At 73.2% G+C, this 57,286-nt stretch carries 49 protein-coding genes (1 of these 49 cut by a window edge); 14 read left to right on the top strand and 35 right to left on the bottom strand.

The genetic code is table 11. The features are described 5' to 3' along the window. From ABT112_RS19715 to ABT112_RS19750, 8 genes are all read right to left on the bottom strand, one after another. Positions 1–93: biotin carboxylase N-terminal domain-containing protein (locus ABT112_RS19715; protein WP_351219746.1), on the bottom strand; the 93-nt coding region annotated here is incomplete at its 3' end. Positions 94–110: 17 nt separating this feature from the next. Beyond that, a complete protein-coding gene (locus ABT112_RS19720) occupies positions 111–317 on the bottom strand; it encodes an acyl-CoA carboxylase subunit epsilon (protein ID WP_351511257.1) in 207 nt (68 codons plus the stop codon). After that, on the bottom strand, positions 314–1,975 hold the full coding sequence (locus ABT112_RS19725) for an acyl-CoA carboxylase subunit beta (RefSeq protein ID WP_351511258.1): 1,662 nt from the start codon (positions 1,973–1,975) through the stop codon (positions 314–316). The genes ABT112_RS19720 and ABT112_RS19725 overlap by 4 nt, the downstream gene beginning before the upstream one ends. Before the next feature lie 35 nt (positions 1,976–2,010). Then, the gene (locus ABT112_RS19730; RefSeq protein WP_351511260.1) at positions 2,011–2,982 is read right to left on the bottom strand and encodes an aromatase/cyclase; all 972 of its coding nucleotides are present in this window, start codon (positions 2,980–2,982) and stop codon (positions 2,011–2,013) included. A 192-nt stretch (positions 2,983–3,174) separates the two neighbouring features. After that, on the bottom strand, positions 3,175–3,963 hold the full coding sequence (locus tag ABT112_RS19735; protein WP_351511262.1) for an SDR family NAD(P)-dependent oxidoreductase: 789 nt from the start codon (positions 3,961–3,963) through the stop codon (positions 3,175–3,177). A gap of 80 nt (positions 3,964–4,043) precedes the next feature. Continuing rightward, complete coding sequence (locus ABT112_RS19740; RefSeq protein WP_351511264.1) at positions 4,044–4,307, bottom strand: acyl carrier protein; 264 nt, start codon at positions 4,305–4,307, stop codon at positions 4,044–4,046. A 271-nt stretch (positions 4,308–4,578) separates the two neighbouring features. Then, the gene (locus ABT112_RS19745; RefSeq protein WP_351511266.1) at positions 4,579–5,817 is read right to left on the bottom strand and encodes a ketosynthase chain-length factor; all 1,239 of its coding nucleotides are present in this window, start codon (positions 5,815–5,817) and stop codon (positions 4,579–4,581) included. Next, positions 5,814–7,127 carry a beta-ketoacyl-[acyl-carrier-protein] synthase family protein gene (locus ABT112_RS19750; RefSeq protein ID WP_351511268.1) on the bottom strand — a complete coding sequence of 438 codons (1,314 nt, stop codon included), beginning with the start codon at positions 7,125–7,127 and terminating at the stop codon, positions 5,814–5,816. Before ABT112_RS19750 ends, ABT112_RS19745 begins: the two co-directional genes overlap by 4 nt. 455 nt (positions 7,128–7,582) lie before the next feature. On the opposite strand from ABT112_RS19750, the gene ABT112_RS19755 reads away from it, so the two are divergent. The 5 genes from ABT112_RS19755 to ABT112_RS19775 all read left to right on the top strand — a co-directional run bounded on the left by ABT112_RS19755 (position 7,583) and on the right by ABT112_RS19775 (position 13,355). Beyond that, positions 7,583–9,199: an alpha/beta fold hydrolase gene (locus ABT112_RS19755; protein ID WP_351511270.1), complete on the top strand. Its 1,617-nt coding sequence runs from the start codon at positions 7,583–7,585 to the stop codon at positions 9,197–9,199. A gap of 275 nt (positions 9,200–9,474) precedes the next feature. Further along, positions 9,475–9,990, top strand: a complete 516-nt coding sequence (locus ABT112_RS19760) for a MarR family winged helix-turn-helix transcriptional regulator (RefSeq protein WP_351511272.1) — start codon at positions 9,475–9,477, stop codon at positions 9,988–9,990. 133 nt (positions 9,991–10,123) lie between these two features. After that, the gene (locus ABT112_RS19765) at positions 10,124–10,597 is read left to right on the top strand and encodes a hypothetical protein (RefSeq protein ID WP_351511274.1); all 474 of its coding nucleotides are present in this window, start codon (positions 10,124–10,126) and stop codon (positions 10,595–10,597) included. 404 nt (positions 10,598–11,001) lie between these two features. Further along, on the top strand, positions 11,002–11,796 hold the full coding sequence (locus ABT112_RS19770) for an SDR family NAD(P)-dependent oxidoreductase (protein WP_351511276.1): 795 nt from the start codon (positions 11,002–11,004) through the stop codon (positions 11,794–11,796). Further along, entirely contained in the window at positions 11,793–13,355 is a 1,563-nt protein-coding gene (locus tag ABT112_RS19775) for a phytoene desaturase family protein (protein WP_351511277.1), read from the top strand. Before ABT112_RS19770 ends, ABT112_RS19775 begins: the two co-directional genes overlap by 4 nt. Before the next feature lie 286 nt (positions 13,356–13,641). Here the strand turns inward: ABT112_RS19775 and ABT112_RS19780 are convergent, their stop codons facing one another. Further along, positions 13,642–14,448, bottom strand: a complete 807-nt coding sequence (locus ABT112_RS19780) for an AfsR/SARP family transcriptional regulator (RefSeq protein WP_351511279.1) — start codon at positions 14,446–14,448, stop codon at positions 13,642–13,644. A gap of 794 nt (positions 14,449–15,242) precedes the next feature. On the opposite strand from ABT112_RS19780, the gene ABT112_RS19785 reads away from it, so the two are divergent. Continuing rightward, positions 15,243–16,109 (top strand): MBL fold metallo-hydrolase, encoded by an 867-nt coding sequence (locus ABT112_RS19785; RefSeq protein WP_351511280.1) that lies wholly within the window; start codon positions 15,243–15,245, stop codon positions 16,107–16,109. 391 nt (positions 16,110–16,500) lie between these two features. On the opposite strand, the gene ABT112_RS19790 is transcribed toward ABT112_RS19785, so the two are convergent. From ABT112_RS19790 to ABT112_RS19825, 8 genes are all read right to left on the bottom strand, one after another. Further along, on the bottom strand, positions 16,501–16,983 hold the full coding sequence (locus ABT112_RS19790) for a hypothetical protein (protein WP_351511282.1): 483 nt from the start codon (positions 16,981–16,983) through the stop codon (positions 16,501–16,503). 201 nt (positions 16,984–17,184) lie between these two features. Beyond that, positions 17,185–18,570 carry a hypothetical protein gene (locus ABT112_RS19795; RefSeq protein ID WP_351511284.1) on the bottom strand — a complete coding sequence of 462 codons (1,386 nt, stop codon included), beginning with the start codon at positions 18,568–18,570 and terminating at the stop codon, positions 17,185–17,187. After that, positions 18,567–23,888, bottom strand: coding sequence for a hypothetical protein (locus ABT112_RS19800; protein WP_351511286.1), 5,322 nt, complete (start codon positions 23,886–23,888; stop codon positions 18,567–18,569). The genes ABT112_RS19795 and ABT112_RS19800 overlap by 4 nt, the downstream gene beginning before the upstream one ends. After that, on the bottom strand, positions 23,885–26,101 hold the full coding sequence (locus ABT112_RS19805) for a CHAT domain-containing protein (protein WP_351511288.1): 2,217 nt from the start codon (positions 26,099–26,101) through the stop codon (positions 23,885–23,887). Before ABT112_RS19805 ends, ABT112_RS19800 begins: the two co-directional genes overlap by 4 nt. Next, complete coding sequence (locus ABT112_RS19810; protein WP_351511289.1) at positions 26,098–26,976, bottom strand: hypothetical protein; 879 nt, start codon at positions 26,974–26,976, stop codon at positions 26,098–26,100. The genes ABT112_RS19805 and ABT112_RS19810 overlap by 4 nt, the downstream gene beginning before the upstream one ends. 248 nt (positions 26,977–27,224) lie before the next feature. Next, entirely contained in the window at positions 27,225–27,572 is a 348-nt protein-coding gene (locus ABT112_RS19815) for a DUF3140 domain-containing protein (RefSeq protein WP_502975393.1), read from the bottom strand. A gap of 413 nt (positions 27,573–27,985) precedes the next feature. Continuing rightward, a complete protein-coding gene (locus tag ABT112_RS19820; RefSeq protein WP_351511290.1) occupies positions 27,986–28,987 on the bottom strand; it encodes an SDR family NAD(P)-dependent oxidoreductase in 1,002 nt (333 codons plus the stop codon). 202 nt (positions 28,988–29,189) lie between these two features. Then, complete coding sequence (locus tag ABT112_RS19825) at positions 29,190–29,663, bottom strand: Asp23/Gls24 family envelope stress response protein (RefSeq protein WP_351511292.1); 474 nt, start codon at positions 29,661–29,663, stop codon at positions 29,190–29,192. 383 nt (positions 29,664–30,046) lie between these two features. Here ABT112_RS19825 and ABT112_RS19830 point away from each other — a divergent pair, with 383 nt between their 5' ends. Next, positions 30,047–30,577, top strand: coding sequence for a CHRD domain-containing protein (locus ABT112_RS19830; RefSeq protein ID WP_351511294.1), 531 nt, complete (start codon positions 30,047–30,049; stop codon positions 30,575–30,577). Between the two features lie 276 nt (positions 30,578–30,853). Here the strand turns inward: ABT112_RS19830 and ABT112_RS19835 are convergent, their stop codons facing one another. Beyond that, on the bottom strand, positions 30,854–31,192 hold the full coding sequence (locus tag ABT112_RS19835) for a chaplin (protein ID WP_351511296.1): 339 nt from the start codon (positions 31,190–31,192) through the stop codon (positions 30,854–30,856). Positions 31,193–31,785: 593 nt separating this feature from the next. Next, positions 31,786–32,091: a hypothetical protein gene (locus tag ABT112_RS19840; protein ID WP_351511298.1), complete on the bottom strand. Its 306-nt coding sequence runs from the start codon at positions 32,089–32,091 to the stop codon at positions 31,786–31,788. Between the two features lie 561 nt (positions 32,092–32,652). Here ABT112_RS19840 and ABT112_RS19845 point away from each other — a divergent pair. Together ABT112_RS19845 and ABT112_RS19850 are read left to right on the top strand one after the other, a co-directional pair. Next, the gene (locus tag ABT112_RS19845; RefSeq protein ID WP_351511300.1) at positions 32,653–32,850 is read left to right on the top strand and encodes a cold shock domain-containing protein; all 198 of its coding nucleotides are present in this window, start codon (positions 32,653–32,655) and stop codon (positions 32,848–32,850) included. A gap of 660 nt (positions 32,851–33,510) precedes the next feature. Further along, a complete protein-coding gene (locus ABT112_RS19850; RefSeq protein ID WP_351511302.1) occupies positions 33,511–34,161 on the top strand; it encodes a DUF4360 domain-containing protein in 651 nt (216 codons plus the stop codon). 270 nt (positions 34,162–34,431) lie between these two features. Here ABT112_RS19850 and ABT112_RS19855 read toward each other — a convergent pair whose 3' ends face one another. The 3 genes from ABT112_RS19855 to ABT112_RS19865 form a co-directional block, all read right to left on the bottom strand. Next, positions 34,432–35,094, bottom strand: a complete 663-nt coding sequence (locus ABT112_RS19855) for a hypothetical protein (protein WP_351511303.1) — start codon at positions 35,092–35,094, stop codon at positions 34,432–34,434. A 276-nt stretch (positions 35,095–35,370) separates the two neighbouring features. Beyond that, positions 35,371–35,805 (bottom strand): histone-like nucleoid-structuring protein Lsr2, encoded by a 435-nt coding sequence (locus ABT112_RS19860; RefSeq protein ID WP_351511305.1) that lies wholly within the window; start codon positions 35,803–35,805, stop codon positions 35,371–35,373. A 270-nt stretch (positions 35,806–36,075) separates the two neighbouring features. Further along, on the bottom strand, positions 36,076–36,534 hold the full coding sequence (locus ABT112_RS19865) for a cyclic nucleotide-binding domain-containing protein (RefSeq protein WP_351511307.1): 459 nt from the start codon (positions 36,532–36,534) through the stop codon (positions 36,076–36,078). A gap of 318 nt (positions 36,535–36,852) precedes the next feature. Between ABT112_RS19865 and ABT112_RS19870 the strand changes: the two genes are divergently transcribed. From ABT112_RS19870 to ABT112_RS19880, 3 genes are all read left to right on the top strand, one after another. Further along, entirely contained in the window at positions 36,853–38,763 is a 1,911-nt protein-coding gene (locus ABT112_RS19870) for a glycoside hydrolase family 15 protein (protein ID WP_351511309.1), read from the top strand. Positions 38,764–38,768: 5 nt separating this feature from the next. After that, positions 38,769–39,719: a cyclase family protein gene (locus tag ABT112_RS19875; RefSeq protein ID WP_351511311.1), complete on the top strand. Its 951-nt coding sequence runs from the start codon at positions 38,769–38,771 to the stop codon at positions 39,717–39,719. Positions 39,720–39,977: 258 nt separating this feature from the next. Next, on the top strand, positions 39,978–42,743 hold the full coding sequence (locus ABT112_RS19880) for a winged helix-turn-helix domain-containing protein (RefSeq protein WP_351511313.1): 2,766 nt from the start codon (positions 39,978–39,980) through the stop codon (positions 42,741–42,743). Positions 42,744–42,882: 139 nt separating this feature from the next. Here the strand turns inward: ABT112_RS19880 and ABT112_RS19885 are convergent, their stop codons facing one another. From ABT112_RS19885 to ABT112_RS19900, 4 genes are all read right to left on the bottom strand, one after another. Continuing rightward, entirely contained in the window at positions 42,883–44,307 is a 1,425-nt protein-coding gene (locus ABT112_RS19885; protein WP_351511315.1) for a DUF2252 domain-containing protein, read from the bottom strand. 285 nt (positions 44,308–44,592) lie between these two features. Next, the gene (locus tag ABT112_RS19890; RefSeq protein WP_351511317.1) at positions 44,593–46,071 is read right to left on the bottom strand and encodes a glutamate-cysteine ligase family protein; all 1,479 of its coding nucleotides are present in this window, start codon (positions 46,069–46,071) and stop codon (positions 44,593–44,595) included. A gap of 158 nt (positions 46,072–46,229) precedes the next feature. Then, entirely contained in the window at positions 46,230–46,751 is a 522-nt protein-coding gene (locus ABT112_RS19895; protein WP_351511319.1) for a metallophosphoesterase family protein, read from the bottom strand. A gap of 298 nt (positions 46,752–47,049) precedes the next feature. After that, positions 47,050–47,250 carry a cold-shock protein gene (locus ABT112_RS19900; protein WP_351511321.1) on the bottom strand — a complete coding sequence of 67 codons (201 nt, stop codon included), beginning with the start codon at positions 47,248–47,250 and terminating at the stop codon, positions 47,050–47,052. A 286-nt stretch (positions 47,251–47,536) separates the two neighbouring features. Here ABT112_RS19900 and ABT112_RS19905 point away from each other — a divergent pair, with 286 nt between their 5' ends. Further along, positions 47,537–47,788 (top strand): hypothetical protein, encoded by a 252-nt coding sequence (locus ABT112_RS19905; protein WP_351511323.1) that lies wholly within the window; start codon positions 47,537–47,539, stop codon positions 47,786–47,788. A gap of 163 nt (positions 47,789–47,951) precedes the next feature. Here the strand turns inward: ABT112_RS19905 and hypE are convergent, their stop codons facing one another. The 6 genes from hypE to ABT112_RS19935 all read right to left on the bottom strand — a co-directional run bounded on the left by hypE (position 47,952) and on the right by ABT112_RS19935 (position 54,288). Then, positions 47,952–48,941 (bottom strand): hydrogenase expression/formation protein HypE, encoded by a 990-nt coding sequence (gene hypE, locus ABT112_RS19910; RefSeq protein WP_351511403.1) that lies wholly within the window; start codon positions 48,939–48,941, stop codon positions 47,952–47,954. A 133-nt stretch (positions 48,942–49,074) separates the two neighbouring features. Beyond that, positions 49,075–50,208: a hydrogenase formation protein HypD gene (hypD, locus tag ABT112_RS19915; protein WP_351511324.1), complete on the bottom strand. Its 1,134-nt coding sequence runs from the start codon at positions 50,206–50,208 to the stop codon at positions 49,075–49,077. Then, complete coding sequence (locus tag ABT112_RS19920; protein ID WP_351511326.1) at positions 50,205–50,543, bottom strand: HypC/HybG/HupF family hydrogenase formation chaperone; 339 nt, start codon at positions 50,541–50,543, stop codon at positions 50,205–50,207. Before ABT112_RS19920 ends, hypD begins: the two co-directional genes overlap by 4 nt. A gap of 9 nt (positions 50,544–50,552) precedes the next feature. After that, positions 50,553–53,036, bottom strand: coding sequence for a carbamoyltransferase HypF (gene hypF, locus ABT112_RS19925; protein ID WP_351511328.1), 2,484 nt, complete (start codon positions 53,034–53,036; stop codon positions 50,553–50,555). Between the two features lie 18 nt (positions 53,037–53,054). Continuing rightward, positions 53,055–53,825 (bottom strand): hydrogenase nickel incorporation protein HypB, encoded by a 771-nt coding sequence (hypB, locus tag ABT112_RS19930; protein ID WP_351511330.1) that lies wholly within the window; start codon positions 53,823–53,825, stop codon positions 53,055–53,057. Beyond that, complete coding sequence (locus ABT112_RS19935; protein WP_351511332.1) at positions 53,809–54,288, bottom strand: hydrogenase maturation nickel metallochaperone HypA/HybF; 480 nt, start codon at positions 54,286–54,288, stop codon at positions 53,809–53,811. Before ABT112_RS19935 ends, hypB begins: the two co-directional genes overlap by 17 nt. Before the next feature lie 102 nt (positions 54,289–54,390). Here ABT112_RS19935 and ABT112_RS19940 point away from each other — a divergent pair, with 102 nt between their 5' ends. Beyond that, positions 54,391–54,786, top strand: a complete 396-nt coding sequence (locus ABT112_RS19940) for a helix-turn-helix transcriptional regulator (protein ID WP_351511334.1) — start codon at positions 54,391–54,393, stop codon at positions 54,784–54,786. Between the two features lie 104 nt (positions 54,787–54,890). Here the strand turns inward: ABT112_RS19940 and ABT112_RS19945 are convergent, their stop codons facing one another. The 3 genes in view from ABT112_RS19945 to ABT112_RS19955 are tightly spaced (each overlapping or abutting the next) and all read right to left on the bottom strand, a layout consistent with a single transcriptional unit that may run on beyond the window. Then, a complete protein-coding gene (locus ABT112_RS19945; protein WP_351511336.1) occupies positions 54,891–55,595 on the bottom strand; it encodes a hydrogenase maturation protease in 705 nt (234 codons plus the stop codon). Further along, complete coding sequence (locus ABT112_RS19950; protein ID WP_351511337.1) at positions 55,592–57,145, bottom strand: hypothetical protein; 1,554 nt, start codon at positions 57,143–57,145, stop codon at positions 55,592–55,594. Before ABT112_RS19950 ends, ABT112_RS19945 begins: the two co-directional genes overlap by 4 nt. Further along, positions 57,142–57,286: the 3' portion of a DUF6084 family protein gene (locus ABT112_RS19955; RefSeq protein ID WP_351511339.1), read on the bottom strand. Its footprint extends 563 nt past the window's final position; 145 of the gene's 708 nt are visible here — the last part of the coding sequence; the start codon falls outside the window, past its right edge; it ends in the stop codon at positions 57,142–57,144. Before ABT112_RS19955 ends, ABT112_RS19950 begins: the two co-directional genes overlap by 4 nt.

Below are 57,286 nucleotides of genomic sequence, written 5' to 3' on the forward strand. Positions count from 1 at the left end.
GTAGACGGCTACGGATCCGATCCCGGCATCCCGGCAGGCACGGGCAACGCGGACAGCGATTTCGCCTCGGTTGGCGATGAGCACCTTGCGCACGAGGTTTCCGTTCTCTCTCATGTTCCCCCCATCCAGGAGCGGGCGGGGCGGGCCGCCCGGCGGGCTCCCCGCTCCCATTCCGCCCGCTCCGTCGCGTTCCCGGCCGGCCCGGGCGGGGCCGTCCGCCGGGCCCGGGTCAGCAGCACCGCGACGAGTGCCGCGACCTCCGTCGCGTCCGGGTTCCCGTGGAGGACCCGCAGCCCGTCCCCGGGCACCGCGCTCACTGGGGCTGGTTTCCGTGCTTGCGGGACGGCAGTTCGGCGTGTTTGGCGCGGAGCATCGCCAGGGAGCGGATCAGCGCGGCCCGGGTGTCGCCGGGGTCGATGACATCGTCCACCAGCCCCCGTTCCGCGGCGTGGAACGGGTGCATCAGCTCGGTCCGGTACTCCTTGATCCGCTGTTCCCGTACGGCGTCCGGGTCATCGGCGGCGGCGATCTCCCGGCGGAAGATGACGTTCGCCGCGCCGTCCGCGCCCATCACCGCGATCTCGTTGGTGGGCCAGGCCAGGGCGAGGTCCGCGCCGATGGAGCGCGAGTCCATGACGATGTACGCGCCGCCGTAGGCCTTGCGGACGACGACCGAGATCCGTGGCACGGTCGCGTTGCAGTAGGCGTAGAGCAGTTTCGCGCCGTGCCGGATGATGCCGCCGTGCTCCTGGCCCAGCCCCGGCAGGAAGCCCGGCACGTCCACCAGGGTCACCAGCGGAATGTTGAACGCGTCGCAGAACTGCACGAAGCGGGCCGCCTTCTCGCTGGCGGGAATGTCCAGCACCCCGGCGAGGTGCTGCGGCTGGTTGGCGACGATGCCGACCACCCGGCCGTCCAGCCGCGCGAGGGCGCAGACGACATTGGCCGCCCAGGCGGGCTGGACCTCGAAGTACGCCCCGTCGTCGACGATCTCCTCGATCACGGCGGTCATGTCGTAGGCGCGGTTGGGATCGGCGGGGACCAGGTCCAGAACGGCGTCGACCCGGCGGTCGGCGGGGTCCTCGCAGTCCTCGACGGGCGGCAGTTCCCGGTTGTTGGACGGCAGCAGCGACAGCAGGAACCGCACGTCCTCCAGGCAGGACTGCTCGTCGTCGTAGGCGAAGTGGGCCACTCCGGAGGTGGCGGCGTGGACGTCGGCGCCGCCCAGGCCGTCGTGCGTCACCCGTTCGCCGGTGACCGCCTGCACCACGTCCGGCCCGGTGATGAACATCTGCGCGGTGTCCCGGACCATGAAGACGAAGTCGGTCAGGGCCGGGGAGTAGGCCGCGCCGCCTGCGCACGGCCCGAGCATCACGCTGATCTGCGGAATGACCCCGGAGGCACGGGTGTTGCGCTCGAAGATGCCGCCGTAGCCGGCCAGCGCGGTGACGCCTTCCTGAATCCGCGCACCGGCTCCGTCGTTCAGGCTGACCAGCGGCGCGCCGGCCGCCGCGGCCAGGTCCATGACCTTGTGGATCTTCGCCGCGTGGGCCTCGCCCAGCGCCCCGCCGAAGATCCGGAAGTCATGGGCGTAGACGAAGACGGTCCTGCCGTGCACGGTGCCCCAGCCGGTGACCACTCCGTCCGTGTGCGGGCGCCGCCGCTCCAGGCCGAACGAGGTCGACCGGTGCCGCCGGAGGGGTTCGATCTCGGTGAACGAGTCCTCGTCCAGCAGCAGTCCGATCCGCTCGTGCGCGGTCAGTTTGCCCTTCTCGTGCTGACGCCGGGTGGCTGCCGGATCCGGCCCCTGCCGTGCCGACTCCTTGACTGCGCTCAGCTCGGCCAGGCGGTCGCGCGCCGAGCGCTCCGGCGGCCGGCCCGTCTCGGGCGGCCCCGAGGGCGGCCCCGACGGCTGCCCGGCCGGGGCCGGCGCTTCCGCGGGGTTCTCGGAGACGGTCTGTCGGGCGGTACGCATGCTGTTCCCCACTCCCTGGTCGCGGTGCGTCCCCGTCAGGCCCGGCTGCGCGGGGTGCCGGTGCGGCGGCCCTCGGCGAACGCCTTGGCGTGCTCCAGCGTGATCCGGCTGTTCCCGCTGAGGGCGGTGTGCGCGAACTCGCGCGCGTCGGCGATCGTCGCGCCGTCGCCGAGCACCTTCGTGACGGCCTCGGGCCTGATCACCACGGTGTGTCCGGAGGTCACCGCGACCCCGTCGGCCGCGGCCGCGACGGTCCACACGCCGGTGTGCGCCGTCAGGAGCGGCGGCAGCACGGTCTGCTTGTAGACGATGCGGCGCGGTGTGCCGTCCAGGCAGACCCGGACCGAGGAGGTGGTGTGCCGGGAGCCGTCGGCGGTGACGGTGTCCATCTCCATGATCTGCACGCCGGGGTCGTCCTCGCGCAGCACCATGCGGGAGACGTGCGGCAGCCTTTCGGGCCAGTCCTGTGCGTGGCGGATGAACGCGTGGACGTCGTCGGCGTCGCCGTCGACGAGGACGGTGTCCTCGAAGGACAGGGTGAGTTCCTCCCGCTCCGCTGCCGCTTCGGCGAGTGCCGCGATGTTCGCCAGCTCGGTGCGGCTGTTGCGGTCGGTCACCTCGTCGATCCAGGCGAGGTCGCCGGGGTCGTCCCCGACGGCCCGGTAGCTGTGCTGGAGGGCGAGCGCGGTTCCGCCGTCCGGCTGGGGGCGCAGGATCCACGCGCCGGCCATGGCGGCGACCGGCGGCTGCGAGACCTCCTGCCGGAAGGTGATGCGCAGCCCCTCGAGGTCCAGTTCACGGCGGGAGGTCCAGCTCTTCACCTCCTTCCCCGCGACCGCCCAGATTCGGAAGCGCTCGGTGCCGCTCCCCTGCTCCAGGCGCTGCTCCAGCTGCTCGACGTGGACGGTGGGCTCGAAGTGGACGGGCCACCGGCCGGTGTCGGCGATGATGCCGTACACGGTCCGGGGCGGGGCCGCGACGGTGGTGGTGTGCTCGACGGTCTTCATGTGCCAGGTCCTCTTCCGTGGGTGACGAGGCTGTCGTGGGTGACGAGGCTGTCGTGGGTGACGGCGCTGTCGTGGGTGCCGACGCTGTCGTGGGTGCCGACGCTGCCGTGGGCCGGCCGTTCCGTGGGGTCCGTCCGTTCCGTGGGTTCCGGCCGTTCCGTGCTGGCCGGCCGTGCCGTGGGGTCCGTCCGTTCAGTAGTTGCCGAGGCCACCGCAGACGTTGAGCGCCTGTGCGGTGATCGAGGAGGCGAGGTCGGTGAGCAGGTAGCCGACGAGGCCGGCCACCTCCTGCGGCGTGGAGTAGCGGCCCAGCGGAATCTTGGTCTCGAACTTCCGCAGCACCGCCTCCTCGTCGGTCTCCCAGATCCGGGCGTAGTTGGTGCGGACCTGCTGGGCCATCGGGGTCTCGACATAGCCGGGGCAGACGGCGTTCACCGTGATCCCGGTCGGGGCGAGCTCCTGGCCGAGGGCCTTGGTGAAGCCGACGACGCCGTGCTTGGACGCCGAGTACGGCGCTCCGAGGACCACTCCCTGCTTGCCACCGGTGGAGGCGATGTTGATGATCCGGCCGCGCTCCTTGTCCCGCATGCCGCCGGTGGTCAGCACTTCGCGGGTCATGAGGAAGACGCTGTTGAGGTTGGTGTCGATGACGTCGTACCAGGTGTCGTCGGCGAGGTCGGCGGTGACTCCGCCGCCGCTGCGGCCGGCGTTGTTCACCAGGACGTCGACGGGGCCGTACCGCTCCACGGCCGCCCGCACGAACCGGGCGACGTCGTCCCGGGAGCGGACGTCGCAGCGCCTGCCGTCCACCTGGAGTCCGCGCCCGGTCAGCTCCTTGACGGTGACGGCGAGGTCCTCCTCGTTCCGGGCGCAGATGAAGACCTTCGCGCCCTGTTCGGCCAGCCGCTCGGTGACGGCCAGGCCGATGCCGCTGGTGCCGCCGGTGACGATCACGGTGTCGGTGCGGGTGTCGTTCGCCATGGGGGTTCTCCTCCGTGCTGTCTGCTGGGGTCGGGGACCGCCGGCCCGGCCGTGGGGGCCGGGCCGGCGAGGTGGGCCGGTCAGGCGGGCGAGGACACCGTTCCGTTGACCAGGGCCAGGAAGAGGCGCGGGGTGCCGGCCTCGCCGACCGCGTCGTCGGAGAGCTTGACGCCGAGCCTGCGCTCGACGGCGCCGGCCGCTTCGAGCAGGGCCAGCGAGTCGTAGCCCAGGTCGGCGAAGGGGACGTCGAGGATGTCGCCCTCGAGGTCGATGCTCTCGTCCTCGCCCGCGCAGGCGCGCATGATGCCCTTGAGGTCGTCGAGGGTCAGTTCGGTGGTCGTCATGGTGGTTTCCGTTCTCGTGTCGGGGTCGGGACCGGCTCCGGGCCGGCGGAGCCGGCGGCCGGGTGCGGGCCACGGCGGATCGGGAAGGTCCGGAGGGCATCCCTCCGAAGTGCCGACGGCGGTGCGCCAGCCGACGCAGGGCCGCCGACGGAGTGATGGCCGACGGCGTACCGGACGCCGGGCGGCGCCGCGCGGAGGGCGGCCGGTGATCGGCCAGGGCAGGTCAGGTGCGGGTGCCGGTGTCCGGCGGGTGGTGCGGAACCGGTACCGGTCAGGCGTCGGCGTCGGGAGCGCGCAGCACCAGCGCCGCGTTGAAGCCGCCGTGCCCGCGGGCCAGGACCAGCGCGGTGCGGACGGACAGGGCGCGGGCGGTGTCCCGGACCAGGTCGAGCGGGCAGTCGTCGGCGGGCTCCGGTACGTGCAGGGTCGGCGGCACCATCGCGTCCCGCATGCTCAGCAGGGCCGCCGCCACGTCGAGGGAGCCCGCGCCGGAGTAGAGCCGCCCGGTCATCGTCTTGGGTGCGGTCACCGGGACGCCGTACGGCCCGAACACCGCGGTCAGCGCCTCGGCTTCGGCGCGGTCGAGGTCCCGGGTCCCGGCGGCGTCCGCGAACACCGCGTCGATCTCGGCGGCACCCACCCCGGCGTCGGCCAGGGCCAGTTCGACGGCGCGGCGCAGCCCCGGCTCCCGTCCGGTCTCCGGCGCGGGGTCGAACGTCGCCCCGTACCCGGCGATCGTGCCGTAGCTGCGTGCCCCGCGCTCCCGGGCCGCCGCCGCGTCCTCCAGGACGAGGATCGCGCCGCCCTCCCCGGGCACATGGCCGTCGGCCCCGGCGTCGAACGGCGCGTACGCGCGCTCCGGGTCCGCGCAGCGGGTGAGCCGGCCGCTGGTGTTCAGCGAGACCAGGCCCCAGGGCGAGAGGGAGGCGTCCATCCCGCCGGACACCACCAGGGGGGTGCCGCCCCGCACGTGCCGGCGGGCGTGGGCCAGCGCGTCCAGGCCGCCCGCCTGGTCGGTCACCAGCACGCCGCTGGGTCCGCGCATGCCGTGCCGGATGGAGATCTGGCCGGTGTTCACCGCGTAGAACCAGGCGAACGACTGGTAGGCGCTGACGTATTCGGGGCCCTTGCTCCACAGCTTCTGCAGCTCGTTCTGGGCGAATTCGAAGCCACCCGAGGAGCTGGCCGTCACCACCCCCATGCCGAACTCCGGCAGCTGTCCGGGGTCGGCGTCCGCGTCGGCCAGCGCCCAGTCGGAGGCCGCCAGCGCCATCCGGGTCATCCGGTCGGTCTGCGGGAGCATCCGGCTGGACAGGTGCTCCTCGGCGGCGAAGTCGAGGACCTCGCCCGCCAGGGGCGACGGGTATCCGCTGGGGTCGTAGCGGCTGATCCGGCCGATGCCGCTGGCGCCCTTCAGGGTCGCCGTCCAGTACTCCTCGGCGCCCAGCCCGTTCGGCGCGACGACGCCGAGCCCCGTGACGGCGGTCTCCGGCAGCTGTGCGGTGCTCATGCGGCGCTCCTCTCCGCGGGACGGGTGAGCACCATGGCGCTCTGGAAGCCGCCGAAGCCGCTGCCCACGGTGAGGGCGGTGTCCACCGGCTGCTCACGGGCCACCAGCGGTACGTAGTCCAGGTCGCATTCCGGGTCGGGGGTGTGCAGGTTCGCGGTGGGCGGCACCACCCCGTACTCGATGGCCAGGGCGCAGGCGGCGATCTCGATGGAGCCGATCGCGCCGAGGGAGTGCCCGATCATCGACTTGATGGAGCTGACGGGGACCTGGCGGGCGTGTTCACCGAGGCTGCGTTTGAAGGCGGCGGTCTCGTGGCGGTCGTTCTGTTTGGTGCCCGAGCCGTGGGCGTTGATGTACGCGATGTCGTCCGGGTTCATCCGGGCCTCGTCCAGGGCGGCCGTGATGGCGACGGCCATCTCCCGGCCGTCCGGGCGCAGCCCCGTCATGTGGAAGGCGTTGCAGCGGGAGGCGTAGCCGCCGATCTCGGCGTAGATGTGCGCTCCGCGCCGACGGGCGTGCTCGTACTCCTCGAGGACGAACACCGCGGCGCCCTCGCCGAGGACGAAGCCGTTGCGGCTCCGGTCGAAGGGCCGGGAGGCGTGCGCGGCATCGTCGTTGCGCGGGGTGGTGGCCTTGATGGCGTCGAAGCAGGCCACGGCGATCGGGGAGATCGGGGCGTCGGTCGCCCCGGCCACCATGAGGTCCGCGCTGCCCTCGGCGATCAGTTCGCGGGCGTAGCCGACGGAGTCGAGCCCGGAGGTGCAGCCGGCCGAGACGACGGCGGCCGGCCCTTCCGCGCCGACGTCCCGGGCGACCTCGGCGGCGATGCTGCTCGGCACGAAGTGCCCGTACAGATGGGGCACTCCGTAGGAGTCGTCGACCAGCCAGGTGCGCCCGCTGTCGCTGAGGACGACGTACTCCTCCTCGAGTCCCATGGTGGCGCCGACCGCGCTGCCGATGGTCACCCCGGTCCGGGCCGGATCGAGACCGGCCGTGTCCAGCCCGCTGTCCTGCACCGCCTCGCGGGCGGTGACCACGGCGAACTGCGTCGCCCGGTCCATCCGACGGATCTCCCGGGGCGTCAGCCCTTCCAGCAGGGGGTCGAACGAGCACTCCGCGGCCACCTGGGAGCGGTACGACGCGGGGTCGAAGAAGGAGATGCGTCCGGTCGCGGTGCGGCCGGAGGTGATGAGCTCCCAGAAGGCCTTGGTGCCGGTGCCGCCGGGGGCCATGACACCGATTCCGGTGATGACCACCCGGCGCGGGGCCCGGGGCGTTCGTCCCGGCTCCGCCGCGCGGCGGGAATCCATGGCTGGGTCCGTCGCTGACATGTTCGCTGCCTTTCATCGGTCGTCTCTCCGGCGTGCCGCGGTGCGGTGCTGCGGAGAAGGAGTGGAGGCGGCCGCCGGGCATCGTGGGGGCCTGCCGTATCGCAGGGGCCCGGCGGCCGGTCGGGCGACAGCGGACGTCGCGTGGTCACCCACCGGATCGGCTGGGAGCAGACGCTGTCGACTCCGCCTCAAGGAACGGTCAAGGTTCGGGCAACGCGGCGTCCGGCCCCTTGCCACAGCGCACCGGACCTGCACCGCACCGGCTTTGACCGTGTTTCAAGTCCTCTTTGACCCGGCCGTACCAGCGTCCCCGGTGTCGCACGCCGTGCTCCGCCGTCAGCCGTTCGGTCCGGGCACGCGGCGGCCTCGTCGGCCGGCACGGAGGAGGAGTGCTGCCGGGCCGGGCTCCACCGAGACCACGTGAGGACCGTGAGATGAGTACCCGAACCACACCCGAGAAGATGAACTCCGTCGTGAACGACGTCGTCATCGCCGTACCGGCCGACCGCGTGTGGCACGCCTGCACCGACATCGAACGCTGGCCGAGCATCTTCCCCACGACCCTCGACGTCCACCGCACCGAGGTCGGTGCGCACGAGGTCATCATGGACATGAGGGTCGCCAACGAGCTGGGCGAGAACGTCGTCCGCTCCCACCGCCGGTACCGGCCCGAGGAGTTCCGGATCGACTTCCGGATGGTGACGCTGCCGCCGAGCATCGCCGCCATGCAGGGCACCTGGACGGTCGAGCCGGCCGCGGACGGAGCGCGGCTCGTCGTGGTCCACGACTTCGTCCCCCGGGCGGACGACCCGGCCGCTCCGGACCTGCCGCAGACACTCTTCCGGACGACGGAGAACGTGCTGTCCGCCCTCAAGGCCTGGCTGGAGGAGGGCCGGGACCTCGCCGCCGGCGGGGACGCCGACGGACTGCGCGACGCCTGGGGGCCGCGGACCGCGGCGAACGGGATCTCGGCGGAGACGTTCGAGAACTGCGAGCTCTTCTTCAGCCGGCTCGGCCTGGCCGGTCTGGACTGGGGCGACATCACCATGGTCCTCAAGGACCTGCGGAAGAAGAGCACCCACGAGGACTGGGCGGACTGGCACCGCCGCTGGTCGGCGCTCGGGGTGCACTACGAGGAGCGGGCGGCCGAGTCGTTCGCGGCGGGCCACCTGGAGACCGGGCGGATCGCCAACCGGAAGGCCGCCGCCTGCCACCACTACGCCGAGTTCTTCTTCTTCGACGACCCGGAGGCCAAGCTGGCCAGCCGGGACCGGGTGACCGAGGTCTTCCGGCGCGGCATCCCGCATCTGCAGGAGGTGGTGGTGCCGCTGACGTTCAGCCATGACGGCGAGGACCTCCCCGGGTACGTCATGACGCCGCCCGGTGAGGGCCCGTGGCCGTTCGTGGTGCTCGTCAACGGCCTGGACTCCGCCAAGGAGGTCGAACTGTACGCGTTCGCACGGGAGTTCATCGCGCGCGGCATGGGTGTGGTGGTCTTCGACGGCCCCGGGCAGGGCGTGCACATCGGCCGGAATCCGATGGTGACCGACTTCGAGCGGGTGGTCGCTTCGGTGATGGAGCAGGTCGTGGGCCGCCCGGAGCTGGACGAGCGGCGGGCGGGCATCTTCGGGGTGAGCTACGGCGGATACCTCGCGGCGCGCGCCGCGGCGGCCGTCCCCGGCTTCCGGGCCTGCGTCAACCTCTCCGGCGGCTTCGACCTGGACAACTACGCCGACATCAACGTGATGGTGCGGAAGGACTTCCGGTTCGTCTTCCACATGGAGGACGACGCGGCCATGGAGAAGCTGGCCCGGACCGCGATCAACCTCCGGGACGTCCCGCCGCTGAAGATCCCGCTGCTGGCCATCCACGGCGAGCTCGACACGATCATCCCGATGGAGTCCTGCGAGCGCATGCTGGAGTGGGCGGCCGGGGAGACCGAGCTGATCCGCTACCCCGGCGAGCGCCATGTGGCCACCAACTACTTCGGCGACTTCATTCCGCGCTTCTGCGACTGGATGGCGGAGCGGCTCGACGTGGTGGAGCGATGACACCGGCCGGATGAGGGGAGGCCGGTCCGGCTGCCGGCGGTGCCGTGCGGGCACGGCACCGCCGGCCGTCCCGGCCGCCCCTCGGCGGGGGACCCCGACCGGGGCCTCCGCGACCGCCCGGCGCGTCCCGCATGAGCCCCGTACCGCGAGCCCCGGTCCCGGGACGGCGGACGGCGGACGGCGGACGGCGGACGGCGGACGGCACCACCCTGCCCGGGCCTGGCCGCGGGCGCTGGATACCCATGCGACTTGACGTATATAGCAAGCTATGGATAATGGGAAACGGCACCACAGCGAGCATGGAGGTGACCGTGACGAGCGAGCGGGCGAGCGAAGCCGCCGGACTGCCCGAACCACTGGTCCGCGAGGCCTCGCTGGGCTACCAGATCAACCATGTGGCGCGGCTGCTGGAGCGCGCCCTGCGGGACCGGATCGCCGCATTCGGCGTCGTTCCCGGTCAGTTCGCGCAACTGCTCGCGCTCTACGAGCAGGACGGGCTGACCCAGCGAGAGCTCTGCGAGCGGGTGCAGATCGAGCAGCCGACCATGGCCAACACCCTGCGGCGGATGGAGCGCGACGGCCTCGTCGAGCGCGTCCCGGATCCGAACGACGGCCGCCAGGCCCTGGTCCTGCTGACCGACCGCGCCCATGAGATACGCGACGGCCTGGTCGCCATCGCCCACACGGTGAACGAGACGGCGACCCGGGGCCTCGACGCACCGGACGTCGACACCCTGCTGCGCTCCATCGCCCAGGTCATCGAGAACCTGGAATCCGCCGACCACCCCTGACCGGACTCCTGCGGCGCCTTCGCCGATTCCTGTGACCGGCCGGCTCCCGTCCCCGCCGAAGCGCAGACGTGGAGCGGCACCGGACAGCAGGACGTCTCCGAGGTCCGTCGTTTCCACCCTGACGGAGAGAATTGTGAAAGCCCGTGTGCACGCCGTTGCCGGAATTCTCGCGCTGACGCTGATCTCGTTGTTCTTCACCGCCTCGGTCACCGTTGAACTGGTGGGCACCGAGCGCGCGGTGTCGATCGTCAAGACGAGCATCGTCGTAGCGCTGTTCGTCCTGGTGCCCAGCATGATGGCCGCCGGAGGCACCGGGCGGTCACTGGCGCAGGGCCGGACCGCACCCCTGCTCCGCCGCAAGCAGCGCCGGACGGCCGCGGCCGGGGCCATCGGTCTCGCGGTGCTGGTGCCGTGTGCGATCACGCTGCAGTCCCTGGCCGCGAAGGGCGACTTCGGGACCCCGTTCGTCGTGGTCCAGGCGGTGGAACTGGTCGGCGGCGCGGTGAACATCACGCTGCTCGGGCTCAATGCCCGCGACGGCAGGCTGCTCTCCGGCGCGACCCGGCGCCGGCGCCGGGAGGCCGCCGCGACGACAGCGCGTCTCTGACCGGCGCCGTCGCCCGCGGCCCGGACGCCGCCCGCGGCGGGGACCTGGCCCGCGGCCGGGAGCGGAACGGCGGCCGTGTCGTAACGACCGGAGAGCGCGTCTTGCCGTACTGGCGTACCGGGCACCGGACTCATCCGGTGCCGTCCGCTCCCCGCCGGCGCCCCGGTTCCGCACCGGACCGTCCAGCTCCCGGTCCGCCGCGCCCGCCCTCATCTGCCGTGCCCCGACGCGGAGATGGCGGCAGCAGGCACCACCGGGCCGGGCAGGAGGACCGCGCTGCGGCGTGCCCCTCCCCCGCCCCTTCCGGACCAGCCGGCCCCCGAACACCCACCGAACGAAGCCGGGGCGGCCGCCTCATGCTGCGCCGCACACCCGGACGACACCCCTTGGGAGGACTCTCCGCCATGACCGTCGAGGGAAAGACCGCACTCGTCACCGGTGCGAGCGAGGGCATCGGCTCATCGATAGCGGAAGCGCTGGTGAGGGCCGGCGCGCAGGTCGTGCTGACGGCACGGCGGGAGGGCCCGCTGGCCGCCGCGGTCGAACGGCTCGGCCCGGCCGCGTCCGCCGTCGCGGGCGACATGGCGGACGCCGGGACCGCCCGGCGTGCCGTCGAGCAGGCGGTCGCCCGGCACGGCGGTCTCGACCTGGTGGTGTGCAACGCCGGGGTCCTGATCCCCGGCACCCTGGCCCAGCAGCCGCTCAGCGAGGTCGACCGGGTGCTGGCGGTGAATCTGCGGGGCACCATCGCCCTGATGAACACCGCGGTGCCGGCCATGGCCGGGCGCGAGGGCGCCGCGGCCGTCGTCATCTCCTCGTCCATCGGCCGGCGGCCCGCGGCGGGGATGGGGATCTACGGCGCCACCAAGGCGGCCCTGCACTACCTGGTGCCGACCTGGGCCATCGAGCTGGCGCCGCAGGGCATCCGGGTCAACGCGGTGTGCGCGGGCATCACCGACACACCGGGCCTGCGGGCCGGCGCGGCGGCCGTTCCGGGGCTGGAGAAGGCGGTGATCGGGACCAACCTGATCAAGCGGATCGCCTCCGCGGACGAGATCGCGGGGCCGGCGCTGACCCTGCTGGACAGCGCGGTCAGCGGTTATGTCACCGGCTCCGTCTGGGACATCGACGGCGGCTTCCAGCGCGACACCTCCGGCACGGTCGCAGGCGACACCGAACTCCAGGGAGCTGCCCCATGACGACGCACGACGTGGTGATGGTGGGCGGCGGGCACAACGGTCTGACCGCCGCCGCCTACCTCGCCAAGGCCGGCCTGGACGTCATGGTCCTGGAGGCCAAGGACTACGTCGGCGGAGGTGTGATCACCCGCGAGGCCACCCTCCCCGGATTCCGTCACGACCTGCACGCCATCGCCCACATCTTCATCCAGGGCAACCCGCTCATCCGCGACGACGAGCTGGGACTGCTGTCCGAGCACGGTCTCGCGTACGTGTTCCCGGACCCGAGCATCGCCGTCACCTTCGCGGACGGCGATTACATCGCCTTCCACCGGGACGTGCGGAAGACGGCCGAGACGATCGCCAGGATCTCCCCGCGGGACGCGGAGAGCTACCTGCGCTTCCACGAGTTCGCCGATCCGCTGCTGGACATGCTGATGGAGGGGCTGTTCTCGCCCCCTGCCCCGCTCGGCTCCTTCTTCGAGCAGCTCGACCGGAGCGAGACCGGCCAGGAGATGCTCCGGATGCTCCTGATGAGCTATCTCGACGTCATCAACGAGTGGTTCGAGTCGCCCAAGGTCCGTGCGGCACTGGCCCGTTGGGTGTCGGAGATCCTTGCGGCACCGGAGGAGGGCGGCACCGGGGCGTTCCTGCTCATGATGGTGCCGACCATCCACCGGTACGGACTCGGCTATGCCGTCGGCGGCTCCGGATCCCTGACGACCGCACTCGTCAAGGCCCTGCGGAGCCATGGCGGAACCGTCCGGACCGGGGCACCGGTGGAGCGCTTCCTGTTCACCGGGGACCGGGCCACCGGGGTCGTCCTGGCCTCCGGGGAGCGTATCGAGGCGCGGCGCGCCGTCGTGGCGGACCTCAACATCAAACAGCTCCCCGAGATGGTCGGCCACCGCTTCGGAGCGGAGTGGGAGCGCAAGGTACAGCGGATCAAGCCGGCCGCCTTCACCCTGCTCACCGGCCACCTCGCGCTCAGCGAGGCCCCGGTGTTCAAGGCCGGCCCGGAGGTGGGGAACGCGGGCCTCCAGGAGATCGCGGTGCCGCTGCCCGAGCTGATGCAGAACTTCGACGGGCTCAAGTACGGCCTTCCCATCAGCACCATGCCGAGCATCGCGGTGGCCAGCGCGTGGGATCCGACCCGGGCTCCCGACGGGCAGCACACCCTCTATCTGTTGAGCTACGCACCGCTGCACCTGGCGGAGGGGAACTGGGACGACCGCAAGGAGGAACTGTTCGACCGGGTCTTCGAGACCTTCTGCGGCCTCACCACGAACATGGGCCCGGAGAAGGTCCTCGGCCGGGTCATCGACAGCCCGCAGGACTGCGAGCGGTTCAACGCCGCCTGGCCGAACGCCGATCCGGGGCACTTCGGATCCCAGCTGTTCCAGTTCATGGGGTACCGGCCCATGCCGAACATGGGATACCGGCTGCCCGCCGAGGGCTTCTACCTCGTGGGGCCCTCCACCCACCCGGGATCCGGGGTCACCGGAGGAGCACGGGCCGGGGCGCAGGCGATCCTCGATGATCTCGGGTTCGATTTCGCCGAAGTGATCGCGCGGCAGTAGCTCCGGTCCGGGAGCGCACCGGGTTCCGACTGCCGCCATCGGGCCCGGTGCGCTCCCGGACCGCGCGCGGCCGGGGGCGTTGTTCGGGGCCGGAGATCCGGTCACCGAACAAGAGATCGCCCCCGGCCGTCCTGCTGCACTGCTCTACTGCGTCCTGCCGCCCCGAATTCCGCATCCACTGCTTCGGCTTCCGGCGTTCCGGCGTTCCGGCGTTCCGGCGTTCCGGCGTTCCGGCGTTCCGGCTGCAGCGTGTCATGCTGTGCGCAGCGGTGCCGGTGCGCCCGATCTACGCCACATGTCCGGAGGGTCCGAGTTCCAGCAGGAAGAGTCCGGAGCTGCTCTTGGACTCCAGTGAGGGATCCGACCGGAGAATCGCCTGCTGAAGTCCCCGCACACGCGAGGAAGGATCGATTCCCAGCTCTTCCCGGAGATTTTTGCGCAGTATGCGGAAGGCCTCCAGCGCCTGCGCCGGCCGGCCCGCGCGGTACAGCGAAATAATGAAGAGCGAATAGAGATTCTCGTGCAGCGGGTACTGCACCACGAGACCGGAGAGTTCGCCGATCAACTCATGGTGTTTTCCCAGCCGGAGATCCGATTCCACCCGCTGCTCGACCACGCTCAATCGGTTCTCCTCGAGACTGATGCGGTGGGCCAGCAGTTGCGGCCCCACCCGTACGTCCGCGAGGACCGGGCCGCGCCAGATCCGCAGCGCCCGGCGCAGCATGAGCGACGCCTTGTCGTTCTCGCCGTTCAGCAGAGCACGGCGGCCCAGCTCCGCGAACCGCCCGAAGACACTGGCGTCCACCGCTCCGGGGTCCGCAGCCAGACGATAGCCCCAGCCCGTGAAGGGCAGCACATCGCGGGCGACCTCGGCGGCGCTGATCTGCAGGGCCCTGGCGAGCGAGCGCCGCAGCAGCACGATGTACGTCTGCACCGTGGTGACGGCACTGGCCGGCGGATCGCTCTCCCATAGTTCGTCCACCAGGTGATCGACCGGGACGACCTGGCCGGCGCGGGCCGCCAGCAGGGCCAGCAGTTGCCGCGGTTTCGGAGCGGTCGGCGCCGCTTCTCCGCCCGTGGACCGAACTGCCAAAGGCCCAAGAATTCCGATGTCCATGTTGGTTCTCCCCCCGAAACACATACGCCTCGGCGTCGACTCGAGAAAATCGATGCAGTTGAGAAGGCGTACGTTCCGTCGCCGTGCAGACTTCGCGACCGTACGGATCAACCGCGAAGGAAAATTCTGTTCGATGCATCAATGGACGCAGATTCCACCGAGATGCCATCGCAATATTTTTGACGCCGTATCGCCTGAATCCTACCGGGACCACCTTCAACTATGTCAAGGGCGCCTCGAGCTTTACGGCGCCCTTCATCGTGTGCCCATGTTAGCCGGAAGTAAAAATCGGAATGACTCATTCCACTCATGTTCGGGATGACGGAAGGATGTCCTGCAGGAGCTTCACGGGTTAAAGGCCCGCTATTTTCGACAGTCATTTCGATATTCGAGAGAAAGGTGCCGCGTCAGTCCCCGTTCCGTGTACGCGGCCCGCTGTCTTGAGCGTTTCTGTGGCGAGCTCTGACACGGTGTCGCGCCCCCATGGCGGCAGCGGGCTCCATGGCGGCAGCAGAAAGGAGACGGATCGTCATGATCTCTGCTCACCAGCGCGCGGTGCCACGACGGCAGCCGGCACCCGGCGGACCAGTGGCCGCCCCTCCCGCCCCCGGCAGCCCGGGGAGCGGACGGGAATCAGGCCCGCACTGCCCGGCGACGGCCCCCGGAGGCCGGTCGTGAGCGGCGGCCGGAGCCCGGCAACGGCGTCAGACCCGGTCCCCGCGGCACGGCCGGCCCCCACGTCGCACGAGGTCCGGGAGATCGCGGACGGCGTGCACGCCTATCTCCAGCCGGACGGCGGCTGGTGCCTGAACAACGCCGGCATCCTGCTCGGCAGGGACGGTGTCGTCGTGGTGGACACCGCTGCCACCGAGGCACGGGCCCGGGCTCTGCGGCAGAAGGTCGGCGCGCTGAGTTCCCGGCCGGTGACGCTCGTCGTCAACACCCATAGCCACGGCGACCACACGTTCGGGAACCACCTCTTCGCCGAGGAGGCCACCGTGGTCGCCCAGGAGCGCGCCGCGGCCGAGATGGCGGAGCACGGACTGGCGCTCCAGGGACTGTGGCCGGGAGTGGAGTGGGGGCGGATCGAACTGAGCCTCCCCCGGGTCACGTTCCGCGACCGGATGACGCTGCCGGTCTCCGGCTTCCGGGTGGAACTGCTGCACCTGGGGCCGGGCCACACCGCCGGCGACGCCGTGGTGTGGCTGCCCGACCAGCGCGTGCTGTTCACCGGTGATCTGGTGTTCTCCGGGGCGACCCCGTTCGTCCTCATGGGGTCGCTGACCGGTTCGCTGCGGGTCCTGGACCGGCTGCGGGCCCTGGAACCGCTGCACGTCGTACCGGGGCACGGACCGGTCGGCGGGCCGGAGCTGCTGGACACCAACGCGGACTACCTGCGCTGGGTGCGCTCGGTCGCCCGGTCGGGACTGGCGGAGGGGCTCACTCCGCTGGAGCTGGCCCGCACGGCCGGACCGGGACCGTTCGGCCATCTGCTGGACAGCGAGCGGCTGGTGGCCAATCTGGTGCGGGCCTGTGCCGAGGAGGCGGGTCTGGCCCCGGCGGGGCCGCTGGATGTGGTGGCGGCGTTCCAGGACATGGTCACCCTGCACGGGGGGCTTCCGGCCTGCCACGCGTGACGGACCGGACCCGGGTGAGGTCCGTCTCCGGAGACGACGAGCACCCGGGCGGTCTCCAGAGGACCCAGGTGGTCTCCAGGGGCCCGGTGGTCTCCACCGGATCGACGGGCGAGGGCGAGGTCGGCTTGCGGCGCGGGGCCGAGCACGGGTCGGTCGCTGTGAACGGTGACGGACCGCCGGAGCCGTCCGGGCCCGTACCGGCGACCGGACCGCGACGGTCCGGTGGCGACCGATCGGACGCGCAGCCGGTAGCGCATCCGCCCGGCCGCCGGGCAAGGGAACAGGTCCGCACCGTGCGCCGACGGCGCCCGCGGTCGCGGCCGTTCCGGCCCCGGCGGCCCGTCCGCCCGGCGGCCGGCCGCTCCGACGCGACACCGTCGGAGCGGCAGCGCTACTGCCGGGCAGCTCCGTTCACCCGCTCCGCCCCGGCGCGGGCATCCTGCGGCGACGACGTGGACGCCGCCGGGGCGGGCTGCGGCGCCGCGGTGGGCGCGGACCCGTTGATCTTGTCGATCGCCTGCCGGGCCTGTTCGATCGGCGACTGGGTCCCCGCTGTCGGCGCGGACGGCGGGAGCGGGGGCCGGCCGCGGTCCGGTGTGCTCTGCACCGCGGTCGGACCGAGGTTCTCCTGCCCGTTCTTCGGGGCAGGCGACCCGGAACTCTCCTGTCCTCCCCGCGACGGGGCGGCGGACCGGGAGCGCAGGCGATGGCTGGCGGCCTCGTCGAGGCTGACCGGGCGCTGCAGATGCGCGGCGAGCCGGCCGGCCTCCTGGCCCAGTGCCGCCACGTCCTCCCAGCGGAGTCGGAGCACCACGCGGAGTTCGGCTTCCCCGTCGGGCAGTGCGTGCAGGGGAAGGCTGCTCTGGTCGTTCATGTGCTGTTCCTCCCGGAATCCGACAGGGCGCGTGGATGACGCCGCGCGCCCCGAAGGTGCTGACGTGCACCGAGTGGTACGCACATTCGACTCCGGCCGTTCACCGCTCCCCCACATCGCGCGGCCGGATCCCGGCAGACCGTCACCGGGCGCCGCGCGCACGGACCACCCCGCCACCGGGCCATGGTGGATGACCGGACGTCAGTCCGCGGCGGCGCCCGCCGGCTCCCGGGTCGCCCGGGCGGCGTCCAGCAGCATGCGCCCGAGTGCGGCGTCATCGGGCGCGCCCCTGGCCCCCGGACGATTGCGGATGCCCTCCGGAACGGCCGCGGCGACCTCGTCGAGCACCCGCTGGTGGACCCGCCGTCCGGCGTAACCGCCCGGGTCCCGGCCGAAGGCGACCGCCGCACCCGCCAGTGCCGGGGCCGGTGCCCCGGCGGTCCCCGACTCCCGCCCGGCCAGCAGCCGTCCGGCAGCGGATTCGCCCTCCCCGGGCCGGGTGAGCAGCAGGACGTCGGCCAGGCGGCGCCCGCCCAGTTCCTCGTACGGATCGCACAGCAGCGCCTCGGCCACGGCCTGCGCCTCCGCGTCCTCGTCCTCCCGGCCCGCCAGGAACTCGGCCACCGCCGCGGTCACCGACTCCCGGGGGCCGTGCCCGGCGACCCGGAGCGCGGCGAGACAGAGCCGCAGGCGCAGCAGGGGTGGCGGGTAGCGGTCCGCTCCGCTGCCGCTGCCGCCGGACGGAACGGCGAGGGAGTCGGCGAGCACGGCGGCGTAGGCCGGACCGGCCATGAGGCAGGCGCAGATGTCGGCGAAGGCCTCGTCCGCCCAGTCGTTCCAGAGCGCGGCCCGGGACGCGTCGGGAGTGCTGTGCCGCAGGCGGGACGGCAGGGTCTCGGCGCGCAGCAGGTCGTCCTGGATGTGGTGGCCGACCTCGTGCGCGACGAACAGCAGGCCCGGCAGATGGTTCCGGTGGGACCACGGCAACTGGACGACCGGGAAGGGAAGGTGCCGCACCAGGTGTGATCCGGGCACGGTGTGGAGGCCGCCCCGGGGCAGCAGATCGCGGTACTGGCTGCCCTTGCGGTGTGCGCGGGGTGACGCGTCGCGGTGCAGACAGACCAGCGGGGGCTCCTTGGGCACCTCGGCCCCGCCGGCCGCCGTCAGCGCGGCCCGGTAGCCGGACCAGGCGAGTTCGTCGGCGACCGTCAGGAACGTGGCGTGCGAGGCGATGTGGCGCAGCAGCAGCTTGCTCCGGAAGTAGTCCCAGATGTGGTGCAGATCCAGGACTTCCGCGGGCAGGTCGGCCGGGGGCGGGACGGTGATCCGCTCCTGGGTGGCGGAGATCGCTCCGGAGAGCGTCGCGGCGATCCGGGCGAACTGACTGTGGTTCCGCTGCAGGGGGCCGCCCGGGCGGGTGTATTCCGTCCAGAGCAGCAGTTCCTCGCGGAGTCCCTGGAGTCCGTCGTGCAGCTCCGCCGCGTGCCGGGCCCCGGCCCACGTGCTCCCGGTCCCCGACGTCCCGGCGGCGTCCTCGCTCCGGGGTGGCGGAAGACCGGCCTCGGCGGCCGGTGGCCGGCGCTTCACGGGGCCTCGAAGGCCGAGGGCGTGGCGAAGATCGCTGTCGCGGCGATCGCCAGGGACTCCCCGGCCCGCCAGGAGCGGTTGCCCGCAGGCCGGTCCGGGAGGGTGCCGTCGTGCAGCCGGTGGCTGAGCTCTGCCAGCGACTCCCCGTCCGCGAGGCAGCCGGCGAGGATCCGGGTCGTCCGGAGACTGCCCGCCCGGTCGAGCCCGGCGCCGACGACGGTGGGTACCGAGCCGTGGGCGAACAGCAGGGCGGCGAAGAGGTTGCGCAGCACCAGCTGGCGTCCGACGTCGATGTCGGAGGCGGGGCGCGGCGGGTCGAGCACCACGAGCGGTTCCGTTCCGGCGGGGAACGCCTCGAACCAGTGCGCCAGTTGGAAGGGGTAGAGGTCGGTGCCGGTGGCTCCGCGGCGGGCCGGCCGGTCCTCGGCGTAGGAGGACAGGTCGAAGCACGGGGTGCCTTGGTGGATGCGGAGCGGCGCGTGGACGTGGATCACCGCGGCGCGGCTGCCGGGTGCCGCGGCGAGTACGAGCGGACCGGCGGCCTCCACGTCGAGGACCCGCCATCCGGCCCGCTCGTAGGCGGCCACGATGTCGTGGGAGTGGCGCACCCCGCGGGGCAGCGCGGGCAGTTCCTTCCGCAGCGTCGCCACCTGCGGGACGCCGGGGCTGAGCTGCCGTCGCCGGCGCATCCGGAACGCGGTGATCAGCGCGATCAGGCCGGCGGCTCCCGCGGTGGCCGGCAGTGCCGCCGCCGCGACCGCCGCGGCAGCGGCGGCGGACGCGGTGGCCACCGTGGCGAGGGCGGCCACCGCGTCGTCGGACATGCCGCGCCGGAGCTTCGTCAGGGCATCGGACTGCGCCCCGGATCCGGGCCGGTTGTCGGCGGGGGCGCCCTCTCCGACGACATCGACGACCGCCGAGCGCAGCCACCGGGCCTCCAGTCCCGAGGCCGCCCGGGGAAGGCTGCGGTAGACGGGCAGCGGGCGGCCTCCCGGCCGGCCTTCCGGCGGGTCGGAGCGCAGGGCCAGCTCCCAGGGCAGGGCGTGGACGATCGGGTCGTCGCAGTCCAGGCGCAGGGCACCGGCGTTGCGGTCCGGCCCGGCTCCGCCCCGGGCGGCCAGCACCCCGCGCATGAGCGGCTCCACGTCCTGCCAGTCGGCGGCGAGCAGATCGTCGGACGACAGCATGCGCTGCTGGTCGAGCCCGTCGGGCCAGACCACCGGGACGACGTGCTCCCCGGGCCGCCGCGACAGGAGACCGGACACCGGCGGGATGTCCCGGCCGGGGGCGGGCCAGCCGAGTTCGCGCAGCATGCGCCGGGCGTGCTCGGCCGCCGCGTCGTCCCGGGCCTGCTCCGCCCGGTGCAGCCGCAGCCGGGCCGCCCACGCCGTCGGACGCTGTACGGCGCCGGTCAGCTCCGTGGCCTTCTCGATGAGGTCCGCCGCCTGTCCCGGGATCTGGCCGGGCGCTTCGGCGAGGTACAGCAGGCACACGCCCCGCAGATGGGGGAAGTCGCCGCCCGCGGCATGGAGCTGGGGCAGCAGCCGGGCCGCCTGCGTGGTGGCGCCGCTGCGCAGGAGTGCCTGGGTGCCGCGCCAGACGGTCAGCAGCCGGTCCTCCCCGAGTTCCCGGCAGGCCTGCTGCAGGGCCGCTTCGAGCCGGGCCGTCGCGCCGGCCACGGGGCTGCGGTCCCCGGCGAGCGGTCCGGTGGCGTCGTACCCGGCGAGCACGAGCCGCTGGGCGACGGTGTCCTGGGCCGTGGTGGCGGTGGCGGGCGCCGGGGCGAGGAGCGGGCGCAGCAGTTCCCACCAGGCCGAGCCGCCGCCCGAGCCGTCCGCCCACAGGTCGTCGCGGAGTTCGGCGAGCAGGGCGACTCTGGCCTGCGGGGGGCTCAGCGCCGCCACCGCGGACTCCAGCGCGGCCGCGGCCTCGGGTGTCGGTTCGGGGTGCTCCAGCAGCAGGCGCAGGGCGAGCAGTCTCGGCGAGGCCCGGTCCTCGGCCACGGCGGCCCGCGGGGCGCATACGGGGCTGCCGGTGTCCGCCGGGGGGCGGGACCCGCCGGAGAGTTCGAGGTCCGGGGCCATCCTGCGGAGGGCGCGCAGCAGCAGCGCCGCCTTCAGGTCGTAGACAGCGGCGGTGTCGTCGGGGGCGGGACCGTTGCCGTCGGAGGGCTGGTCCACGCCGTCGGGGGCGGACTGCGGCGTGGGCGAGGCGACGCGGGCGGCCGTGCGCAGGTCGCCCACCTCGTCGGCCAGGAAGCGGGCGTGCAGGTAGCGGCACTCGGGATGGCCGTCCACATAGCCGAGTTCGGCCCAGAGCCGGGTGGCACGGTGGAAGCAGCTCTCGGCCCGTTCGACGGATCTCAGCTCGCCGAGGACGGCGCCGCGGAGCTGTTCGGTCTCCGCGAGGTGGCGGTAGCGGGCGGTGCCGTCGATGCCCCGGGCGTGCCGCTCGGCCTCGTCCAGGGCCGAGAGTGCCGCGACGGCCCTGCCCAGCAGCCATGCGGAGCGCGCGCGGAGCCGGGCCGCCGTCGAGTGGTGGGCCGGGTCGGCCCACCGGGCCTCCGCCAGCCGACTCAGGGCCGCCGCCGGCTCGTGGCGGGAGAGGAGCAGGAAGGCCTCCTCCAGCGCGGCCCGGCCGTCGGCGTTCCGGGCGGCGGACCGGTGCACGTCGACCGCTCGCCGGCACCAGTCGAGGGCCTGGTCGAGGCGTCCGGCACGGCTGTGGTGCCGGGCGAGCGCGAGAGCGGCCTGTTCGGCCATGTCCAGGTCGCCGAGGTCCCCGGCCCGCCGGCCCAGGGCCTCCAGAATCGCCGCGGCGGCGCCCGGGTTGCGGTCGTCGGCGTGACAGTCGCTCAGCACCCGCCAGAGGTCGAGGGTGCGGACCGGGTCGGGATGGTCCCGCAGGGCCTGCCACACCGCTTCGGCGGCCTCGCGGTGCTGTCCGTGGATCCGGAGCAGGGCCGCCTGGACCGCGGTCCGGCGCGGGTCCCGGGCGTCGGGGCGGCCGGGGCGGCGGTAGGCGTCCGCGCGGGAGGCGTGGCGCTGCGTCTCGGACCACAGCGGGTCGGAGGAGTCGACCTCGTCCCGCAGTGCGGTGCGGAAGGCCGCGTAGGCGAGGTGCTGGTGGGCCTCGCGCAGCACGTCGGAGCCGACGAGCGGGCGCCCGTGGGGTCCGGGCCGGGGCCGGCCGTCGTCGTCGACGTACTCCTCGCCGAGGACCTCCCCGGCCAGTTCGCGGACGCGTTCGAACGCCCCGTCGTCCAGGGCGCGGTGGATGGCGCCGCGCCAGCGGTCCACGGCCTCCGGGTCGCCGATCTGGAAGCGGTGGTAGAGCGCGTCGGCGAGGTTCGACGACCACTGTGCGGGGCTGCTCTCGGCCCGCTCCTCGAAGCGTCGGGCGAAGGCGAGGTGCAGTTCGCGGAAGACGGGCTTGTCGGCGATGAGCCGGCGCATCGGGGCCCGGACGTCGCTGTGGAAGACGACGGTGTGCTCGTCCCCGCTGACGTCGGAGATCCAGGAGGCCTGTCCGGCGTAGCCGAGGAGACGGCGCCAGGTGCGCTTCAGCTCGTCGGCCTCCAGCTGCGGCGGGGCGAACGGACGGGCTTCGTCCCGGGAGCCCGCGCCGTGGTCGAAGGGGAAGACGTCGTCCCGGCCGCGCAGGTGGTGCCGGTCCTTCCGGGGGTCGTCACCGTCGCCGGGCACGCTCATCCCGCGGGCCAGGGGGCGGCACATGACGTCGGTGAGGTGCTCGAACCGCAGCCGGCGCGGCACCACGCCGTACCGCAGGAGCCAGCGCACGGCCGGGTCCTCGATCCGCTGCACCACCCGGTCGACGAGATAGCGGACGAGTGGTTCGTGGTTGCCCGCCAGCTCCTCCGGGGTGATGCCGGGTTCCTGTTCGATGGTGTCGGCGAAGAGGGCGAGGGTGAAGGGCAGGCCGCGGGAGCGGGCGACGGCCACGGCTCGGAGCCGGGGGTCGGTGACGCCCCGGATGTCGCGCAGGTAGCCGTCCGCGGTCTCGGGGGAGAAGCGCTTCAGCTCGTGGTGGGCGGCGGGGCCGAGCGTCCGGCTGGCCTCGGCGCACCGGCGCCCCAGGTCGAACCGGCCGGAGAGGACGAGGCGGAGCCGCGGGCAGGCCCGGACGATCTCACCGAGGAAGCGCAGCAGGCGGTCGGCGCCCCCGTCGGAGCGCAGGACCGCCTCCTCCATGGTGTCGACGACGACGAGTACGGGCCCGGGGTGTTCCAGCCGGTTGAGCCGGTTGACGAACTGCCGGGTGACGGTGGCGCTCAGCAAGCGGGCGCCGGAGCTGCGCAGGGCGTGGGCCGCGCTGGCGGTGGCGTCGGTGGACTGCCTGCGTAACAGCCGCCGGTAGGGGGCGAATTCGTCGAGGCGCTCGAAGGAGCGCTGCGGCAGCCGCCGCTGGAGCTGGTCGGCGATCTCCAGCAGCAGGAGCCAGGGGTGGCGGGCGGCGTTGACCGGGTCCAGGACGTCGAGGTCCAGGCGGGCGCAGGCCACGTCCCGGGGGGCGGGGACGCACACCCGGGAGACCAGCCAGCGCAGGGCCATCGTCTTGCCCGCGCCCCCGGTGGCGTACAGCTGCAGCACGCGGGGCCCGTCGTCCCCGAGCAGCTCCATGGCCTGTTCGCGCAGGCCCGCCGGTTCCCGGTAGAGCGCGGACCGGGCGTAGTCGGCCGCCCAGTACGCCTGGGCCCGCAGATAGCCGCTCCGGTCCAGGGCCAGGGCGGCGGCGCCGGAGTCGGTGTAGGGGCTGCGGTCGGGGTCGGTGAGGACGTCCACGAGGTCCTGGCAGCGGGCGAAGTCCCGGTCGTGGTCGGCCTCCTCGAACAGGACGTCGAAGAGCTCGGCCGCCGCGGCGGGGTCGGCCAGCAGCAGGTGGCGCAGCTCCTCGGTGCGGTCCCCCGCTTCCCGCCAGTGGGCGGCCAGCGCGCCCGCCAGGGAACGCAGTGCGGGCGGGGGTGTGCCGTCGGTGCCGTCGAACCAGCGGGCGAGGTAGTGCGAGCGGTCCTCGTCGGCGAGCTGGTAGCGCCCCTCTCCGCCGGGGAGCGGCACGACCAGGCGCTCCGCCACCAGATCCGGCAGGTCGGGGGCGGCCGGGCCGTCGCCGGCGGGCCGCAGCAGCTGGTCGTAGACAGTGCTGTCGAAGACCGCGGCGGCCGCCGCGGCCCGCAGGACGGGGCCCCACTCCACCGGTAGCGCGGAGCGGCGGATGGCCTCCGGCGACTCGCCGGCGATGAGCCGCCGGACGAGCTCGGCGACGGGGTCGTCGGCGGCTTCCTCGGTCGGGTCGGTCACAGCACCTCCTCCGACATCCGCGCGCCCTTCAACTGGGCCGGGGGAAAGATCCTGCAGAGCCTCCCGAACAGTCCCACGGGCACCGTGCCGTTGCAGAACTTACCGCGCGCCGCCTCGAAGACCTGCTCGAACCACTCGAACTGCAGCCCGCTGCGCAAGCAGTGCTCGCGGGCCAGCCGGTGGAACTCCCCGGCGTCGAAGTCCTCCAGCGACACCTGCTGACGGAGCATCTCGTCCTCGGCCGGCAGCGAGCGGTGGACCCAGGTGGGCTCGGCGACCAGGACGAAGCGCACCGCGCCGCCGCCGTCCAGGGCGACCGGTCGCAGCAGCAGCGGGTAGACGAACTGCTCGAAGGCCTCCGGCAGGATCACGTCCGCGTTGTCCATGACGATGACGTGCGGCTGTTCCTGGGCCGAGGCACGGAGCACCGCGAGGAGCCCCGCGAAGATCTCCGCCCGGCGCGCATCAGGGCGGCTGCTGTCCTCGTCGAACGGCAGCCACTCGTCGACGGTCGAGCTGACCGGCTCGGCGGAGCTCGCGGGCAGACCCCGGACGGCGCGGTTGAAGGGCTCGTAGGAGTCGGCGAACACCGCTTCCGGCATGGGGGTGAGCTGAACCGGGTCGAGACAGGCCTCCCGGACGACCCGGACGGTGTCCAGCCAGTCCTTGTGGGTGCTGCGCCGCTGCGGGCTGCCGGGCCCGGGCCGGGGAAGGTCCCTGGCGGCCAGGTCGACATAGGTGGCCCGTTCACCGCGCAGGGCGCAGGTCAGCAGCCACCAGTGGGCGAGCCAGGTCTTGCCGATCCGGTAATCCGGGAAGTAGTGCGTCTCGCCGGTGAGGACGAGGAGGCGGCTGCCGCGCCGGTCCCGGCCGTCGCCGTCGACCGACCACCAGGCGATCCGGCGTTCCGCCGAGCGCCCCAGGAAGAGCCGCAGGTCCGCGTACTGCTTGTTGAGCAGGACATCGGTCAGGGACTCGTCGGCGAGTGCGAATCTGACGGGGACGGCCAGCTGCGGGTCGCAGACGGTGGTGAGGACGGGCAGCGCCCACGAGCCGTCCGCCGTGGGCTCCGTGCGGAGCCGGCGCCGGGTGGCGGCCAGCGCGTCCTCCAGGGATTCCTGTGCCCCGAGGCGCCGGTAGAGCTCGGCCGAGAAGGCCACCGCGACCCGGGACCGGATGTCCGCCTGCATCGAGATGACGGCGCGCGAACCGGTCCTGAGGAAGGCGTCGGCGAGGCCCCCGAGCCGGTCCGCCGGATCCTCGGCGCTGCGGCAGGCGTTGAGCACCACGAGCCCGGGCCGCCAGGAGGCCAGCTCGGTGACCCCGGTCGAGTCCAGTTCCCAGCCCGGTGCTGCGGCCGCGGCCGCACCGCCCGCCGACGGCCCGCTCCCGGGCGCGCCACGCGGGGCGAACGTGTCCGGGGCGGAGGCCCAGTTGAAGACCAGCGCCGCCGATCCTGCCTCGCCACGGGGCATCCCGTGTCCGATGAAGTGCAGCACATGGGGACGGAGCCGTTCGATCGCCCGGGAGAGCCCGGCCTTCGAGGGGCCGTCGAGCACCTCCACGTCGCACCGCCCCGGCCGGTCGGCGAACGCGCCGCGGATGGAGGCCACTTCCTCGTCGGCGAGGAGCGTGCGGTCCCGGGGGTTGCAGACCACCACGAGGATCCGCAGCGGGCCCAGCTCGGCCTCGCCCGGGCACACGGGGCACTCCCCTTCGCCCCGGCAGTCCCGGGTGTCGGCCGCCGCCTCCGCTCCGGCGTGCCGCAGCAGCCGCAGCCGGTCGTCCTGCCAGAGCCACTGCGGCCCGCGGCGCAGCAGTTCCCAGGGGACGACCCGGAGCCGGGCGGGGCCGATCTCCAGCCGCACGCGCAGCGGTGTCTTCGCGCCGGGCCGGGGCCGCAGTCCGTCCCAGAGCTCGGCGACGGGACCATCGAACAGGGCCCCGTACATCAGCTCCCCCGCAGCTTCCCGCTCGGACTCGCGGACGCCCGGGTCGAAGAGCCCGTCGAGGCGGGCGGGGCAGCGGTCGGCGGGGCCCTCCAGCAGGTCCGCCGCGCCGGCGGTGACGGTGTGCCGGGCCTCGGTGCCGTCGGCGGCGCGCAGCCGCACCTCCAGCGGGCTGCCCGGGGTGTCGTCCAGGGCCTGGATCGAGAGGACCGCGCCGGCGCGGTCACCGGCCGGGCAGGTGCCCCCGGCCGCGGCGGCAGTCATGATCCATGGCCGTGGTCGCCGCAGCCCTCCTGGCTCCCCGGGCCCGTATCGGAACCGGCACCGGTGTCGGACGGGGCGGGCTGCTCGGCGACGGCGACGGTCTCGAGCACCGTCGCCGGATCCTCCTGGGCTTCCGCGAGCAGCAGCGGGGGGACCGGGGTGGGCGCGGCGCCCCGGCCGGGCTGCGCGAGGTCGTACTCGGCCGAGACCTTTCCCAGCCAGCTGCGGCGGATCCGGACGACACGGTAGAAGGGGGTCAGCTCCCGGCCGACCCACTCCAGCCCCAGCCGGTTCCGCTTGCTGAGTGCGGCCCCTGTGGCGAGGTCGGCGAGCTGCACCGGGCCGGCGCCCAGTCCGGCGGAGAGCCTGAGTTCGGCCTCGGCCCCGGAACCCGCTGCCGAGAGAACGGTGCCCGCCCCCACGTGCACCAGCTCCGTGACCGCCAGCAGCGCCGGGTCCCACCTGCCCTGCCAGATCAGGGCGGCCAGGTCGGAGGCCAGCCGGCGGGTGTCCGCCACACCGCTCTGGGTCAGGCCGTTGAAGACCGCGAGGACACCGGCGTCCCTGCCGAATTCGACCCGGATGCCCGCCTCGGCCTGGGCCAGCGAGGAGAAGGCGGCGTCGGTCGCGCCGGCCGCCTTGAGATTCACCTTGGCCGAACCGGCGGAGTCGTAGACGAAGTGATCCTCCGTCGGCTGCGTGCGGGTGGCGAACGCCACGCCCCGCTCGGCCAGTGTGCCCGCGCTGCGCACCGCGTCCCCGTCGTGGACCAGGACGTCGCCCAGCACCACCCGCCGGCTGAGCGGCCAGCTGAGCCACCAGTCCGGCCAGAAGTCGCTCATGGCGTCGCGGTACGCCTCGAATGTTCTCTGCATGCCCCGTCATCCCCCCGCTCGCGGCCGATTTCCCCCGGTTGCATCGGCCCGCACGCTAACAGCGCTTCTTGCCATAATGTGACCGCTCGGGCACGGTGCGCAAGGTTCGGATGAAAAGTGAACATCCGGAGCGGAAGGCGGATCAGTTTTGGCCGAGTCCGACGGCTATCGATCGGTTCTCGTCGGTCGCCCCCGGCGCGTCTTCCTCCTTTGCGGGCTGCCGTACGGCGACCGGCGCGCCCGGACGGTCAGGCGCGTGGCTTGAGCGGGTCGTGCCCCACCAGCATCATCCTTCGCCGCCAGGTGCTGTTCTCGCCCTGATCGGCCTCGTGGTCATCGCGGTGGTCGTCGACCGTGTCGACCACGCGGAGCATCAGCCGCACATCGTCGTCGGTGAGATCCATACGGCGCTTCTGGAGCACCGCCAGGACCTGCTGTCCGTCCTCCGAGCCCGCGGCGTCCGCGGGGAGCCCCTCGTCCTCCCGAGCTGCCGCCTCCGTGGTCAGGAACGCGCTCAGCTCCGTGGACGTCATGTTCACCACGCGGTGGAACTCGTCCCACACCGCCTCGATCTCGAACTCGGAGATCTCCGCCACCGTCACTCCCCAGGGCCTGTTGCCGACTGCCGTGTCAAGGGACGTGTCACCGGTGCGCCCTCCGGGCCGACGACGACCGCGCGGTCCGCGACGGCCTCACCCGGGGCCGGCCCCGCACACCCGCCGCACAGCCGACTCCGCGCCCCGCCGCACGTCTGTGCACCGTACGTCGCGGCCCGGTCGGGGCGACCCGTGCGACACGCCCTGCTCGGGCGGGTGCCCCGGGAGGCCCACCGGAAACGGCCTGGCCGGACCCGGCCGGCAGCACGGCCCCGGGTCGCGCGAGGACGCCGACTGCCGGGCGGGCCCCGCCGAGCCGCCTCGGACGCACAGCGGGCAACGGTCGCGGACGCACAGCGGGCAGCGGGCAGCGGGCAACAAACCCCATCGTGGACCGTCGGGGACTCTCCGCGTCAGGAGGAAGGGCGGGCCCGCTCCCCCGGCCCGGCCGGGACCGCGCCGCACTGGTTGAACCGCTCCGCGGCCCGGCCGTTCAGGCGGCTGAACAGCGTGACCAGCCGGGCCTGCGCCACGCGTCCGGTACGGGCCACCACCGACCCCTCCACCGTGCCGCCCGACGCACCGTCACCCGGCGGCAGCACGCGGGCGAGCAGGGAGCTCAGCCGGGTCGTGACGACCGGGGCGACACCGTGGACCCGGGCACCGATGCGGGCCATCGGCGTCAGCACCAGCCGGGGCCGACGGCGCTCGACGGCTTCCACGATGCGGTCGGCGGCCCGCTCTGCGTTCATGGACAGCAGCGGCAGCCCGGCGACCGCGGCGAACCAGGCGAACTCCCGGTCGGGGTCGCCGGCGAACCGTGCGTGCAGATGGGATCCGGTGCGCATCAGCCCGGGATGCACGGCGGTGACACTCACCCCGTGCTGTGCCTGTTCCTCGTGCAGCCCTTCGGCGAGCGTGCCGATCGCCGCCTTGGCACACGAGTACGGCAGCAGGTGCGGCACCGCGAGCAGCCCGCCGATGGAGCCGATCAGCGCCAGCCGTCCGCCGGCCCGGCTGTTGCGAAGGTAGGGAAGGGCCGCGAGGGAGGTGTTGAGAGCGCCGAAGAACATCGTGTCCATGGCGTCCCGGAACTCCTCGACGCCGACCGATCCCACCGGCCCGACCTGGATGATCCCCGCGCTGCCGATGACGATGTCGACGCCCCCGCCGTGCCACGCGGCCTCGGCCATCAGCCGGCCCACCGCGTCCTCGTCGCGGACGTCGCAGACGACGGTGTGCACGGTGACCCCGTACCCGGTGCGCAGCAGTTCGGCGGCCTCCGCCAGTTCGTGACCGTCCCGGGCGGCCACGGTGACCCGGCTGCCGCGGCGCCCCAGTTCCTTGGCCAGCAGCAGCCCCAGTCCCCGGGATCCTCCGGTGACGACGGCGGACAGCCCTCGCAGGTCGGACATGGGCCCCTCCTCAGCTGCGCTCCCGGCGCCCGTCCCCGCCGGACACGGCACCTTCCGACCCGGCACGTCCGGCGGGTGCGCCGGGCAGCGGGGGTCACCGCCCGGCGGGGCGATCACTCGGCAGGCCCGGGCGCACCGCGCCGCCGGGGCGGCGGGTGGCGTGGTTGCCCGGCGCGGGTGCGCCGACGGGCGGACCGGCCCGTTACTGGACCCGGGTCTCCTCGGGTTCCTCCTCGTCGGGGAGGTGGACGTCGTCGACGACGATGTTGACCTCCACGACCTCCAGCCCCGTCATCCGCTCGATCGCGGAGATCACGTTCTCCCGCACATCGGCGGCGACGTCCGTGATGGAGACTCCGTACTCGACGACGACATCCAGGTCGATGGCCGTCTGGCGTTCGCCGACTTCCGCCTTGACCCCGCGGGTGACACTGGGGCGCCCGCCCGGGGCCCGCTCGCGTACCGCGCCCAGGGTCCTCGCCATGCCGGCGCCGAGCGCGTGGATGCCGGGTACCTCGCGGGTCGCCATCCCCGCGATCTTCGTCACCACGCTGTCGGCGATGGTGGTCCTGCCGCGTTCGGCGGGACGCGCCGTGACCTTCGTCTGTCCGGTCTGCGTCCCGGCGGCGCGCGTGCCACCGGATTCCGTCTGTGTCGCGCTGAGCTGTTCGCCCATAACAGCCACCTCTCTCCGGGGAAGCTGCCCTCGGACGGCAGCCTCCTCGTCGGCGTATCCGGGCCACCTCCCACCCTAGGCGCGGTGCCCGTCCTCGGCGCGTCGAGGCTCCGCGGGGCAGCCTCGGCTGCGGCCGACGGGCGGAGACCGCCCGGATGACCGGTGATGGGCCGGCCGGACGCCTCCGGTCCCCCTGCGCCGATGATTCGCCCCTCTTTCGAGCGAAGAATGCCGGAACATCCCGGGTCCGGAGTGCTGGGGATGGTCTGGTGCTCTCTGTTGCGATCAGGGTCGGCAGACCAGCGAGCTGCGGGCCCTCCAGGACAGCGAAGCCTCCGGACGCGGCCCGCCCGCGCCCGCACGACACAGAATCGAAGAGGTCCATGCGCCTTCTCACCGGCACGGCACTCACCATGGCCTGCTGCGTCGCCGCCCTCGTGGCACCGGCCTCACCCGCCGGCGCCTCCCCCGATTCCGGTGCCCGCGCCGGCACCGCGGCCGTCCCGGCCGGACCGCACAGCGGTCTCCCCGAGGAGACCGGCAGCCTCCGGTTCGACGCCCGGCAGGACGCCCGGGCCGCTGAGGACCCGGACGCCCACGGCCGCTTCTGGTACCGCGTCAAGGACGGCGTGTTCTGCTACGAACTGACGGTGCGGAACGTCGCCACGCCGACCTCCGCCCGGCTGCACACCGGCAGCGGCAGGACGACCGGCCCCGTCGTGGTGACGCTCAGGACACCGGCACGAGGCACCTCCGAGGGCTGCATCACCGCCCGGCCCACCCAGACCGCGGCCAACGCGGACCGCGTGCTGACGGAGCAGGAGCTCGCGGACTTCGTCGACGACTCCTCCGGCTTCTCCATCGTGATCCGCAACAAGCCCTACCCCCAGGGGGCGATCCGCTGGCGGCTCTGACCGCATCCGGCGGCAGCCGGATGCGGTGCACGCATCCCATGGGAAGGTCCTCAACCCTTCCGGTGAGGATGGTTGGTGAGGGCAGGTCGCGAGCCTTGGGGACGGGAGCCGCTCTCACCCCGGCGACGGGGGCGAGGGGACGGGTCCGGGGTCACAAACGGGCCCCCGGCTGGAGCACCGGGGGCCCGTTCCCATTGACCGACGCCGAGGAGAGGAATGTGCATTCCCTCTCCGATACGCCCGAAGTACATCGGTCAATGAATCGTGCGCACGAAATCAGCGGTTCACGCAGGTGTTTCCGAATGCCGGGTTGAGAATTCCGGCACCGAGGTCGGTGGTGTTTCCGCAGGCGTTGGTGTCGAGGCCGGTGACGGCCTGCGTGACATTCCCGGAAAGGTAGCCGGGAGAGCCGAAGGCGGAACCCTTGACGCTGTCGTCCTCGATGTAGACCCGCTTCTTGACGACCTTCGTGCTCTTCTTGTGTGCCTTCGAAGCGTGGCGGCTCTTGTCGTCGTGCTTGGCCTTGTCGCCCTCGTGTGCCGAAGCGGCACCCGCGCCGGCCGCCAGCATTCCGGCGGCCACTCCGACAACAGCGATGCTCTTGATCGCCTTCATGACGAAACTCCCTCAGTAAGCGTGTGAAGCTGCCGCTGTCCGAAGCGGCTACCTACCCAACGTCCCCGACGCCGCGGAGTAACCGGCGATCACCCGAATGGCCCCGGAGGAATGCGCCCGCCTGGAGGCCGTGTTCCGCGGTCCGCACAACGCGCCGGACACGCCGTCCACCCCATCGCTCACGTACGGGCGCACGGGCCGTCCCGGCAGCCCCGGGAGGGCCCGTGCGCCCGCGGTCCCCAGGCCCGGACCGGCTGTCTCCGGGCCTGCGTCCGCGCCCGCACCGAGACACGACAAGGGGAGAAACACATCCCGGGAAGCGGATGTGCTTCTCCCCTGTGGAGCCTTTACGGGCATCGCGCCCCGTGGCTTTCGCGGTCCCTTGCGCGGGATTGTGCGGGATCCACCTGAGCCCGCCGCACGTTCACGCCACAACGCTCAATGCATTCCGCCCCGCGCCGCGGAAGGGAATTCGTCCGGACCGGGAAACCCGTGGCCGGAGGACCGGAGCTCCGAACTCTGTCGCCGCCGCAGCAGCCGCCCCGGTTTCGAGAGGGCCCGGTGGGTCCGCCCTCGCCCCGGGGCGAGAAGCCTCAGAGGATCGGCAGGGCGCCGAGGTCGAGGTCACCGAGGCTGACCAGGCTGACCTCGGGTGCGTAGTTGATGGCGGTGTTGTTCTCGCCGTTCTGGCAGAAGACCGGGCCCTCTGCCTCCTGGTGGACGTCGGCCAGAGCGGCCTCGTCGAACGCGAAGGCGGTCTGGTCGGTGTTGCCGCAGATGTTGGCCTGGAGGTCGCCGTCCTTGGCGTGACGCTCGTGGGCGGTGGCAGTGGTGGCGGAGACGCCGAGGGCCGCGACGGCGGCAATCGCCAGCACGGACGCCTTGATGGATGTGCGCATGTGTCTCTCTCCGTTCTCGGTTCTTCTCCGGATGGAAGAACGAATCGAGTATTACCGCCGCCCATGGCGGGGGCTAACCGTCGCTCAGCTATTTGCGCCAGGCGCCGTACAAGGCCATCCCAACGGCGTAATAAATCTCGTTCCGAACGATCCGCCCTGTGTACCGGAGCTGCCGGTGGATCCCCGAGAAATTCCCGGAAGCCGTCGGCCGCTGACCGTCGGCCGGGCTTCCGGACGGCGCCGTCGGCGTCTCAGCCGGTCCGAATCCCGTACAGCGGCAGGACGTCGGGGCGCAGGAGTTGACGGATCCTGCGAAGGGGCCCGTCAGCATGCGGGACTTCGATCACGAGCTCAAGGGCGGGGTCCGGGGATTCAGCCGCGCGTGTGAATCGTCCGCCGGGAAGAAACCGGATCGGGCCGCCGGCCACTCTCGACTCGTATCCGCCGTCGGTTTCGGGAGATCCCGGCGTCGGTCCCGCGCGGCAACCGGCCCCGCGGGCCACCGCGGCGTGCACCGCACGACCGGCTCACCAGAAATGGACGCCCGTGCCCCAGGGGATCGTGAAGTGGTTCGACGACGCCGGACAATTCGGCGCCATTGTGCCCGACGGCTGCGAGGCCGAAGTGGCCGTTCAGTACTGCGTCGTCGCTCAACGGGGTGGTGACCGCTTATTGACGGCCGGTGACCGTGTGGCATTCGACATCACCCTGGATGCGGACGGCCGCCGAGCGGACAACATCCGTCTTCTCGACGATTGACAACGCACCGCGCCGGACTGCTGCATCCCGGTGGCGGGGGTCCGCTCCGGTGACAGGGACCGGAGTTCGCCGCCGGACGGCCCCCGAGGGCCGGCAGCCGTGCCGGGCGGCTGTCGGGGCCGCTGTCCGGGCGGCTGTCCGGGCGCCGATGCCGGGGAAGGCGACGAGGGCGGAAACGCGATCCCGGCGCGCACCGCCGGCCGCTGCGGGCAGGAGTCCCCCGTGGCGGTCGACGGCGTGTCCGCAGGGCATCCGGTGCGCTTCCCGTGAGCTTCCCGTGTACTGCTCCGGCCATTTCTCACCGGCCCCCGGGTACTCACGCACATCGGCCAAAACGTGCGTCCCACACAGAACGCCGATGGCCGGATTCCGCATGGGGCTCCGCCGACTCCTCGCGCCCGTCCGGGGACATCGGGTCCGGACGGGCCCGTCACCCCGGGCAAGGCCCGCCGCACCGCCGCTCCCTTTCCGGAACCGGAGGTACCGGTCATGGGTTTCGGCCGTTGCGCGGCCGACCGGAAAGAAGCTGGTTCGCCCGCCCGGCCGGCCCCTCCTTCGGTCACGCCATGTACAGCGGCAATCGCCTGTGGTGACATGAGCGCCGCCAACTCGGCCCACGCGGACACACCGCGCCCACCACCACGGTCAGGAGGATTCCCCATGCCCAGCATGGCGATCACCGGAAGCGCGATGGCGGCCTTGCTCGCCTCACCCCTCTCGTTCCAGACAAGCCCGGCTCCGACGCTTCCGGTTCCGCCCGACAAGATCGTCGTCGAGCTCGCCACCGTCAACGGTTCGGGGTGCCCCGAGGGCACAGCGGCCGTGGCCGTCGCTCCCGACAACACGGCGTTCACCGTGACCTACAGCGACTACATGGCGAAGGCGGGGGGCGGTGCGGATCCCACCGCGTTCCGGAAGAACTGTCAGCTCAATCTGCGGGTCCACGTTCCGCAGGGCTTCACCTACGCGATAGCCGCGGCCGACTACCGCGGCTTCGCCCATCTGGAACGCGGCGCGACGGGCCTGCAGAAGGCGAATTACTACTTCCAGGGGTCGCCACACACCACGGATGCGAGACATACGTTCACCGGGCCACTGAACGACGACTGGCAGACGTCCGACGTGACGGACATCCATGCGCTGGTCTGGGCTCCCTGCGGTGAGCGGCGCAACTTCAACATCAACACCGAACTTCGGGTGAACGCGGGGACGTCGAACCCGCAGAAGACGAGCTTCATGGCGATGGACTCGACCGACGCGAGCGTCAACACGGTCTACCGGCTGGCCTGGAAGGAGTGCCCGGAGAACTGAGCGCGTGACGGGGGCGGGCACTCGACGGCGTCCGGCGGGGGTGAGTGGTGACGGCCGCCGCTCCCCACGGCAGCGGCCGTCCACCCGAGAGGCACTGACAGCCGTTCGCCCCAGTTCTGCCCGTGCCGGTGCTCCCACTGCCATGGAGCACTGACTGTCGAGTGATCCGTACAGGGTGGTTCAACCGCCGATTTTCAGCCCCGGTGCTGCACCGGCGGCGGGCGACGCGCGGGGCGCGTCAGGCGCTGACGGCACCTGACGCGCCTGCCGTCACCCGGCGTCCGGGAGCCCGGACATGGCGATGGCCGGGGAAGCGGCGGCTTCCCCGGCCATCACCATCAGGGCGTCGTTGCCGACGGCCTGATAGCAGGAGTCGGTGCCGTCGGTCCTCTTGGCGCACTTGCGGATCTGCTCCCCGACGACGGTGCCGTTCTCACGGATCGTCAGGAGCGCGGTCTGCCGGGGCTCGCTGGGGTCGACCGTGCCGGCGGTCCAGAGATCGCCGGTGAACCGGGTGCCGGAGGTGCCCTTGGTCGGCCGCTGGAAGCGGTGCGGGGCGGACACCCGCAGTTCGACGGTGACGTTGGTGGGCTGCCGGCAGGTCACGTCCCAGTGCGCCTTGGTGGTGGCGGTCCGTCCGTTCACGTCCACGTCGAGGTCGCTGACCAGCACGGTGCAGTTCGCCTCGGGCGCCTGGGCGGCAGCCGGAGTCGTGGCGCCGGCGGTCCCCGCCGGGGTGGCGGCCTGGGCGGTGCCCGCGGGAGTCATGGCGGCGGCCGCGTCCGCCGGGGAGGCGGCGGCCGGGGCGGTGCTCGCCTGTGCCGTGGCCGGCGGCACGGGGTCCGCCGCGGCGGCGTCGGCCGGCGCGCCGACGGCCAGCCCTCCGACGAGGGTCATGGCGGCCAGAGCGGTCCGGGGAAGACGGGGGTGCATCGGTTACTCCCAAGGGTCCGGATGGAGATCGGTGATGTTCGCGATAGCCGATCCTCCGCAGCCGGACCACCGGCACGCGTGAGCCGCGCTGGCTTTCCCCACGATTCCACCCCAACACCCCACCCGGTCCCACGACCGGATGAGCCCCGGATGGCGGGGCGGCGGAACGGGAATTCCCGAAGGCCCTCCGCGCGCCGCCCCGCGGTATTCGCACCGAACGGGACGGAGCCCCCGGCAATGGCACGCGCCGGTGCCGGGAGCTCCGTCTCCGCCGGGTCAGTGGGCGGCTTCGTACTTCTCCACGACGTCCTTCGGAACGCGCCCGCGCATGCTGACCTCGATGCCCTGGGCCTTGGCCCACTCGCGGACCTTCACCGGGTCGGGCTTCGAACCGGAGGCCTGGGCGCGCTTGCCCTGGCCACGACGGGAGCCGGAAATCTTGCGGCCCGCGCTGACGAACGGCCCCATGGCCTCAAGGAGCTTGTCGTAGTTGTCGGCTCCGAGGTCGATCTCGTAGCTGATGCCGTCAATGCTGAAAACGTGCGTAGCAATGTCGTCGCCCTGCTCCCCACTGATGTCGTCGGTAATGAGGGTGATCACGCGCTGTGCCACTGTGTCGGTCCTTTCCGGCAGGCCCATGGACGTTGCCTGCCGCTGCTGAATCTGCTCCGCATAGAGAGAGGCGCCGACCCGGGCCGGCGCCTCCGGCATGAAGAAGGATGGTGCTCCGATTCCCAGGAAATCGCGAGCTCGTGGACGATATTGTCATCCGTTGAACGAACAAGCCACCGCCATCGACGAACCTGACCGCAGAAATCGTGACCTTCCCGAGGAAGGACGAACACGGAACGGAGTGCGTTCCCGACACGTAAGCGCTTACCGGTTACGGGAGTTGGAGAACACCCCTTCAGGACCGTCGCCGCGGAACGCTGCCCCGGGTGACCGTGTGGACGTCCGGCCCCGCGCATTCCGGCGGGCCGGTCAGAGCAACGGCCCGCTGCCGGCCGGTCCGTAGAGGTCGAGCAGGCGTCTGCGCGATGCGGCGAGCCGGTGCCCGATGACCGTGGCGACCGCCGTGACCAGCTCGAGCCCGAGCGCGGGCTCGTCACGGCAGAGGCCGGTCACCGCCTCCGCGTCGAACTCGAACGCCTCGACCTCGGTCAGGGTCTGGGCGCCGAGATGCCAGCGCCGGGGCGGTGCGAGCCAGGACCAGCCGACCAGATCGCCTTCTCCCAGCGTTTCCACGACGGGGGCGCGGCGGCCGGGGACATGCACATCGAGCGCCACACCGCCCCGTCGAATGACCCAGAACCGGTCGGCCCGGCTCCCCTCGTCGAAGAGCCGCACGCCCGCCGGAATGAGCGTGACACTGGCCAGCTCCAACAGACGTTCACGGTGGACGTCCGACATATTGCTCAGCACTCCGGTGGGGACACTCATCGGGAATCCTCACTGCCGCCGGACGGAATCCACTGGGCCCTCGGCCCAGGGCGCCGTCGGACGGAAACCCCTGGGCCCCTGCCCATGGGTCCATCGTCCGCCACCCCGCGGACCGCCGCACCGTCGCGCACCCGCGACCACGCACTCCCCCGTGGCACACGGCGACGGAGACCCGGTGCGTCCGTCCGGTTCCGGTGGGTGACGGCGGGAGCGCCTATCACCCGGTGCGGGTGAAGACCGGCCCCCGGGCGGATTGCGACGCTGGCGTTCCGTCGTACTCCGCGTCGCCCCGACGCCGCCCGGCCGGAAGGGTTCACCATGGACGACTACCCGCTCATCGCGGACCACGGCCTGATCGGCGATCTGCAGACGGCCGCGCTGGTGTCGGCCGACGGCAGCATCGACTGGTTCTGCTGTCCCCGGTTCGACTCCCCGAGCGTCTTCGGCGCGCTGCTGGACCACAGCCGCGGTGGGTACTTCCGGGTGAGCCCGTCGAGGGGTGCCTACTCCGTCAGGCAGCTGTACCACCCCAACACCGCCATTCTCATCACCCGGTTCATGACGGAGGAGGGGGCGGGCGAGGTGGTGGACTTCATGCCCGTCTCCCGGGGCCTGGCCGCCACCCGGAACCACCGGCTGGTGCGCATGCTGCGCTGTGTGCGGGGGCGGATGGAGTTCAAGGTGGAGATCGCGCCGCGGTTCGACTACGGCCGCAGCCCCCACGAGCTCCATGTCAGCGAGCACGGGGCGGTGTTCACCGGCAACGGCATGGAACTGACCCTGCACACGGTGCGGGAGCCGGACGACGCCCGGCCCGCCCACGGGCGCTCGGTGGACGGTGACATCCATGCGGTGCTGCCGCTGGAGGCGGGGCAGCAGCGCGGCGTGGTGCTGGAGTCCTTCGCGGGCGGGCCGCCCCGGGAGATCCACGCCGCCGAGTTCCAGCAGCTGTTCGACGACACCGTCCGGTACTGGCGTACCTGGCTGAGCCGTTCGCAGTACATCGGGCGGTGGCGGGAGGCCGTGGAGCGTTCCGCGATCACTCTGAAGCTGATGACGTACGCGCCGAGCGGGGCGATGGTGGCGGCCCCGACCGCGGGCCTGCCGGAGCAGCTCGGCGGCGAACGGAACTGGGACTACCGCTACACCTGGATCCGCGACGCGTCCTTCTCGGTGTACGCGCTGCTCGGGCTGGGCTTCACCGAGGAGGCCGCCGCGTTCATCGGCTGGCTGCGCGACCGGGTGCGGGAGCAGGCCGGCGGCCGGAGCAGTCCCCTCAACATCATGTACCGGGTGGACGGCTCCGCCGACCTCACCGAGGAGGTGCTCGACCACTGGGGGGGCTACCGCGGTTCCCGGCCGGTGCGGATCGGCAACGGCGCGGCGGACCAGCTGCAGCTCGACATCTACGGCGAGGCGCTGGACAGCATCTCCTTCGCCGACCGCCGCGGGATCCAGCTGGACCACCGGGGCTGGACCTCGCTCAGCACCATCATGGACTGGCTGACCGAGCACTGGGACCAGCCGGACGAGGGGATCTGGGAGACCCGGGGAGGCCGCCAGGACTTCACCTACGGCCGGCTGATGTCGTGGGTGGCCTTCGACCGCGCGGTGCGGCTCGCCACGGAACGCGGCCGGCCCGCCGACCTGCCGAGCTGGACCACCGAGCGCGACAAGATCTACGCGGAGATCATGGAGCGCGGCTGGAACCCCGAACGGCAGGCCTTCGTCCAGCACTACGGGAGCGATGTGCTGGACTCGTCGCTGCTGCGGATGTCCACGGTCGGCTTCATCGCACCCCACGACCCGATGTGGACCTCGACGCTGGCCGCGATGGACCAGGAGCTGGTGTCCGACAGCCTGGTCTACCGGTACAACCCGTCGGCCTCGCCCGACGGCCTGCGGGGCTCCGAAGGCACCTTCTCGCTCTGCACGTTCAGCTATGTCGACGCGCTCGCCCGCGCCGGACGGCTCGACCAGGCACGGCTGGTCTTCGAGAAGATGCTGACCTACGCCAACCACCTGGGGATGTACTCCGAGGAAGTGGCCGTGACCGGTGAGCAGTTGGGGAACTTCCCGCAGGCCTTCACCCACCTCGCGCTGATCGACGCGGCCATCACGCTCGACCGGGCGCTGACCCGGGCCGCGCACAACGCGCCGCCGGTCTCGGTGGGGATGCCGCCGCGCACCGCGGACGAGCCGTCCGATCCCGCGCAGCCCGCCGGGTGACCGGGATGACGACACGAGCGGGCTCCGGCACCGCACCGCCGCTGGACCGGGACGCCTTCGAGGCGCTGCGGCGCCGGCTCGCCGACGAGGTGAGCCGGGGGCCGGACGACCGGCCCGGCGCCCTCAGGGAGCTGACGCCGGCCCGGCTGCTCGCGGCGGCCGGGGAGATCCGTACCGGTCGCACGGTCACGCTCGCGGCGCCCATCGGGACCGAGCCGACGGCCGACAACCCCGAGCCGTGCGACCACCGGATGACCAGCCCGCCGGAGAGCGGCGCGAGCCCGGCCGGGCTGCACTTCGCCCTGGACCGCTTCGCGATGAACGTGCACGGCAACGCCGACAGCCACATCGACGCGCTGTGCCATGTGGTCTATGACGCGACGCTGTACAACGGGGTGCCGGCGACGGCCGTGACCTCGGGCGGCGCGACCGAACTCTCCATCGACGCGGCGCGCGACGGCATCGTCGGGCGGGGCGTGCTGCTGGACATCCCCCGGCTGCGCGGGGTGCCGTGGCTGGAGCCGGGCGACCAGGTGACCGCGGGGGAGCTCGCGGCGGCCGAGGCCGCACAGCAGGTGCGCGTCGGCGAGGGGGACCTGCTCTTCGTACGGGTGGGCCACCGCCGGCGCCGCAACGAGCTCGGGCCGTGGGACGTCGCGGCGACCCGGGCCGGACTCCACCCGGAGGCGCTGCGGTTCCTGGCGGAACGGCGGGTGGCCGCGCTGGGCAGCGACAGCAACAGCGACGCCGCCCCGAGCTCCGTGCCGGGGGTCGGCTTCCCGGTCCATGTGCTGGGCATCCATGCGATGGGGCTGCACCTGCTGGACTATCTGCAGTTCGAGGACCTGCTGCCGTTCTGTGAGCAGCTGGGGCGGTGGTCGTTCTTCTGCGTGATCGCCCCCTTGCGGCTTCCGGCGGCCACCGGCTCGCCGGTCAATCCGATCGCCGTCCTGTGAAGGTGAGGGGCGACGCTCCGGACCGGGCCCGAGGCACGTGAGCCTGCGGCTTCGGCTTCGGCTTCGGCTGTGGCTTCGGCTGTGGCTGTAGGGGCGCGTGTGCCCCGAGTGGCGGACAGGGGCCGGTGTCGGTTTTGATGGTGTTCACCCCCCGGGTGGGGAAGCGCACCGGCCGATGGGCGGCGGCGACGCCGTTGTCGCAGCGTCCGCCACGGCCGGCCGTACCGAGAAGGCGGCCGAGCGCTCACGGTGGTGATCATGCGTCTGAGCACATCCCCGGCGTCCGAGGAACCCCCCGAGGCATCCGTGTCCCGCGCGCGCCGCACGGCATCCGCGGGCGTCGCGGCGCGCCGCGGGGGCCGGACGCCCACCGGGGATCCGCTGCTCGGCGCCCGGTTCGCCGTACCCGCGCCGCCGCGGACCCATGTGGTGCGCCGGCGTCTGCTGGCCCGGCTCGCCGAGGGCGCTGCCGGGCCGGTGACGCTCGTCAGCGGGCCCGCCGGGACCGGCAAGACCGTGCTGATGGCCTCCTGGGCCGCCGAGGAGCAGCCGCCCGGCCCGGTCGTGTGGCTCACCACGGAACCGGACAACAACGCTCCGGGGGTGTTCTGGGCCTACACCCTGGAGGCCTTTCGCCACCACGGCGTCACTCTGGGTGACGGGATCGGTGTTCCGACGCACGCGGATCATGTCGACCGTTCGTTGCTGACCCGGCTCGCCTGCGCCCTGTCCCGGCTGCCCGAACCGGTGGTGCTGGTCCTCGACGACTTCGACGAGGTGCGCTCCCGGGAGGTGGCGGCGGGTCTGGAGTTCGTGGTGCGCCACGCCGGGCCGCAGCTGCGTCTGATGCTGGTCAGCCGGCTGGAACCGCTCCTTCCGTTGCACCGGCACCGTGCCGCGGGCCAGCTCACCGAGATCGACGGCGCGGACCTGGCGTTCACCCCGCGCGAGACGGCGCTGCTGCTGCGCCGTCACGGGCTCGATCCGTCGCCGGACAGCGTCCGGACGCTCTCGGCGCGGACCGGGGGCTGGGCCACCGGGCTCCGGTTCTCCGCGCTGTCCCTGCAGCGCGGCGACGCGCCGTACGGCTCCCCCGCGGGGCACGACGCGGTGGCCGACTACCTCACCGCGGAGGTGCTCGCGCCGCAGCCCGCGCCGGTCCGGGACCTGCTGGTGCGCAGCAGTGTGCTGGAGCGGGTGCATCCCGGTCTCGCGGACGAGCTGACGGGCCGGGACGACGCGGCCCGCACCCTGGCGGCGCTCGCCCGGGCCCACGCCTTCGTCGAGGCGGAGACGGGCACGGGGTGGTACCGCTGCCATCCGCTGTTCGCCGAGGTGCTGCGGGCCCGCCTGCGGCTCGCCGACGGGGCGTTGGAGCCCGAGCTGCACCGGCGGGCCGCGCGGTGGCTCGCCGCCGCCGGAGATCTGGACGCCGCGCTCCCCCATGCGGCCGCCGCCCGGGACTTCGCCTTCGCGGCCGGCTTCCTGGTCGACAACCTCGCGGTCGGCCGTCTGCTGCTGGGCCCCGGAGCCGACGCGTTCGCGGAGCTCCGGTCCGCGGTCGCCCCGGACCAGCCGGACGCGGGGGCCGCCGTCCATCTCGTGGCGGCCGCCTGCGCCCTGGCCCGGGACGACGCCGCCGGCTGCCCGGCCCATCTGGAGCGGGCGCGGCGGGCGTTGGCCGACGACGCCCCGGCGGCGCCGGCCTCGCGGCTCTCCCTGGCGCTGCTCGGGCTGCTGGCCGGGAGCGGTACGGCCGAGGGGGACGGCTGCGCCGCGGCGGACCGGGCGGCGGCCGAGGTCCGGGACCTGCTGGCGCACCTGCCCGGCCGCTGCGCGGCGGAGCATCCGGAGCTGCCGGCGCTGGCCCGGTACGGCGCGGCGGCCGCGCGGCTGCGCGCCGGCCGGCTCGACGACGCCGAACACGCCTTCCGGGAGCTGCGGGAGTCCTGCACGGACCCGGTCACCCGGCCGCTCCACGATGCGGCACTCGGTGCGGTCGCGCTGATCGAATCGCTGCGCGGCGCGCTGACCGCGGCCGAGGCGCACGCCCAGCAGGCGCTGGCGGCCGGGCGGTGCACCGGGCCCGCGCTGCTGCGCCCGTGGGGAACGGGCCATCTCGCGCTGGCCGGTGTCGCCTCGGAACGCCATGAGCTGCCGGCCGTCAAGCACCATCTGCAGCTCGCCGCCGCGGAGTTCGGAGCTCCGCTCGATCCGGTGGTCCGCACCGAGTGCGCCGTCATCCGCTCCCGCCTCGACGTGGCCACCGGCGACGTCCGGGGGGCTCTCGGCGGCATCGAGACGCTGGCCGGTGGCCTGTCCCCGGAGGACACCGATGGGGCACCGGCTGCCCCGACCTGGCTGGAGGAGCGGGCCGCCGTCGCGCTGTCCGCCGCGCATCTGGCCGCCGGTGACCCGGAGCGGGCCGTCGCCGTCCTGGCACCGGGCGCACCGGGTCACCCCGCGCGCCTCGTGGCGCTCGCCCGGGCCCGGCTGGCGGCGGGCGACGCGAGCGGGGCGCGGGACCTGCTGGCCGCGCTGTCCGACGCCCCGGGCGCCGGGACGGCGGACCGCGTCCGCCTCCGGCTCCTCCAGGCCCGGATGGCGGAGCTGGACGAGGAGCCGCGGACGGCGCGGCGGCTGCTCGGTCAGGCGCTGCGGCTCGCCCGTCCCGAACTGCTGCGGCGGCCCTTCACCGACTCCGGCGCCTGGGTCGGGCAGCTGCTCCGGGACGGGGCCGGGACGACGGAGGAGCACGACTGGCTGACCGTCGGGGCGGCCGGGGGCGGCGCGCCCCCGGAGGCCGGGGGCGGACCGGAACCGGTGATCGTGGCGTCGCTCACCGACCGGGAGCGCGAGGTGCTGGCGCAGGCCGCCGGAATGCTGTCGACCGAGGAGATCGCGGCGGAGCTCTGTCTCTCGGTGAACACCGTGAAGACACATCTCAAGAGCATCTACCGCAAGCTGTCCGCCTCCCGGCGCAGCGAGGCGGTCCGGCGGGCCCGGTCACTCGGTCTGCTCTGAACCGCAGGTGCTCCGCCCCGCGCTTGCCGGGGGCGGAGCTTTCCTGGGTGCTTGCCGGAGTGCTTTCCTGGGGCGCCGTTCTGGGCGTGCGGCGGCCGGGCCGCTGCCGGGCCGCCGCGGTGTGCGTGCGGAACGCCGGTCACGCCGAGCGGGCCGTGACCCGGCCCGTCCGCACCGCTTCCACCAGGGCCGCGTGATCGCGCTCGTTGCGGTCCGCGTAGCCCTCGGCGAACCGCACCATGGCCTCGTCGAAGACGCCCCCGCGGCCCAGATAGGCGGCGATGCCGATCCGGTCCCCGGAGCGCGCGTGCGCCCGGGCCAGCGTGGCACCGCTGAGCCGGCCGAACCGCTCCAGCATGTCGGGGACCATGGAAGCGGGCTCGACGATGCCCTTCCAGTCCCGCAACTGGCGGACGTAGAAGTCCCGCTGCCGGCCGTCGATGCCCTCGGCGCGCTGCCAGCCGAGGAAGATGTCACTGGCCGACTGCATCAACCGCTGTCCGGAGACGACCCGTTGGCCCTGGTTGTCGTAGGCGCTGGCGCCCACATGCGGGGCGAGGACGGACTCGTCGGCCTCCTTGGCCTGGAGCAGCAGCGGGTCCTGGTCGTCCCGGCCGAGCAGCAGCACCAGCCAGCACCGGGTGCCGACGCTGCCGACGCCCACCACCTTGCGGGCCACGTCGGCCAGCCGGTACTGCTCCAGCAGGGTGCGGTGGTCGGAGCGGAGGGTGCGGCCGTACCGCTCGATCAGCTCGCGGAGCGCCTGTTCCAGCATCTCCCGCTGGACCTGCGGGAGCAGGTCGGTGAGCGGCACGATCAGGGGCGGGTCGGCGGCGATCCGGCGCTCGCCGTCCACGACGTGGGTGAGCTTCTCGAAAGCCTGGAGCGTGTCGTGGGACCGGGCCTTGTCGAGGGCGCGCGCGAGGCGCTTGCGGCGGGACCGGTCCAGCTGCTCCGCCTGGATCGCCTGGATCTGGTCCATGTCGGCGTGGGCGTACCAGACATCGAGATTGCCCATGTCCGCGAAGAAGCGCATGCGCTCCCGGTAGGACCGTACGGTGGCCCGGACGATCTCGGCGCGTTCGGCCTCGTCCCAGCCGTTCTCGCGGCAGGCGATGACCAGGCTGGTCGCGAGCCGTTTCACGTCCCACTCCCAGGGGCCGGGCAGCGTCTCGTCGAAGTCGTTGATGTCGAACATCAGGTGCCGCTCGGGGGAGGCCAGCAGCCGGAAGTTCAGCATGTGGGCGTCGCCGCACAGCTGTGTGGTGAAGCCCGACACCGGCGTGTCCGCCAGGTCGGACGCCATGATCGCGGCTGCGCCCCGGTAGAAGCGGAACGGGGATTCCAGCATGCGTCCGTACCGGAGGGGCACCAGCTCGGGCACCCGGGTCGCCGACTGCCGTTCGATGAGGTCCACCGGATCCGGGCGGCCCGGCGACGACTCGAACTCTCCGTGGCGGGAGCGGGACGTGCGACCGCGGGCCGCCTTTCCCTCGTCGGCGCGCTCGCGCGGCGTCCGGAACGGCGCCGGGGTCTGGCTCGGTGGGGCCTGGAGCTGGGACATGGCGGACCTCCTGACGTACCGGCGCGGGCCACGCCCCCGGACGCGCCCGGAGCCACGGGATCCCGCGGCCCGCCCCGTCCGGTGACCCGGCGAGCCGCCCTGGGACCGCCGCCGGCGGCTCTCCCTCTTCACGGTTCCACACGTCCGCGGGGTGCGCATGCGCACCCGGAGCAGGCACCGCGCCGCAGCCGCGTCCTGGCCTGGGCGGCAAACCGGCGGGAGCGGCCGGCAGGAGGCCGCCGGGCTGCCGCGGCGCGGAGGCCGAGCGCCGCCCGCGGCCTGGGGTCAGTCCACCGGCCAGGTGTGGACGGGCGCGTTGAGGTGCATGTACGCGATGTACTGCTCGGTCATCCTGCGCAGCGCCTCGTGGTGTCCGACGCGCGAGTCCCGGGCGATCGCGTGGAACATCTCCGCCTGCCAGAGAGCACCGTTCCGCCCGCTCACGCAGCGCTGCTCGATGATGCCGAGCAGCGGTTCCCGCCACGCCGCGTCCAGCCCGAAGCGTTCCAGGCCCCGGTGGGCCAGCGGCAGCAGCCGCCGCAGAACGAGTTCGGTGGCCGGCACCTCGCCCATGCCGGGCCAGTACAGCCGGGCGTCGATGCCGTGCCGGGCGGCGGTGTGCAGGTTGTCCTCGGCGGCGGAGAAGGACATCCGGGTCCACACCGGCCGGTCCTCCTCGGCCAGGGCGCGCACCAGACCATAGTAGAAGGCGCCGTTGGCGTTGAGGTCCGCCATGGTCGGCCCGGCCGGCAGCACCCGGTTCTCCACCCGCAGATGGGGTCTGCCGTGCACGACGGCGTACACCGGCCGGTTCCAGCGGTAGATCGTCCCGTTGTGCAGGGTCAGCTCGGCCAGCTGCGGGATGTCGCCGTTCTCCAGGGTGTCCAGCGGGTCCTCGTCGTCGCAGAGCGGCAGCAGCGCCGGGTAGTAGCGGGCGTTCTCCTCGAACAGGTCGAAGACCGAGGTGATCCAGCGTTCACCGAACCAGACGCGCGGCCGGACGCCCTGCGCCTTGAGCTCCTCGGCGCGGGTGTCGGTGGCCTGCTCGAAGAGCGGGATACGGGTCTCCCGCCACAGCTCCTTGCCGAAGAGGAACGGCGCGTTGGCGCCGAGGGCCACCTGCACCCCCGCGATGAGCTGCGCGGCGTTCCAGTAGTTGGCGAAGTCGTCCGGGCTGACCTGGAGATGGAACTGGGTGCTGGTGCAGGCGGCCTCGGGGGTGATGGTGTCCGCGTAGGTGCGCAGCCGGTCGACGCCCTCGATCGCGATCCGCAGGTCCTCCCCGCGGGCCGCGAAGACCTGTTCGTTGAGGAGCCGGTAGCGCGGGTCCTCGGAGAGCGCGCCCGCACCGACGTTCTGCTGCTCCAGGGTCGGCAGGATGCCGACCATGATCAGGTGGACCCCCAGGGCCGCGGCCCGGTCCTCCGCGTGGTTGAGGGCGTCGCGCACCTCCTGCTCCCAGGCGCCGGGGCCGCCGGAGGTCAGCCGGCGGGGCGGTATGTTCACCTCCAGGTTGAACCGGCCGAGCTCGGTGGACCACGCGGGATCGGCGATCGCCTCCAGTGCCTCGGTGCTGCGCATGGCGGGCTCCGCGGCGCCGTCCACCAGGTTGAGCTCGATCTCCAGGCCGACCTGGGGCCGCTCGAACTCGAAGCTCTCGGCCTGGAGCATCGCGGAGAAGGCGTCGAGGCAGCGCTGCACCTTCCGCCGGTACCGGCGTCGGTCGTCGCGGGTGAACACGAGCGCCGGGACATCGCGTCCCATCTGCCCTCCCGGGTCTCCTCGGCCGTACACCCCCGCACTTCAGCGTCCCACGCCCGGCACACCCCGGCCAGCGACCGCGGACCGGGACCCTGAAGGCATCACCGAACGTGGAACGGGTCGCACGTTCCGTAGCCGTACCGCTCTTCGCCGGAGCGCGATCAGGCGGGGCGGGAGGCCGTGCGGCGCGGGGGCAGCCGGTGCAACTCGACGACGGTGAGCGCGCCCTGGGCGGTCTCGGCCGTCAGGTACGTGCAGTACGGCTGGCCGCGGCGGTCGGTGGGCGAGCCGGGGTTCAGCAGGCGGAGGCCACCGGCGGCGGTGGTGTCCCAGGGGATGTGGCTGTGGCCGAACACCAGGACGTCGGTGTCGGGGAAGCGTTCGGCGCAGCGCCGCTCGCGCCCCTGCGCCGGTCCGGTCTCGTGCACGACGGCGAACCGCACCCCGTCCAGCTCCGCGCGGGCGACCTCGGGCAGCCGGGCGCGCAGTGCGGGGCCGTCGTTGTTGCCGTACACCCCGATCAGCCGTCGCGCGCGGGATTCCAGGAGGTCCAGGGTCGCGGTGTCCACCCAGTCCCCGGCGTGGATCACCACATCGGCACGGGACATCCGGTCCAGGAGTTCGGCGGGAAGTTCCCGGGCGCGGCGGGGCAGATGGGTGTCGGCGGTCAGCAGCAGACGCACGGGGCGACGGTACCCCCGGTCACCGGCCGGCGGCTGCCCCGCGGACGGAGGGTGGCGTGGCGCTCCGGGCGGCGCCTCGGGGCGTTCGGGCCGCTCCCCCGGTTCCCGCACGGACGGCGGGACGCCGGTGGCGTACGGACGGCGGACTCCGGTGGTGCACGGACGGCGGACCCCGGTGGCGCACGGACCGGGACGCCGGTCCCTCGGGTGCGGCGGGCTCCGGCGCCCGCGCGGACGGCGGGACGCGGCCACCACGGCCGCGTCCCGCCGTCACGCCCTCCGTCGGCCGTCCGCCCGGTCAGATGCCGCGAACGCGGGCCGCCTGCGGGCCCTTGGGGCCCTGGGTGATGTCGAACTCCACCTGCTGCCCCTCCTCCAGGCTGCGGTAGCCGACCCCTTCGATCTCGGAGAAGTGGACGAACACATCCGCACCGCTCTCGCGCTCGATGAACCCGAAGCCCTTCTCACCGCTGAACCACTTCACTCTGCCCTGTGCCACTGCCGCTCTCCCTGAAGAATTGCGAGTCCTGAAACGCGAGTCCTGAACAGCGCGTGTCCTCGAACAACGCGAGTCGCGCCTGTCCGACGGCCATGGGTAACCGGTCCGCCGGCAACGGAAACTCGAACAGAAGCGCGCCGGCCTGCCCGTGGGAGTGACACGCCGACGGGATGCGGGCGCCGTCGCGGCGCGGGCCCCGGCGGGGGCCGGCCGGCGGGTGGGCCGATCCGGTGACCCTCCGCCGCGCCCCTGGCGCCGGTGCCCGGGGCGGCGCGAGGATCGTGCGATGAACCCGCCCTCCGGCCGCCCCGCACCCCACCTCGACCCCCGGGACGCCCACGGCGGCCAGGAACAGGAATCGCACCGGGCGGCGGCGGAGTGGCGGCGGCTGCGCTCCGCGGCGCGCAAGGTGGTCGCCGGGCACGCCGAGGACGCGGACGACCTGGCGTTCCTGCTGGAGGCCCTCGATCTGCACCCGGGAACCGACGGGCGGGTGCGCAGGGCGGAGTCCGGGGAGGGGCCGGTCCCCGGCTGCTGACCGCTCCAGGACGCGCTGCGCTCCGGGACGCCTGGCCTTCACGGACGGGTCCCGGGTGGTGCCCGACCCGCCGGGCACGCCGATCCCGGCCCCGGTGACGGCCGGGGCCCCGCCGCCGGGCGAATGCCGGGCCGCCGCCGTGGCCGTACCTTCCGTCGTCCGCTCAGCAGATGCGCGGCAGTTGCTCGCCGAGGGGGACGTCGACCACCCGGGTGCCGCCGAGGCCGGTGGCGGCCACGACCATCCGGGGGTGGTCCTCGACGCACTCACCGACGATCACCGCTTCCTTTCCGTGCGGATGGGACCGCATGGCCGCCAGCACGGCCTCGGCGTGCTCCCGCGGTACGAAGGCGACGAGCTTGCCCTCGTTGGCCACGTACAGCGGGTCGAGGCCGAGGAACGCGCAGGCGTTGGCCACCGCGTCGGGCACCGGGAGGTTCCGCTCCTGCAGGAGGACCCCGACGCCGGAGGCTGTGGCGATCTCGTTGAGGGTGGTGGCCATGCCGCCGCGGGTGGGGTCGCGCAGCACGTGCAGATCGCGGCAGGCGCCGAGCATCGTCCCGACGAGCCCGGCGAGGGCGGTGGTGTCGCTCTCGACCTCCACCCCGAACTCCAGGCCCTCCCGGACGCTCATGATGGCGACGCCGTGCGCTCCGATCGCACCGCTGACGATGACCACATCGCCCGGCCGGGCGCGCTGGGGCCGGATGTCCACCCCGTCGGGGATCACCCCGATGCCCGAGGTGTTGATGAAGATCCCGTCCCCGTGCCCGGCCTCGACCACCTTGGTGTCGCCGGTGGCCACGGCCACGCCCGCCTCTCTCGCGGCGGCGCCGAGCGCCTGGGCGACCCGGCCGACGACGGAGATCTCCACGCCCTCCTCGAGGATGAAGCCGCAGGACAGATAGGCGGGCCAGGCACCGCTCATGGCCAGGTCGTTGACGGTGCCGTTGACGGCGAGGTCGCCGATGCTGCCGCCGGGGAAGAACAGCGGCCGCACCACGAACGAGTCCGTGGAGAAGGCCAGCCGTGCTCCGCCGAGGTGCAGCGTCGCCGAGTCGCCGAGTTCGGCGAGTTCCTCGCTGCCGAAGGCCGGGGCGAACAGGTGCTCCACGAGCTCCGCCGACAGCGCCCCGCCGCCACCGTGCCCCATGACGACCTTCTCCTGGTCGCGCAGGGGTGCCGGGCAGGTCCAGCCGGAGAAGTCGGGAGCGTCCCCGGCACCCGGCGCGGCGTCCACCGGGGCGATGGCATCGGTCAGTTGGACCACATGCCGGTCGGCCGCATCACCCAACGGAAGTCGCCTCCTCCGTCGAATCGGACGCAGGCGGCTCGGACAGCCTGCGGTAGAGGTAGTACGCGGCGCAGGCGCCCTCGCTGGAGACCATCGTGGCGCCGAGCGGGTTGCGCGGGGTGCACTCCTTGCCGAACGCGGCGCACTCGTGCGGCTTGATCAGCCCCTGGAGGACCTCGCCACTGCGGCAGACCGTGGACTCCCGGGTGTCGATGCCGCTGACCGAGAACCGGTGCTCGGCGTCGTAGTCCCGGTACTTCTCCGACAGCCGCCAGCCGCTGGAGGGGATGGTGCCGATGCCCCGCCAGGCGCGGTCGGTGATCTCGAAGACGTCGTCGAGCATCGCCCGGGCCGCGGGGCTGCCGTCGGGCTGGACGGCACGGGGGTAGGCGTTCTCCACCGTGTGCTCGCCCGCCTCCAGCTGGTGCACGGCGCGGCGGATGCCCTCGAGGATGTCGAGCGGCTCGAAGCCGGTGACCACGATCGGCACTTCGTGCCGCTCCGCGAGTTCGGGGTACTCACGGATGCCCATCACCGTGCACACGTGGCCGGCGGCGAGGAACGCCTGCACCCGGCAGTCGGGCGCGTTCATGATGGCGTCGATCGCCGGGGGCACCCGCACGTGGGAGACGAGCAGGCTGAAGTTCTCGATGCCGAGCTTCTTCGCCTGGTACACGGTCATCGCGTTGGGGGGCGCGGTGGTCTCGAAGCCGATGCCGAAGAAGACGACCTGCCGGTCCGGGTTGTCCCGCGCGATCTTCAGGGCGTCCAGCGGCGAGTAGACGACGCGTACGTCGCCGCCCTCGCTCTTCACCTGGAAGAGGTCGCGTTTGCTGCCCGGCACCCGGAGCATGTCGCCGAAGGAACAGAAGACGACGTCCGGCCGGGAGGCGATCTCCAGGGCCTTGTCGATGACGTCCAGCGGGGTCACGCAGACCGGGCATCCGGGGCCGTGGATCAGTGAGATCCCGTCGGGGAGGAGCTGGTCGATGCCGTGCCGGATGATCGAGTGGGTCTGCCCGCCGCATACTTCCATCAGCGACCAGGGCTGGGTGACGGTGGCCCGGATGTCGTCGAAGAGGCGCTTGGCCAGAACGGGGTCGCTGAATTCGTCGAGGTACTTCATGACGGTGCCTCCTTCGACGGGTCGTTGCCGGGGCCGGTGCCGGTGCCGGCCGGTCTGCCGGTCCCCGCCTCCTTGGCGGCGCGGCCCCAGGCGTCTCCGAACTCCTCGTCGAGGACGCCGAGGTGTTCGAACAGTTCCAGCGTCTGCCGGGCGGACTCCTCGTCCAGCCGCTGGAGGGCGAAGCCGACATGCACGATGGCGTAGTCACCGATCCGCATGTCGGGCACGTACTCCAGACAGACGTCCTTGACCACGCCGCCGAAGTCGACGCGGGCCATCCGTGTTCCGTCGCGCTCCTCGATCTCCAGCACTCGGCCGGGAACAGCCAGACACATCGCTCCTCCTCAGCTCGTGGCCCGCTGACCGGTCGGTCGCGGTTGCGCCGCCGGGGGCCCGGACGCGGTTCGGGCGGCGACCATCACCTGTCCCAGGGCCAGGCCGCCGTCGTTGGGGGGCACCTTGCGGTGCCGCAGCACAGTGAATCCGTCGGCGCCGAGGTGCTCGGCGCACGCCGTGGTGAGCACGGCGTTGCAGAAGACCCCACCGGTGAGGGCCACCGTGCTCAGGCCGGTCGCCTCCCGGGCCGCCGCGCAGATCTCGCCGACCAGGCCGGCCACGGCGAGGTGGAACCGGGCGGCGACCTCTCCCGGGCCCGCGCCGGAGCGCAGGTCCCGGATCACGGCCGCGAGCACCGGGGCCGGGTCGGCGAGCAGCGGGCCGCCGGCGCCGTCCCGGACGGCGAACCGGTAGCCGGGGCCGCAGTCCGCGGTCCGCTCCAGCGCCGCGTTCTCCAGCTCCATGGCGGCCTGCGCCTCGTAGTCGACCCGGTGCCGGACGCCGGCCAGCGAGGAGACCGCGTCGAACAGCCGGCCCATGCTGGAGGTGGGGACGCAGTTGAGGTTCCGGTCCAGCTGCCGGCCGAGCAGGCGGAGTTCGCCGGGGCGGCAGGCCGCCGTGCAGGGGAGGTCCTCGTCCCACGGGAGGCCCGCGGCCCGCAGATGGGACAGCGCCATCCGGTAGGGGTTGCGGACGGCCGCGTCGCCGCCGGGCAGCGGGACGTACGCGAGGTGGGCGAAGCGCTCGAAGCCGTCGTAGTCCGCCAGCAGCACCTCGCCGCCCCACACGGCGGCGTCGTCGCCGTAGCCGGTGCCGTCGAAGGCGACGCCGATCACCGGGGCGGATCCGTCCAGGCCGTGCTCGGCCATCGTGGAGGCCACATGGGCGTGGTGGTGCTGCACCCGGCGCAGCGGGCGCCCGGCGGCGGTGCGCCCGGCCCACTGCGCGGACCGGTAGCCGGGGTGCCGGTCGGCGACGGTCACCACCGGGGTGACCGAGGTGAGCGCCCGCAGATGACCGGTGGCCGCTTCGAACGCGTGCAGGGTCGACAGGTCGTCCATGTCGCCGACGTGCGCGGACAGCCAGGCGTACCGCCCGTCGGCGACGCAGAAGGTGTTCTTCAGGTCGCCGCCCACGGCGAGGACCGGCTCGACGGGCACGGGCAGGGCGACGGGGAACGGGGCGTAGCCGCGGGAGCGGCGCACCGGCAGCTCCTCGCCGCCGCACACCCGCACCACCGAGTCGTCGCACGGGACGTGGATGGGGCGGTCGTGGGTGAGCCAGGCGTCGGCCAGCCCGTAGAGCCGGGTCAGCGCCTCGGCGTCGTCGGTGACGATGGGCTCGCCGGACCGGTTGCCGCTGGTCATGACCAGGACCGGGGGCCCTTCGGGGTCGCCGGGCAGTCCCAGCAGCAGCTGGTGCAGCGGGGTGTAGGGCAGCAGGAAGCCCAGGTCGGGGCTGCCGGGGGCGACGGCGTCGGCGACGGCCGGTGCCCCGGGGGCGGGGGTGCGGCGGCGGAGCAGGACGACCGGCCGACGGCGGCCGGTGAGCAGGTCCCGTTCGGCGGGGCCGGCGTGGGCGAGTTGTTCGACGGTGGTCAGGGAGCGGGTCATCACGGCGAACGGCTTGTCGCCGCGGTTCTTCCGGCGGCGCAGCGTCGCGACGGCCTCCGGGTCGCCCGCGTCGCAGGCCAGGTGGTAGCCGCCGAGGCCCTTGACGGCGACGACGGCACCGGAGGCGAGCAGCCGGCGTGCCTCGGCGAGCGCGTCCTCACCGGTGAGGCCGTCCTCGGCGGGGACGCCCTGTCCGCCGGTCACGTTCCTCGGGCCAGGGGCGCCGTCCGGGCCGGAGGCCTCTGGGCCGGTGCCGGAGCGGCCGCGGACGAGCCGCAGCCGGGGGCCGCAGGCGTTGCAGGCGACGGGCTGCGCGTGGAAGCGGCGGTCGGCCGGATCCTCGTACTCCCGGGCGCAGTCGGCGCACATCGGGAAGCGGGCCATCGTCGTCCGCGCCCGGTCGTAGGGCAGCCCGGTGACGACGGTGAACCGCGGCCCGCAGTGGGTGCAGGTGATGAAGGGGTGCCGGTAGCGCCGGTCCGCCGGGTCCATGAGTTCGCGGAGGCAGTCGGCGCAGGTGGCCACGTCCGGGGAGACCAGGGTGCGGCCCGCGCCGTCCTCGGAGGTGTGGATGGCGAAGCCGGTGCCGCCCCGGCCGGGCATCACCTCGTGGGTGACGGACTCGACGACCGCGAGCGGCGGTGCCTGGGTGGCGACGCGGGTGCAGAACGCGGCCACGTCCGCGGGGAACCCCTCCACCTCGGTCAGTACGCCCTCGGGGGTGTTGGTGACATAGCCGCTGAGGCCGAGTTCACCGGCGAGCGCGTACACGAAGGGGCGGAAGCCCACACCCTGGACCACCCCGCGCACGGCGACCCGGCGGCGCTCGCGGAGCCGCGCGTCGCCGACGGGGGCGGATGGGGCGATCGGACGCGTCATGAAGTCCTCCGGTCGCGGCTAGCCGGGCAGGCCCGCCGGATGGTGGTGGTCCTCGTGTCCATCGTGCGCGCCGTGGTCGTGCCGGTGCATGTGCTGCTGATGCGTCCGTGCAAGGGGCGGCTGGTGCACCGGGGCGCCGTCCGCGGCAGCGAGGACGGTGTCGAGCACGGCGTCGGCTCCCGTCGCGGTCCGGGCGGAGGTCCGCAGGACCGGCACACCGGGGTTGACCTGCTGGACGTGGCGCCGGAACGCCGCCTCGTCGAAGTCGACGGCCTCGGCGATGTCGGTCTTGGTGATGATCACAAGGTTGGCGAGCCCGAAGGCCGTGGGGTACTTGAGCGGCTTGTCCTCGCCTTCGGTGACGGAGCCGAGGACGATCCGCAGCGTCTCCCCGAGGTCGTAGGAGGCGGGGCAGACGAGGTTGCCGACGTTCTCGACGAACAGCAGCCGGGTGCCGTCCGGGAGCCAGCCCTCCAGGTGGCGGCGGAGCATGCCCGCCTCCAGGTGGCAGAGGCCGTCGGTGAGCACCTGCTTGACCGGCGCGCCCGCGGCGGCCAGCCGCCCGGCATCGTTCTCGGTGGCCAGGTCCGCGGTGACGGCGGCGGCGGGGACGCCGCGGCGGACGGCGCCGGCGAGGAGCAGTTCCAGCAGGGCGGTCTTGCCACTGCCCGGACTGGAGAGCAGGTTCACCTCGGCGATGCCCCGGTCCGCCAGGTGGCGGCGCAGGTCCACGGCGTGCTCGTCGTTGCGGGCGAGTACGGCCTGGTGCAGGTCAACGGTGCGGCACATGGGCTGCCTCCTCGGGGGTGCCGTCGTCGGGCTCGGCGCCGGCGCGGGATGCGCCGGTCGCGGGTGCGCCGGTCGGCGCGTCGGCGCCGGTGTCACCGAGGTCACCGGTGTCGTCGAGGTCGTGGAACACGACGTCCCCGATGTCCAGTTCGCGCCCGGTGAGCAGTTCCGTCAGCGGTTCGCCGCAGGCCGGGCACCACAGGGCGGGGGGCACGCCGACCGCGGTCTCCCGCTCGCAGACCGGGCACCGGGCCCGGGCCGGGACCGTCTCCGTGATCAGTTCCGCGCCCTCCAGCAGGGTGCCGTCGGCGGCGAGGTCGAAGGAGAAGGCCAGGGCGTCGGGCACCACGCCCGAGAGCTCGCCGATCCGGACCCGCAGCGAGCCGACGCGCCGGGCGCCGTGGGCGCGGGCGGCGTCCTCGACCTGTGCGACGACGGCCAGGGCGATCGACAGCTCATGCACGCTCCGTCACCTCCCCGCTCGCCGGTCCCGGGGCGGATCACTACCGTGGACGGAGGAGCCCCCTCCGCAGCGGTGGGCCCTTCCCGGCAGGAGACCTGAACCATGACCGTTCACGGCTCGGAGCGGCGCGGGCTGATCGTCCCCGTCCTTCTGCTGCTGCTGGCCGAGCGGCCGGACCACGGCTACGAGCTGCTGCAGCGGCTGCGGGCGTTCGGCTGGTCGGACTGCGACTCGGCCGGTGTCTACCGGGTTCTGCGCGGCATGGAGAAGGACGGCATGCTCGCCTCCTCGTGGCGCGCCTCGGAGACCGGTCCGGCCCGGCGCCGGTACGAGATCACTCCGCAGGGCGCCATGGAGCTGGCGCTCTGGTTCCTGCGGCTCGGTGAACTGCACGAGACCCTCCATGTCTTCCTGGAGCGGTACGCCCAGCTGCCCACGGCCGTCCCGGCCCGGGGCACGGGTGTTCCGGGGACCGGCCGCCGGGCGACACGGTCCTAGAGACCGACTTCCCGGCCCTGGTCCCGGTCCGTGCACCGAACCCCGCGCCGGTCCCCGGCCACGCGCCGTCGGCGGCGTGACCGAAGGAGGGCGGGCAGCCGTCGTCACCGCGTCACATCCTGCGGATCCGCAGGTAGCGCCGGAGGTCCGGCAGGGTCCTCGCCATCACGTAGGCCGCGCCCAGTGCCGTCGCGGCGGCCGCGGCGCCCATCCATATCCGTTCCATGCCGGTCTCCTTCGTGGGAGGTGGGGCGGGACATCTCGTCGCCGGTGCCGGGGTACGGCCGTCCGGCGATCTCCAGGGCCAGGGCGGCCGCGTGGTCGACGGCGGCCTCCACCGGTTCGCTGAGTCCGATGCCCTCGTCGGTGCACTGCGGTTCGCAGGCCACCACCAGGACCTGTCCGGGCACCGATCCTCCGGCCCCGGCGCTCAGCTCCCGTACGAGGGCGAGCACGGTGGCGGGGTCCATGCCGTGGCCGTCGAGGCCGCCCGGGGCACCGGTGTCCGGTGCCGGGGCCAGCGTCTGGGCGGTGGCGTCGAGCAGGGAGACGGTGCCCGGTTCGGCGCCGTGCGGTGCGGCGTCCACCAGCACCAGCCGGGTGTAGCCGTCGAGCAGCCGGTACGCCAGATGGACGCCCCGGATGCCGACGTCCATCAGGTCGGCTCCGGCGGGCAGCGGCCGGCCGGTGAGCCGGCGGACGGTCTCGACACCGAAGCCGTCGTCGCTCAGGAAGACATTGCCCACCCCGGCGATCAGGGTGCGCCCGTCCGTGGGGCGGGCAGCCGTGGGGCGCGGGGCGGTGGTCATGGCCGCTCCCCGGGTCCGTCCGCCGCACCGGGCGGCGGGTCGTCCAGTGGCTCGACCTCGTCGGTCTTGAAGTAGAGGAAGCGTCCCTGGTCCCGGCGTACGTCGGCGCCGGGGTCGCCGTCCACCACGACGGCGATGTGGACTTCGCCGTCGACGTCGCCCAACACCGCCTCGACCGTCGCGGACCGGCCGCTGAGGAACATGTCCTGCGCGTCGGTGTGCCGCAGCCCCGGGTGCAGCAGCACCCGGCTGCCCGCCCGGACCGCCCGGCCGGACACCACGACGGCGTCCCGGGCGGGGTCGGCGCCGGGGTCGTTCCCGGGGTCCCACCAGGGCAGTCCGGGCCCGGTCGGCAGGCCGGGCGGGGACGGCGGACGGGGTGTCCCGCCGGGACCCGTCCCCGCGTCGGTGCTCCCGCGGGAGCGGAGCCCCCCGTCGGCGTCCTCGTCACGGCTCCGAGGGCCGGTGGGGCCCCCGCCCTCGTCGGTGACCTCGTGCAGCCCCCGGACCGCGCCGTGCAGCCGCTCCAGCACCGCGGCCGGCATGCCGTCCACCAGATCGATGACGTCCGCGGCCCGGTCGTCCGTACCGCGGGCCTCGCGCTTCTCCCGGTCGGTGAGGGCCGCGGTGCGCAGCGAGAGGATCTCGTCGATCTCGGTCGCGTCGTACAGGGCGCCGGGGCTCTCCTCGGCGATCCGGGGGTGGTCCTCCAGGATGATCGGGGAGGAGAGCAGGACGTCGTCCCGGCCGCCGGCCCCGGCCGGTACCGGCCAGGTGTGTTCGTTGCGGCAGGCCTCGGCTGCCGGACGGGCCCACTCGGGCGGATCCGCCATCGACAGGAACCGCCCGCCGGGCAGCCCGAGCAGCAGATGGGCGGCGACCGCGCTGTGCGGCAGCGCGGCGTCCCGGCCGGCGTCCCCGTCAGGGGTCCAGGGCGCGGTGTTGCGCACCTCCGCGATCAGCCGCAGCGCGCCGTAGGGGCCGGGGACGGGTTCGGTGGCGAGCCGGATCTCGCCGTGCAGTTCCCGCAGTTCGCGCACCATGCGGCCGAGAGACCGCCCGTGGTCGTCCCGGACCGGTTCGTACGCGACGGAACCGGGCCGGTGGAAGGTCTCGGTGCGGCCGCCGCCGGCCAGTTCGGCGAGCGGTACGGAACAGGCGATCTCCACGGTCACGCCCTCGTCCCAGGGGACGACGACCCGGTCGGGCAGTTCCAGCTCCGGCACGCCGGTGAAGGTCCGGCCGTCGGCGCCGAGGCGTTCGACCGTGCGGCGGCGCACCCGGAGGAAGCGGAGTTCCACCAGGAGCCGGTCGGCGGACCTGGGCTCGAAGAGGCAGTCGGTGCGCTGCCGGGAGTGCTCTCCCGCGGCCTCCCCCCAGCCCGGGGGCACGAGCACCCCGAACTGCCAGCGCATCCGGTTCTTCCCGGCCGAGGCCCGGTAGGGGTAGAGGACGTAGCCCTCGAACAGCACGGCGTCGGCCACGGTGCGGGCGGCGGTGAACCCCTCGGTGACCCGGGTGACCGCCTCCGTGGCGGCGTCGGTGGTCATGGCGCCCACCCCTCTCCGGCCCGGTCCGGGCCGCCGACCTGGGCGGTTCCCTCCCCGGACGGTCCCGCGCCGGACGGTCCCGGTGCGCTGCTCAGCAGCTCCTCGACGACGCGTTCCCAGGACGGCAGCGCGCGGGCGGAG

This window comes from Streptomyces sp. NPDC002055, from assembly GCF_040296705.1.
In the GTDB taxonomy this organism is placed as follows: domain Bacteria; phylum Actinomycetota; class Actinomycetes; order Streptomycetales; family Streptomycetaceae; genus Streptomyces.

Bases quoted from the DNA above. Each gene is read 5' to 3' on its own strand.
- ABT112_RS19725 (WP_351511258.1), bottom strand. From the start codon at position 1,975: ATGCGTACCGCCCGACAGACCGTCTCCGAGAACCCCGCGGAAGCGCCG.
- ABT112_RS19730 (WP_351511260.1), bottom strand. From the start codon at position 2,982: ATGAAGACCGTCGAGCACACCACCACCGTCGCGGCCCCGCCCCGGACC.
- ABT112_RS19735 (WP_351511262.1), bottom strand. From the start codon at position 3,963: ATGGCGAACGACACCCGCACCGACACCGTGATCGTCACCGGCGGCACC.
- ABT112_RS19740 (WP_351511264.1), bottom strand. From the start codon at position 4,307: ATGACGACCACCGAACTGACCCTCGACGACCTCAAGGGCATCATGCGC.
- ABT112_RS19745 (WP_351511266.1), bottom strand. From the start codon at position 5,817: ATGAGCACCGCACAGCTGCCGGAGACCGCCGTCACGGGGCTCGGCGTC.
- ABT112_RS19750 (WP_351511268.1), bottom strand. From the start codon at position 7,127: ATGGATTCCCGCCGCGCGGCGGAGCCGGGACGAACGCCCCGGGCCCCG.
- ABT112_RS19755 (WP_351511270.1), top strand. From the start codon at position 7,583: ATGAGTACCCGAACCACACCCGAGAAGATGAACTCCGTCGTGAACGAC.
- ABT112_RS19760 (WP_351511272.1), top strand. From the start codon at position 9,475: ATGGGAAACGGCACCACAGCGAGCATGGAGGTGACCGTGACGAGCGAG.
- ABT112_RS19770 (WP_351511276.1), top strand. From the start codon at position 11,002: ATGACCGTCGAGGGAAAGACCGCACTCGTCACCGGTGCGAGCGAGGGC.
- ABT112_RS19775 (WP_351511277.1), top strand. From the start codon at position 11,793: ATGACGACGCACGACGTGGTGATGGTGGGCGGCGGGCACAACGGTCTG.
- ABT112_RS19790 (WP_351511282.1), bottom strand. From the start codon at position 16,983: ATGAACGACCAGAGCAGCCTTCCCCTGCACGCACTGCCCGACGGGGAA.
- ABT112_RS19805 (WP_351511288.1), bottom strand. From the start codon at position 26,101: ATGACTGCCGCCGCGGCCGGGGGCACCTGCCCGGCCGGTGACCGCGCC.
- ABT112_RS19810 (WP_351511289.1), bottom strand. From the start codon at position 26,976: ATGCAGAGAACATTCGAGGCGTACCGCGACGCCATGAGCGACTTCTGG.
- ABT112_RS19820 (WP_351511290.1), bottom strand. From the start codon at position 28,987: ATGTCCGACCTGCGAGGGCTGTCCGCCGTCGTCACCGGAGGATCCCGG.
- ABT112_RS19825 (WP_351511292.1), bottom strand. From the start codon at position 29,663: ATGGGCGAACAGCTCAGCGCGACACAGACGGAATCCGGTGGCACGCGC.
- ABT112_RS19830 (WP_351511294.1), top strand. From the start codon at position 30,047: ATGCGCCTTCTCACCGGCACGGCACTCACCATGGCCTGCTGCGTCGCC.
- ABT112_RS19835 (WP_351511296.1), bottom strand. From the start codon at position 31,192: ATGAAGGCGATCAAGAGCATCGCTGTTGTCGGAGTGGCCGCCGGAATG.
- ABT112_RS19840 (WP_351511298.1), bottom strand. From the start codon at position 32,091: ATGCGCACATCCATCAAGGCGTCCGTGCTGGCGATTGCCGCCGTCGCG.
- ABT112_RS19850 (WP_351511302.1), top strand. From the start codon at position 33,511: ATGCCCAGCATGGCGATCACCGGAAGCGCGATGGCGGCCTTGCTCGCC.
- ABT112_RS19855 (WP_351511303.1), bottom strand. From the start codon at position 35,094: ATGCACCCCCGTCTTCCCCGGACCGCTCTGGCCGCCATGACCCTCGTC.
- ABT112_RS19860 (WP_351511305.1), bottom strand. From the start codon at position 35,805: ATGCCGGAGGCGCCGGCCCGGGTCGGCGCCTCTCTCTATGCGGAGCAG.
- ABT112_RS19865 (WP_351511307.1), bottom strand. From the start codon at position 36,534: ATGAGTGTCCCCACCGGAGTGCTGAGCAATATGTCGGACGTCCACCGT.
- ABT112_RS19870 (WP_351511309.1), top strand. From the start codon at position 36,853: ATGGACGACTACCCGCTCATCGCGGACCACGGCCTGATCGGCGATCTG.
- ABT112_RS19875 (WP_351511311.1), top strand. From the start codon at position 38,769: ATGACGACACGAGCGGGCTCCGGCACCGCACCGCCGCTGGACCGGGAC.
- ABT112_RS19880 (WP_351511313.1), top strand. From the start codon at position 39,978: ATGCGTCTGAGCACATCCCCGGCGTCCGAGGAACCCCCCGAGGCATCC.
- ABT112_RS19885 (WP_351511315.1), bottom strand. From the start codon at position 44,307: ATGTCCCAGCTCCAGGCCCCACCGAGCCAGACCCCGGCGCCGTTCCGG.
- ABT112_RS19890 (WP_351511317.1), bottom strand. From the start codon at position 46,071: ATGGGACGCGATGTCCCGGCGCTCGTGTTCACCCGCGACGACCGACGC.
- ABT112_RS19905 (WP_351511323.1), top strand. From the start codon at position 47,537: ATGAACCCGCCCTCCGGCCGCCCCGCACCCCACCTCGACCCCCGGGAC.
- hypE (WP_351511403.1), bottom strand. From the start codon at position 48,941: ATGGGGCACGGTGGCGGCGGGGCGCTGTCGGCGGAGCTCGTGGAGCAC.
- hypD (WP_351511324.1), bottom strand. From the start codon at position 50,208: ATGAAGTACCTCGACGAATTCAGCGACCCCGTTCTGGCCAAGCGCCTC.
- ABT112_RS19920 (WP_351511326.1), bottom strand. From the start codon at position 50,543: ATGTGTCTGGCTGTTCCCGGCCGAGTGCTGGAGATCGAGGAGCGCGAC.
- hypF (WP_351511328.1), bottom strand. From the start codon at position 53,036: ATGACGCGTCCGATCGCCCCATCCGCCCCCGTCGGCGACGCGCGGCTC.
- hypB (WP_351511330.1), bottom strand. From the start codon at position 53,825: ATGTGCCGCACCGTTGACCTGCACCAGGCCGTACTCGCCCGCAACGAC.
- ABT112_RS19940 (WP_351511334.1), top strand. From the start codon at position 54,391: ATGACCGTTCACGGCTCGGAGCGGCGCGGGCTGATCGTCCCCGTCCTT.
- ABT112_RS19945 (WP_351511336.1), bottom strand. From the start codon at position 55,595: ATGACCACCGCCCCGCGCCCCACGGCTGCCCGCCCCACGGACGGGCGC.
- ABT112_RS19950 (WP_351511337.1), bottom strand. From the start codon at position 57,145: ATGACCACCGACGCCGCCACGGAGGCGGTCACCCGGGTCACCGAGGGG.